This is a genomic window from Bacillus sp. BP-3 (genome assembly GCF_028401955.1).
In the GTDB taxonomy this organism is placed as follows: domain Bacteria; phylum Bacillota; class Bacilli; order Bacillales; family Bacillaceae_G; genus Bacillus_A.
This window is the reverse complement of the sequence record NZ_JAQOTJ010000004.1, coordinates 1-57671: the sequence shown is the minus strand read 5'-3', so window position 1 is coordinate 57671 and position 57671 is coordinate 1. Positions and strand designations below refer to the sequence as shown.

The window sequence follows — 57671 nt, the reverse complement described above, 5'->3', positions numbered from 1 at the left end:
AGCAACATTAGGCTGGTTTATGCTTCAGGCAGCAAAAATAGAAGAGATTTCAGAAGAATGTTTAAAAAGTGCAGAAAAGGCTATTCAGTATTTAATGAAAGTGACGAAAAGGAATGGAGCAGTTGATTTTTCACAAGGCGACACAAAGGACATAGGTGTATACTCTATGCTGTTTGATATACTTCCCTTTACTCAAGGGTTCTGTATTAGAATGATAAATGCATCTAACAATTCTAAGGCCGTGTGATTGAGTATGATAAAAAGACTGGTCAATTTTTTAAAGGCTAGATTGAAAAAGTTTGTACTAGATGAAATATGGTTAGAAGATTATATAAAGCTGGGAATGAAGATAGGAAATAATTGTTCTATCCAACCAGGAGTAATGTTTGACTACTCTCATTGCTGGCTAATAAGGATAGGTAACAATGTTACTATAGCACCACAAGCGTATTTATTAGCCCATGATGCTAGTACAAAAAGATTAAATGGTTATACGAAAGTTGCTAGTATTACTATAGAAGATAATGTGTTTATTGGTGCAAGAGCTTTAATTATGCCAGGGGTTACTGTAGGTAAGAACTCAATAGTTGCAGCTGGAAGTATAGTAACAAAATCCGTACCAGAAGGAAGTATCGTAGCTGGCAATCCGGCAAAAGTCATATCTACGGTAGAGAGCTACATAGAAAAGAATAGAACATTAAGTAGTGTTGCTAAATTTTATGATAGCAGCTTCACTATTCAAGGGAATATATCTCATTCTGATAAGAGAAAAATGTATGAAGAACTAGTGAATGGCACAGGATTTATCGAATAAAGATCTTTCGCAAAAGGATATTTTTATAAGGAATTTTGGGACAGAAATGTATAGCTTACTATGTTTATAGTGGAGCTAATCATTTTCTGTCTTATTTTTAGATACACGGTAGAGCATGTACAAGCGGAGTGTATTAAAAATATGAATTTACAGAATAGATCTGAGTTGGTGGAAAGTATTTTTTTAGAGAGGGAGAAATCATGATAAAACGTTATAAAGAGTTAGATTCCCTTAGGGGCATTGCTGCATTAATGGTATTGTTAGCTCATTTTTTAACTGTTTTTCCTATGTTTGGACAAAGAATAATAAGTTCAAATTACAGTAACTATATAAAGATTTTATGGGATGGTCATGCAGCGGTAGTAATGTTCTTTGTACTAAGTGGTTTTGTATTGTCATTGCCTTTTTATCAACATAAAGAATTTAACTATTCTAAATATCTAATTAAGAGGCTATGTAGAATTTATATTCCTTATTTTTTAATTTTGGTTATGGCGATTATTTTCACAAGTATACTAAACTCTAAAATTGATACAATACCCGAACTAACCGGATGGGCTACTTCTTGGGGCAGTGAATTATCCTTTAAAAATGTAATACAGCATATTTTGTTCTTAGGAGAATATAATTCGGATACATTTATTATGGTGATTTGGTCTTTAGTTCATGAGATGAGAATTTCTATAGTATTTCCTTTCATTATTTTTCTCTTACTTAAAGTAGATTGGAAAATAAGTACTGGAGGAGCAATGATTCTTTCAGCTATTGGTTATTTATTGATGATGAATATTCCAAGCGAGTTTCATGCGCCAGTATCGACGAATTATTTTGTTACACTCCATTATATCGCAATGTTTATAATTGGCGCATTGCTAGCTAAAAACAGAGAGTATTTAATAAGTAAGACTATGGACTCGAAAGTAAAATATCTATTGCTTCCTTTCGGTATTTTATTTTTTAATTATCCGCGTATTCCTTTTATGCCATTATCAAAATTGGTCGGTGAAATGGATTATTCTCTATATCTTATCGTGATTGATTGGTATATATCTTTTGGTGCAGCCTTGATTATTCTTTCTGCATTAAGTCTAAAACGATTTTCGAAGTTATTAGTAATGAAACCTATTTATTTTATGGGGGAAATATCGTATAGCCTTTACTTAGTGCATCCGATTGTTTTGCTCACGACGATTCATGTTCTTTATGGGAAAATATCTATCCTTTTCACGTTATTGGTTTCTTTCGTGATTACGATAGCTGCGTCAATCTTGTGTCATAAGTTCATTGAAATTCCATCAATAAAAATGGGACGGAAACTGGCTGCAGCAAATAATAGAATTGCTTTTCCATGGAGGAAAAAGGTCAGTTAAAGAATAGAAAATAATTAAGTGAACTACCTAACCTAAGGATAGCAAGAGAATAATTATTTTATGGACTATCCAATTGAAGGAAATACTTAGAAGGGGGTTCGGTATGGGGAAAATAAAGGCAAAAAGTACGTTGGTTTTTGTTTGGAACACATTGGTTGATATAAAAATTCAAAGCATGAATAGAGCGCTTATTATGAAAGATTGGTTTATGAAAAAATTGTTTAGACCGCCTATCATTCAATCTATAGACGACACTTTAGCCAAAATAATTTATGATAAGGCTTCTGTAGCTAGGTACGGTGATGGTGAGTTTAAATTAATTCAGAATCGAGATATAACATTTCAACAAGCTGATCATTTGTTGTCCAAAAGGTTAAGAGAAATATTGTTAAGCGAAGATCGTCATTTCTTAGTTTGTTTGCCAGATGTCTTTCAAGACCTAACAAAATATGCAGATGAACCAAGGGATTATTGGAGTCTCCATATCGCGAAATTTAGATTAAAGTGGTACAAAAATTTTAAAAAAGGAAAAATATATTACAATTCTTTTATATCGAGAATTTATTATCCTTTCCGTGATAAATCAAAATGTAAAGATTGGTTTATGTTATTAAATTTAATATGGAAGGACAGAGATGTAGTTGTAATAGAAGGAAATAAGAGTAGATTAGGTGTTGGAAATGACTTGTTTGATAATGTTAAATCGCTTGAAAGAATTTTAGTACCAGAGGAACATGCATTTTCACATTATCATAAAATCTTAACAGCAGCTAAACAAACTGATCCATCTAAATTAATTCTATTAGCAGTTGGACCTACCGCTACTGTATTGGCATACGATTTATATAAGGCGGGATATCAAGCCATTGATATAGGACATGTAGATATTGAATACGAATGGTTTTTAAGACAAGCAAAAACAAAAATTAAAATTAAAAATAAATACGTATGCGAAGCAGGGGCCGGGCAAGGTGTAGGAGATATTCAAGATGAAAAATATTTGAATGAAATTAAAGCTATAATAAGATAAGCATAAAGGATGTAGCAGATGGGAGTAATGTAGAGGTGAAAGGATTGTGCGAATTAATAAGTGTGATTGTTCCCATATATAATGTGGAAAAATGGCTACCTCGATGTATTGAAGGCATTTTAAATCAGCCGTTTACCAATATTGAATTAATTCTTGTTAATGATGGTTCGTCGGATAAATGTGGTAAAATATGCGAGGAATATGCAAAAAAAGATAATAGAATTAAAGTCATACATAAAGAAAACAAAGGAGTGAGCAGTGCAAGAAATACAGGGATTGAAGTTGCCACAGGAAAGTATATAGTGTTTATTGATCCTGACGATGAGATAAGTAAAAGCTATTTTACTAAATTATATAGCACTGCGGAAAATTATAACTGTGATGCGGTAATATGTGGATACGAAACAATTCCCAATCATAGTATAATCACTCCTAATTTTAAGTTAAATACTGTTATGAATGGGAGGGACTTTGTATTAAGTTCTTCAAATATTCATTCTAGTAATGATCTATGTTTCTCATGGAGATATATGTATAATTTAAGCATTATAAAAGACAAAAACATCAGATTCAATGAACAAGTGTTTATTGGGGAAGATGTTATTTTTAATTTGGAGTTTCTACTGAAGTCACAAAGAGTATGTGCGCTATCAGAAATTCTATATTTTTATAATGTAAATAATTTAAATAGTTTAATGAGAGCTCCGTATAAACCAAATTTAGAGGGAAGTTTAGTTTTACAATATAAAATAAGAAAACAGCTTTCCAAAGAATTTGGTTTATTACAAGAGAAACATTTTAGAAAAGATATGGCAAATTACTATATAAACAACATATATAGGTTATTAATTAATAATTTAAAAAGCGATCCTTATGCGAATGTGAATAGTGCGTTTCGTAGGATTGTAAATTATGAGATGTTCTCTGATAGTTTCAAGGAAATCGGCTTTTCATATCAATGTAATAATTTTAAAGAGTATCTTTATTATTTAGCGTTAAGGTTTAAGGTGTACCCATTAATTATTCAAGCATATAAAAGAGAAATGATATAAATCGCAATTAAAAACATGATATAAAGCTTTTGGAAGAAAAGTCTAGAGGCATTCAACTGTAATCCAAAAGGAGAGAGCGGATGCAGGTCGTTATGTATTCGACATAGTAGCAGCGACTTGTATGTCGGAAAATTAAAGTAGCTTTATAGAGATAGTATCTTTCAACGAAAAGTGGTTCTATATTTTTGGAAGCAGGGGGAAAAATGAGAGTTAGAAATTCAATTATCAATATATCAGCCGGCATAGGTAGTCAAGTTATTATTACAATATTAAGTTTTGTCTCAAGAACAATGTTCATTACTTACCTAGGAGTTGAGTACTTAGGGGTAAATGGACTATTTACAAATGTATTAGGAATGTTATCTTTAGCTGAGGCAGGAATAGGATCTGCTATTATATATAATCTTTATAAACCAGTAGCAGATAATGATGAAGAAAGAATCAATGTCCTAATGAAATTTTATAAAAAGGCATATATGGTAATCGCCTTAATCGTCTTACTGTTGGGACTAGCACTTCTTCCTTTTCTTGGATATATCGCTAAAGATGCGAAAGTTGAAAATATTCATGTGATTTACATCATCTTTTTACTGAATACGGCTTCGTCGTATTTATTTTCTTATAAAAGCTCATTTTTAAATGTTTGTCAAAAGGGATATATTGTTACAGGAGTCTACTCTATTTCATCCATTGTGTCTACTTGTATAAAGTTGGGGATTTTATATTTTACACACAGTTATATTTTATATCTCATAATAGATATTATAATAACAATTACTACCTCTGCAGGTTTGGCAATGATGGTAGATAAAATGTACCCATTCTTAAAAAACAAAACAGCAAGTAAATTAGATGGTGAAACAAAAAGTAATATTGTAAAAAATGTAAAAGCCTTAATATTACATAATATAGGTGGATACGCTGTTTTTGGTACTGATAACTTGTTGATTGCTTTTGCTGTTAGCGTGAAAGCTGTCGGTTTATATTCTAATTATTATATGTTAATTAACATTTGCAGAACGTTTATTAATCAAGTTTTTGATAATATGAATCACAGTGTAGGAAACTTAGTAGCAAAAGAAAGCGATGATAAAATTTATAGCGTATTTAAGGTTACTATGTTTTGTAACTTTTGGATTTATTCATTCTTTACGATATCTTTGTATGTTCTAATGGAACCATTCATTACCTTGTGGATTGGTTCAAAATTTATAATGGATACAAGTATATTGATAATATTGATGATTAATTTTTATGTGTCAGGAATGAGACGTTCTATATCTATGGTGAAAACAACATCCGGAATTTTTCATGAAGACCGATATGCTCCCTTTGTTGAGGCTACTGTGAATCTTGGTATTTCTATTATTTTAGTTCAATATTTGGGCATAACAGGTGTTTTCATCGGAACGCTTATAAGCACCTTGACAGTTCCGTTTTGGATTGCACCTTATTTAGTATATAAAAAGGTATTTCATCAACCGGTAAGAAAGTACTTTTTAAAATATGTGTATTATGCAGCAATAGGAATTGGAACCTGTCTAATAACAAGTTTTGTATGTAGTCTCATTCCATATGGGGGGTTTTTACAATTAATTATAAGAGGGATTATTTGTTTGATTATTCCCAATGTGCTGTATACGCTTATTTTTTATAAAACAGTTGAGTTTAAATATTTATTTGGAATTGTAAAAAGCATAATAGGAATGCTTTTTGATAAATTAGGAATAAATAAGAAAATCACCTATTAATCTAGGTAGTATAATTTTACAATATCGTTAACATACCCAATCCGTTGCCTTTATAAAGCATAATATGTAGAAAAAAGAAAAGGTGTGATTGGATGGAGATATATGTAATAGAGTTAGATAGGTGGAATATAAAAAACGATGGGACAAATTCTGTTGCTACTACAAAGGGTATAAATGATGCGTTAGTGTGGGCTAAATCTCAAGGCTATAATCATGTTATATTACCAGCCGGCACATATAAGCTAAAAATCGACAGTACAACTTTTTCATGTATTGTGATGCAAAGTAATATGCATTTTGAAATGGCGGATGGATGTATATTGCAGTTAGAAGCGAATTCATCGCCTTGGTATAGGATATTTGAAGTCAAAGGAATTAAAAATGCAAAGATTAGCGGTGGGAAAATAGTTGGAGACAAACACACACATATATATGAATTAGGAGTGAAATTTGTAAGAGGAGGCGTCAATGCTGACGGTTCATTGAATAATCAATCAAATTTTATTCGCAGTGAAATAATAGATAGATATAAAGATCCAGGATTGTTGAAATCCTTTAGACTATGGCCTATTTCGGGTTTGGCTGCCAAAGTATATAGTTTTTATCAGTATAAAGATACGGTTTCTGCTAGTACGTTGGCCGGTTTTAGAACAAATGTACAATTTGCTTCGATAGAGTCAACAGGAAGAGGGTGGTTTGCACCAATAGCCAATGCTAATAAGATGGTTTTTGTGATTGACATTACCTCAACGCCGTTAAGTGATGCTCAAATTGCTCAACTTACTGCTACAGTTACTAGTGAAAACTATACCCATGAGTGGGGACAAGGCATAGAAATAGTTGGTTCAAATAATATTGAAATAAATAATGTAGAGATATGCGAATGTACTGGGGATGCTATTTCTACGGGATGGCTGCAATATAGAGTTAACCCGGATGAGTATACGCAAGAAGAAATGGGGTCGCATATCTATATTAACGGTTGTGATCTTCATCATTGCAGAAGACAAGGAATTACCCTTGGCGGCTCAAATGATATTTATATTTATAATAATAAAATACATCATATCGGAAAAGCGAGCGATGATGTTACATCGGACTTTCGTAATGGGACTGCGCCAATGTTCGGGATAGATATTGAGTCTCTGGTCAGTGAAAGCAATATACCATATAAATCTCCTTACTACGGAAAAGATGGATTAGAATTAAATTTTAGAATCTATATTTACAAAAACTATATTTATTATAACGAAAGAGGACATTTTGTAAACGCAGACGGTAATAATATAACGATAGAAGATAATACTTTTGAGGGTCGCAATGTTGGGGGCGTTAGTTCATATCCGACAAATATGTATGTAAAATATCTTAACAATATTTTTATTAGATGCGAGCTTTTGGTTGAGGGGGATAATTTTGTTCACGGAGTAATTGGAAATAATGCAAACGTAAAACTAGCCGACATAAGGGGAGCTACAATACAAAATGTTCGCTTAAAAGACGGGATATTTTATGGCAATGGTAGTTATGGATACTTTGGAACATCTGCTGTAGATGTTGAAAACAGCACATTTTCTTTTAAAACGGCTCATGGTATGGGGAATTCTGCTCAAATATGTTTTGAAGAATGGGTAGGAAAAGTTCCTGCTGGAATTAGTGTAGATAAAGTATATTATGTAGTAAATCGAACGGACTATAGCTTCCAGGTTTCTGAAAAGATAAATGGTGAACCTGTAGCGATTTATGATTCGGGAGAATGGGGATTTAATATAAGTAGGTATAATTATGGAAGATGCTATATCTCAGATGTTGTAGTAGAAAGAGATTGGAATTATGACAGTTCACCAGGGTTTGCCCTTATTCTGACAGGGGGGATTATGGAGAATGTCGTAGTTAAGAATTACAATGTAGACATTAAGCCATTTGATAATTATGTGGGGAGACCGAATATAATAGACGGTTTAACTATAGTGGGAGCAGGCGGCAATATAAGTTCCTGCAATATAAGCGATAGTAAAATGATAACAGGAACGTATCGAGATATTGTGCTAGGTTCTACGCAAAATCCTTATATAGGTGTGTATGCAGAGAATTGTTTATTTGAAAACATGGGTGTAAATCTTATTAACGCCGTCATAAGTAATAGTATGTTTATTAATAATTGTACAGTTTATAAAAGCGATAATGTTCTACAGGCAATATTAACAAATAGTTATTTAGAAAATAGTAAAATATTTCTTCACTGGTTGAGTTTACAAAAGGGAGTGCTCATAGCAAAATGTCTATTTAATAATGTAACTACGGATGTTAGTCCAAATACGATTATGATAGATAACTTAGATATAACGAACTCTTTAGCTGACTTGAAAGCGCCCGTTGTTACAGCTACTCCAAGTGGAGGTGTATTTAGCGCCTCTCAAAAAGTAATACTAACTACGAATGAACCAGCTAACATGTATTATACTCTTGATGGAACAACACCTACTACATCCAGTGCTTTATATACGGGAGGATTGACAATTTCACAATCTACTACATTAAAAGTTCTTGCAGTTGATAACGCAGGAAATCAAAGTAAGGTAAAAGCATTTAGATATATCATTAAAACGGCTGCTCCGGCTGATGTTACAAATTTAATTGTTTCTGCTGTAAGGAATTCTAGTATTGATTTATCATGGACAGCAAGTACGTCTAAGGATGTTGTGAAATACGATGTTTATAAAGGGACAACTTTGTTAGGAAGCGTTACAGGAACAACATATACGGCTACAGGGCTTGCTCCAGCAACTCTGTATACATTTACTGTAAAAGCGGTAGATAAGTTTGGGATTGCTTCAAGCGGTGTATCAGTAACAGCCACTACTACTAATGACAATACTCCGCCAAGTGATATAACAAACCTAGTTGCAAGCAGCATTTCAGTTAATACAGTTGGTTTAACTTGGACAAAGAGTGTATCCTCTAATGTTCAGTCATACGAGGTGTATCAAGGAGCTACTTTAATCAATTCTGTTACGACTCCTTACTATATTGTATCAGGATTGAAGGCTACTACAGAATATTCGTTCACAGTTAAAACAAAAGATCTAAATGGCAATCTTTCAAACGGTGTAAATGTAAAGGTAATAACACAGACAACAGCAGTAAATTATGTAACAGACGGACTTCTTTTATACCAAGAAAATCCTGTGAACAATTCAACTATCTTAAATCCGGACAGTTATTTTATAACAAATAAGCCATTTACAATTTCTCTCACAGTTCAATGTCCTATATCATCTTCTTTATTAAGAAGATCGGGCAGTTCAGATAATAAGTTTAAAATTGAACGAAATATGAATAACCAATTTACAGCACAGTTTTGGGCTAAAAATATAAATACGGGCAGTAATGATTATCCTTCAGTTAGTTCAAGTGTTTATACTGATGAAACAGCCTATTATCATGTGGTTGTCTTGCGAAATAGCGCAAATCTAATTATGTATGTTAATAATGTAGAAGCAGCTAGGTATATAATGGGAAGTGATAAGGTGATTAACGAATCCACACTGCCAATGCTTTTAGGTACAAGTGCAAAAACAATAGTATTTAAGAATATTGCTTATTATACCCGAGCGTTAACAACTGCTGAATTAACGCAAAATTATAATGCTTTAAAATAGGAACCGATCGTTAAATGGAATAAGGGAATAGAAAAAGCATTTCAATTTGTTATGTTAGAACAACGAACTGGTATGCTTTTTTTATGTTTTGTGTAAAAAGACATATGATAACAAGGAGGAAAAAACACATGAAAATTTTAGTGACAGGCGGAGCAGGATATATTGGAACTCATACGTGTGTAGAATTATTAAATGGCGGATATGAGATAATTGTCGTTGATAATTTTTCAAATAGTAAACCAGAAGCTTTAAAACGTGTTCGTGAAATCACAGGGAAAGATTTTAAATTTTATCAGGCAGATATATTAGATAAAGAGATGTTAGATAGCATTTTTAATGAAAATCAGATTGATGCTGTTATTCATTTTGCAGGACTAAAGGCGGTGGGCGAGTCGGTTGCGTTACCACTTTGGTATTATCATAATAACATTACAGGTACACTTGTATTATGCGAAGTCATGAAAAAGCATGGTGTAAAGAAAATGGTCTTTAGTTCTTCAGCGACAGTATATGGAATGGCGGAACAAGTACCGATTTCCGAGAATTTTGCACTTGGGGCAACGAATCCTTATGGGCGCACAAAACAAATAATTGAAGAAATATTACGTGATCTGTATGTGTCTGACCATGAGTGGAGTATTTCTCTTTTACGTTATTTTAATCCAATTGGAGCACATAAAAGTGGGCGAATTGGAGAGGATCCAAAAGGCATTCCAAATAATCTTATTCCGTACATTACGCAAGTAGCTGTTGGAAAGCTAAGTGAATTAAGCGTTTTTGGGGATGACTATCCAACACACGATGGTACAGCTATGAGAGATTATATACATGTTACAGATCTTGCGATGGGACATTTAAAAGCACTTGAAAAGATATCGAGATCTCAAGGGGTAGAAGCGTATAATTTAGGGACAGGATGTGGTTATAGCGTATTGGAAATGGCGGCCGCTTTTGAAAAAGCATCCGGTAGGAAAATTCCTTATAAAATTGTAAATCGTCGTCCGGGTGATGTGGCTATTTGTTATGCGAATGCAACAAAAGCAAAATTAGAATTAGGATGGGTTGCTAAAAGAGGAATTAAAGAGATGTGTGAAGATTCATGGAGATGGCAGTTTAATAACCCAAATGGTTATGAGGAAAAAAATTATATATTATAAGAGATGTAAGTGAATAAAAAATTGTTGGTAATAGAGTAGAAAATAATACAAATTTCACTTAAAATAGCTAGAGTTTGTATATGGAAATAGATTTCTTAAAAGAGGGTTTAAACATGAACATTTCTGAAAGAATAACTCAGCAGCAATTTAAAGAGATACTCCTGTATATATACAGGAGAGGTGAAGAATCAAAAAATGTGGAAGTAAACCATTTGATAGAAGAAATTAAACACTACCTCATTTCGATTATGTATACATCAAAATAATATATAAATCTAAAAAATAAATAGAGATAAAAAATTGATTCTAAGATTTATTGTGAAATAATATTTATATAAATACGAATTGAAAATCGGCATAAAACCGTTCTTTTTAATGAACTAGCATCTGGTCATGTGTAGATATGATCAGTACTTTTTCTGACACGTTCAAAGTGGAACATAAGAGAGAAAACGAGTATAAGTTCTTTTTTTCTGTATAGCGGCAACTTATATGTTGAAAAATCAAAAAGATTTATATATTACGAAAGCCTTGCATACTATCGCTTTGTGAAAAGGTGCTCACAAAAATCTTGGATAGGAGTATGATTATTAATGAAAAGAACTTTTGATTTATTGATTTCTTTGTTTTTGTTATTGTGTTTATCTTTTGTCATCCTTGTAGTAGCCATTTTTGTTAGATTGAAGTTAGGATCACCTATCATATTTAAACAACAACGCCCAGGACTATATGGCAAACCATTTTATCTTTACAAATTTCGCACAATGACTGATGAAAAAGATAATAAGGGTAATCCTTTGTCTGATCAAGTAAGATTAACTACATTTGGTAAGTTTCTTAGAAAATATAGTTTAGATGAATTGCCACAACTACTAAATGTCGTGAAAGGTGATATAAGTTTAGTAGGACCGAGACCATTGTTAATGGAATACTTGCCTTTATATACTAGTGAACAAGCTAAAAGACATCATGTAAAACCTGGAATTACTGGTTGGGCACAAGTGAATGGGAGAAATGCAATTACCTGGGAAGAAAAATTCGAATTAGATGTATGGTATGTAAATAATCAATCTTTTTTAATTGATATGAAAATATTATTTCTTACACTAATAAAAGTGTTTAAATCAGAAGGAATAAATCAGGATGGTCATGTAACAATGGAACGTTTTAGGGGGATCAATTAAACTGTGAGAGAAGGTAACAAATGAAAGTTGTATTGATTGGACAAGGTGGTCACAGTAAAGTTATAAAGGATATTATTTTGTCAAACAAGGCATATGAAATCGTTGGATATTTAGATGATCAATATGAAGAGATAACTACAGTAGATGATACTTATTTCGGCCCGATTTCAAGTGTATATCACATGATTAACGATTTTAAGCAAGCAAAATTTGTTATTGCAATAGGGAACAATAAAGTTAGAAAAAAAATTGCCGAAAAATTGGATCTGCCTGACAATTGTTATGTCACGCTAATACATAAAACAGCCGTTATAAGTCCGAATGCTAAGATAGGGAATGGTACAGTTGTTATGCCCAATGCAGTGATTAATGCTGGCACTCAAATTGGTAATCATTCTATCATCAATACAGGTTCTGTTGTGGAACATGACAATGTACTAGGTGATTTTGTCCATATTTCTCCACATGCTACACTTACAGGTTCTATCATCATTGAAGAAGGGGTGCATATAGGGGCAGCAGCTACTCTGATTCCAAGTGTTAAAATCGGAGAATGGTCTGTTATTGGAGCGGGAGCGGTTGTAATAAAGGACATTCCCCCTAGGTGTACAGTCGTTGGAATTCCGGCCAAAGTAATTAATAAATTGAACTAATAGGAGTGATAAACATGGTAATAACACAGCAGAAAAAACGAATCTATCTCTCTACTCCGCATATGAGTGGCAATGAGCAAAAGTTTATACAAGATGCATTTGATACAAACTGGATTGCTCCTCTTGGTCCAAATGTAGACTCTTTTGAAAAAGAACTCGCATCATTTGTTGGAGCTAGAGATGCTGCAGCAGTTAGTTCTGGTACTGCAGCTATTCATTTAGCGCTTCGGTTATTAGGAGTTCAAAAAGGAGATAAAGTGTTTTGTTCAAGTCTTACTTTTATAGCAAGTGCTAATCCAATTGTTTACTTAGGGGCTGAACCAGTATTTATCGATTCAGAGCCAGAAACATGGAACATGTCGCCGCAGGCTTTAGAACGTGCGTTAATTGATGCTCATAAAAAAGACAAATTGCCAAAAGCTATTATCACTGTTAACTTATATGGACAGAGCGCGAAAATGGATGAGATATGTTCTTTATCAAATCAATATAATGTCCCTATAATTGAGGATGCAGCAGAATCTTTAGGTTCTACATACAAAGGAAAAGCTAGTGGTACATTTGGTAAATTTGGTATTTATTCATTTAATGGAAACAAAATTATTACAACTTCGGGTGGAGGAATGCTTATTTCTGATGACATTGAGGCATTAGAGAAAGCACGTTTCTTTGCAACCCAAGCAAGGGATGTAGCACCTCATTATCAGCATAGCGAGATAGGATATAATTATCGAATGAGTAATATATTAGCTGGTATCGGAAGAGCTCAATTAGAAGTGTTAGAAGATAGAGTGAAGGCTAGAAGATTAATATTTGAACGGTATTATCAAGAATTATCTAGTATACAAGGATTTTGCTTTATGCCTGAATTAGAAAATACTCATTCAAATCGTTGGCTCACAACTTTAACAATTGATGAAAAAGAAACAGGCCTATCTATTCAATCGTTATTGGAGGCTCTAGCCAAAGAGAATATTGAATCTCGTCCTGTGTGGAAGCCACTTCATATGCAACCTGTTTTTGAAGGAGTAGAATATTATTCTCATGGTGAAAATCACAATGTGTCTGAACAATTATTTAAAACAGGTATATGTCTTCCTTCTAGTTCAAACATGACAGAGACGGAACAACAAAAGGTTATTCAATGTATTAAAAGTGCTTTATAAAATTAAAGAGCCTTCTGAATGAGATGTGTAAATTCAGAAGGTTCTTTTTACTTGTAAGGAGCTTAAATACGAGAAAAAGTATATGAATCCATTTTTTTTTGTGATTTTTTCATTTTTTTGTAGAATTTTTCCTTTAATTGAATATCAAGGCAATCCCTATAGAGAATATAATTATAAGTATATATAGCTGTATGGAAATTATTCTTTGACTTTTTATATGCGCGTGTTAAAAGTGAAAACATAATGTTAAACCGAACCCCCCATTAAATTGTGTAGGTACAAAGAATGATATGTAACTCAATATCTATTTTGCATTACTTAAACTTGTTAACTCTAACTATTATGATTATACGATATTAAGGGAGATATATAAATACAAGTTGATAAATTTGCATAAAACTTTCAATAAGGGGGAGGAAGTATCTAACTATGCATAGAATGAGAGCCTATTTCTGTCACATGCGTAGTTAAAACGAGGGTGTAGGTTGCTCAGTTTTCCGCATCATCTGCATGTTAAAAAATCAAAATGGATTTCTATCGTATCCTGTATAGAGAAAAATAAGATGTAGAAAATAGAACTAAAGAACATTTATAAAGGGAGGGCTATAACCGGATGATTGGGAGAAATATTTATCAAATTCGAAAGAAAAAGGGGTTTACTTTATCTGAATTAGCGGAGAGAGCGGGAATTTCAAAATCCTATTTAAGTAATATTGAAAGAAGTATAAATCAGAATCCGTCTATACAAGTGTTAGAAAAGATAGCATTCGTATTAGAAGCAGACCTCAATATGTTACTCGAAGCGAAAACAAATACAGAAACAAAACAGCAGATTGAAAAAGAGTGGATTGATCTTGCTTATGAATTGAAAAAGGCAGGGATTAATAAAGAAAAGCTTGGGGATTACAAAATATTAATTGATTTTATTAAGTGGCAGAATTCAAGGGAGAGATAAGTAATAGAAAGTATGAAATGTGTTAAGTAGTTTATCTTCGGTTAGAAATTGTACATAAAAAGATTGATTTCTCTTCATTTTCTAATGTGCTCACTTAATAGAGAACTCAAGACTACTACCATGAAGTACACAAACTTGTTTTTGGCATACATCTGTTCTGTACAACATATTTTAAAATGTTAACAATAACATTTTAATTATCTTTTCACCTCCATCATTCAGATTAACTATAATATTTTTTATTTCATCTAGAATTGTAAGCGTTTTTACGAAACACAACACTAATACCCCACATCTTGAAGTTCGACAAAAAATAAAAAGTTATGCAAGAGATAAACTGCTGTAACATTTCTATATAGATATCATTAAGCTTCTGTTGAAAAAAGCTCATTGTATATTTATCACTCAAGACTGTAAAATAAGGAATTTATTTATGGTATTGGATCTATAATAAAAAATGAAAGAACTAAAGTTAAACTCCTGAATTTTTTGAGTAAACAAGCAAGTTCGTTGACATTCAAATTACAAAGAGGAAGAGGAAGAATATTCCTATGGCTATAAATACTTCAAATTATATAAAAAAATATTTACAAACTGAATATCATTATATAAAATAAAAGCAAGTTCGTTATACAGAACAGAGGTAAACTTAAATGTTTACTTTAAGGAAATATATTTATTTGAATAGTGAAATGTATAATCTTAATCCAGTGTAGATTCATAAGGCTGAGAAATGGATAAAATATACATTGGGAGCAGGGATTCTCTATAAAGAACTTTTTTAAAAAACTTTTAAAGCTGAAAATACGTAATATTATGTTGACATAATGAAATAAGAATGATATTTTATATCTTGTATTTGTTCTATTTATAGAACGGAATAGTGATATAAAAAATTATGTGTATACAATGATTCGTAGATTGTAGCTGTTATTTTTATCAAACAATATAGGATCGTTCTTTAAAAAGAATGAACAGAATTAATAGTATAGAGAGTTTTTTACATATTAGTGGTTATTTATCCTGTATTAACGATTAGTAACCCTTACCTTCAGATTCTGAAGAATTCAGAGAAAATAGGTAAAAAAAACCTCTTTGATAACCGTTTCACTTTATCTGATTGGATTTTACTTATTTGTTGCATAACGGGAGGGAAAAATGAGTGCTATAACTGGAATTTTACATTTTAACAATGAGTCTATACCGATTGAATATGGTATTAGATTAATGAAGGATTTGCAAAAGTATCCTGCTGATGATATTCAAATATGGCACAAAGAAAACGTTTTCCTCGGCTGTCACGCGCAATGGGTCACACCAGAGTCTGTTGGTGAACAATTACCTTTTTATGATAACGAAAGGAAATTGGCGATTACAGCAGATGCTATTATCGATAATCGTGAAGAGTTATTTGAGAGGTTGCAAGTCGATTATGCTGATAGGAAAAGGATAACAGATAGTCAGTTAATTTTGCTCTCCTATCAAAAATGGGGTGAAGAAAGCCCTAAATATTTAGTAGGCGATTTTGCCTTTATGATTTGGGATGAAAAAAACCAAAAATTATTTGGGGCAAGGGACTTTTCTGGGAGTCGAACGCTATATTATTATTGTAATCAACAGCAATTAGCTTTTTGTACGACAATACAACCATTGCTGTCATTACCTTATGTTCAAAAGCAATTAAATGAACAGTGGCTTGCCGAATACTTGGCTATATGTGGAATGGTTGATGTAGCCGATACCACTATAACGCCTTATAAAAATATAGAACAAGTACCACCATCTCATAGCATTATAGTAGTTGGGAATAAAGTAACGCTTTCGAGATATTGTACATTAGTTCCAGAAAGAAAGCTTCGCTTAAAGTCAAATGAAGAATATGTAGAAGCATTTCAAGAAATTTTTCAAGAGGCTGTTACATCTCGAGTACGAACTCACCGACAAGTTGGAGCACAGCTAAGCGGAGGATTAGATTCGGGTGCTATTGCGAGCTTTGCTGCCAAGGTTTTACGTGAAGAAAACAAACCATTACATACATTTAGCTACATACCATCAAATGATTTTGAGGATTTTACACCTAAACATCTAATGCCGGATGAGCGACCGCTTATTAAAGAAACGGTACGATATGTAGGAGGTATAGAAGACAATTATTTAGATTTTAAGGGAAGGGATCCATTTTCTGAAATAACGGATTTCCTTGGAATAATGGAGATGCCATATAAATTCTTTGAGAATTCTTTTTGGATGAAAGGAATGTTTGAGGAAGGGTACAAGGAAGACGTTGGAGTTCTTTTAAATGGTGGAAGAGGAAATCTATCTATATCATGGGGATCAGCTCTGGATTATTATGCTCTTCTTTTAAAAAGGCTAAAGTGGATTCGCTTAGCTCAAGAATTGCATCAATATAGTAACAATGTAGGTGGAGCTCGGTTGCGGAGGTTACCATTCATTGCGAGGTTGGCATTTCCGTCTATTGATCGAGCGTTCTCATCAGGTACGCCGTATATATTTCCGATGGTAATTAATCCGGATTTTGCAAAAAAGATGGATGTGTTTAATAAACTTAGGGAATATGGAATTGATGAAACGGGATGGTTTTCTGCAGCGAACATATATGAACAAAGAAAAAGTCACTTTGAAGAGTTGTTTCACTGGAATGCAAGTAATACAGTGGCAACAAAATTATCATTGCACTACTCATTGTGGAAACGTGATCCAAGTAATGACATACGTGTGATTCGTTATTGTTTATCTGTACCAGAAGAGCAATATGTACAGAAAGGTATGGATCGCGCTTTGATTCGTAGATCTACCGAAAAGTATTTACCTGATAAAGTGCGATTAAATCAACACATTCGAGGTGTACAAGGAGCAGATTGGGTTCATCGAATGAGTCCGCACTGGAATATGTTTATAGAAGAATTAGAGCGAATGAGTACAGACCAAAAAGCTTTAGAATTTTTAGATGGTGAAGTAATAAAGCGAGCGCTTCTAAAAGCTAAAGAGGGGCCTCTTTTAGAACGTGCAATCGATCCTGATTATAAGATTTTAATGCGTAGCTTAATTGTTTATCGATTTATTCAACAATTTACTTGAAAGGAGGTGAGAATATGAAAAAGGAATGGCAACAACCTGTATTAGAAGTACTTGATGTTAACATGACAATGGCGTCAACAGTTTATGGTCCATATACTGATGAAGCGTATAACCCTGGTCACCCTGTTGATCCAAAAGATCCTAATACTTGGAATCGCTTTACTAGCTGAGTAAGGAGTAGCATATACAATTTATCTTACTGAATGTATATCTATGAAACTATGTAAAATGTTCTTATTTTTAAGTTCGTATATGCTAAAAAGACCTTTATACTTTTTTATTGTATAAAGGTCTTTCATTTAACCATGGATATATTGGAGTGAAAATAATGCTAGAAACTGAAAAAAAGGTTATGTATAAAGCCTTTGATTTCAAAATTTCAAGTGAGATTCCTTTGCCGGAATTACAACGAATAAATGAACAACAGGTTTCAATAGACATTGAAATTCAAATTGATAATATATTAAGTTTTTCATCTGAGTTAGTAGATACACCATTTAAACATGTTGTTAAAGATGATCAAGTGATGTTTTATGTGCCTGATGTGGGCTTTTTTTCGGCACAATCGGGAAAAAGGATAGCAGTTTGCCCGCTCGATGGTGCGGATGATAGTTTGGTCAGGCTCTATATTCTTGGAACATGTATGGGTGTAATATTGATGCAAAAGAAAATACTTCCTTTGCATGGCAGTGCTGTAGTAATTGATGGGAAAGCATATGCTTTTGTAGGTGAGTCAGGTGCTGGAAAGTCGACGTTAGCTTCAGCGTTTATGAAGAGAGGATATAAACTTTTAAGTGATGATGTAATACCTGTATCTCTTTCTAATGATAATGTTCCTATCGTAACACCATCATATCCGCAGCAAAAGTTATGGCAAGAGAGTCTTGATAATTTTGGTATGGATAAAAGTCAATATAAATCAATATATGGTAGAGAAAATAAATACAGTGTTCCAGTTTCTTCTCATTACTTTCCTAAACCAGTGCCACTTGCGGGTGTATTTGAACTAGTGAAGACAGAGAATGAAATAGTTCAAATACAACAAATTGAAAAACTTGAACGTTTACATACCATTTTCCGTCAAACTTATCGTAATTTTCTTATTCCGCGTTTAGGGTTAATGGACTGGCACTTTCACATCTCTACAAACATTGTAAATAAGCTTGCTGTTTATCGATTATGTCGACCGTTGTCTGGGTTTAGTGCTCCGCAACTAGTTGACCTAGTAATAAACACTGTAAATAAAGGAGAATGAGTGATGTCGAAAAAACAGGATACTTTATTAAATCAATTTGTTGCACAAGTCCCAGGGAATATAGTAAGTGATATGGATGGGGAAAAAGTAATGTTAAGTATTTCTAATGGGAAATATTACAATCTAGGTGCAGTAGGTGGAACGATTTGGGCACTTATAGAGAAACCAATATCGGTTACCGAAGTGGTTACTGAATTAATGAAAGAATATGAGATTGATCAGTCTACATGTGAAAAGCAAGTTATTTCTTTTTTGAAACTCTTGTTAGATGAGGATTTGATTGAAATCGTAGCAGGGGCAGCCGAGTAATCTAGCATTTTATCCTAGATAAGAAGTAGGGAAGTATGTATGAATATTATAAAAAAGATACGAACGTTTCTTTCACTAGATATGAAAACAATACTTTTATTTATAGAGGCTTATATTTATTTGGGATGGGCTCGTATTCTTAAAGGTAGGCCATTCTCTAAGATTGCTCCTACATTAGGTGTTCCTATGAATGAAACATCTTTAAGTTATAATGAGTCTAATAAATTTGTATTGAGAGATATTTCCGAAGCGATACATATTATGAGCCGTCATACCTTTTGGGAAAGTAAGTGTCTTGTAAGGGCTATAGCTGGAATGAAAATGCTAGAGAGACGACAAATGGAGAGTACACTATATTTAGGAACTGCGAAGGATGAGAACGGAAATATGATTGCTCATGCATGGTTGCGTAGCGGTCCTTTTTATATTACTGGAGCAGAAGAAATGAAGAGGTTCACTGTAGTTAATAAATTTGCTAGAAAAATTGGTTGAAAAATCTTGAAGGAGAATATCATGCATAATAGTTGTGAGCTTGATTTAAAATGTGTGCCTAAGGAGCTCAAATTGCAGCTGGAAATTATGAAAAGAGAAACTGCTGCAGAGCTACAAGAAATCGATAAGGCTTGGTTTGCAAACATTGATTGGGATAAATTTCTCGAATTAACGATTCATCACCGTGTGTATTCGTTCATTTATCCAAAGATGAAAGAATTGGATGGAAATTTGGTTCCTGTACATGTCATACAAACTTTACATCAATATTTTAAGATGAATACATTTCAAATGCTTCATTTAAGTGCAGAAATGGAACATATGAGTAAATTGTTTGCTCAAAACGAAATTCGTCTCCTTGTTTTAAAAGGTCCTGTACTTGCTGATGATCTTTATGGTGATATTTCTCTACGTACTTCGAGTGATTTGGATGTTCTCATTCCTTTACATAATCTTGATAGAGCGGAAGAACTTTTATTAAACCTTGGCTATGTTAAAGATGATTATATTGAGAGCGTTTTAAACGACTGGAAATGGAGACATCATCATGTAACATATATTCATCCTCAGAAGAACATTAAGATCGAAATTCATTGGAGATTAAATCCTGGTCCAGGAAAGGAACCACATTTTGAGGAACTATGGAATCGAAAGAGAATAAGTTCTCTTACTAGTACCCCTGTTTACATTTTAGGTAGAGAGGATCTATTTTTATTTCTAGTTTCTCATGGTGCACGCCATGGTTGGTCAAGGTTGCGTTGGTTAGTAGACATTAATCAAATTGTAAAGCAACAACTTGATTGGGAAAAAACTATTAAGTTATTGAAGAAAAATTATTACTTCCATATAGGTGGTCAAGCATTGTTTTTAACTTCGCAGTTACTAAAAACTCCATTAATTGAAGAAGTGGAACCATTGTTATTTGGAAACCGTCCGAAGACGTTAGCGCAGGAAGCAGTATTTTATTTGGAAAGAATGGTCAACTTACATACAGATCCAGTTCCAGATGATGTAGCAATGTACCATAGTCGTCACTTATTTTCATTAATGTCTTATCAGCAAAAGTTTTTATATACGATGAGTTGCCTTTATCCCTATCCAATTGATGCTGAAACATTGCCGTTACCTAAGCAACTTCATATGTTGTATTTTCCTTTACGTCCTATTTTATGCATCTGGAGAAAAGTAAGAAAGCACGAATTATCATGAGGAGGACAAAATAGTGGAACATCTCTTATATTTTGCAAAGAAGTTACATTCTTTTTCTGGGAAAATATTGTATATAAATCTATTAGGGATGGCTTTAGTCAGTCTTTTGGAGGGAATAGGAATTCTTTTATTAATTCCTATGATAAGTATCAGCGGAGTTGTAAAGGTAAGTAATGGTTCAACTCCAGTTCCAGAGATGTTTAAATTTCTGCACAATATTCCTGAAACAATAAGTTTGTTGCTTATTTTAGGCATTTATATCTTTTTGGTAATAGCTCAGTCCCTCCTACAGCAAAATCTTACCCTTCGCAATACAAAAATTCTTATGAATTTTACAAACCATATAAGATTAGAAATTTATCGTGCTTTATTACAGGCGAATTGGAGTTTTTTTGTGAAAAAGAGAAAGTCTGATCTTATCAATGCGATGACTGAAGAATTAGGACGCGTTATAAATGGAACAAACTTATTTTTTCAGATGTTAACTGCTCTTATTTTTACACTAATACAACTTGGAATCGCCTTATGGTTATCTGTAAAGATAACAGTTTTTGTACTATTCGCTGGTTTAGTACTTGCCTATTTTTCTAGACACTTTATAAAAAAATCAAGAGTGCTAGGAAATCAAACATCTGAGATAGCTAAAAGTTATCTTGGGGGTATAACAGACCATTTTAATGGAGTTAAAGATATTAAAAGTAATATGTTGGAAGAATCTAGATATACATGGTTGCACAATTGGTGCCAAAAGATAGAGCGAGAGCAACTGGCATTTATGAAATTAAAAAATAGCTCACAACTTTTTTATAAAGTTACATCGTCTATTCTAATTGCATCTCTTGTTTTTACATCTGTAAAACTATTCCAAGCTCAGCCGGGACAATTAATATTAATTATCCTTATTTTTTCTAGGCTATGGCCGCGATTTACAAGTATTCAGTCTAATTTAGAGCAACTTGCTGCAAGTGTTCCTGCTTTTAAGTCTTTAGTCGAATTGCAGGAAGACTGTAACAAAGCCGCGGAGCTGCAGGATATAGAACGACAATATAAAAATGTAAAGCCACTGTCTATAGAACAAGGGATTGAATGTCAAAATATTAATTTTCGCTACAATTCGAAGGAATCCTTATATGCTCTTCAAAATATTAATTTCCAGATACCTTCCAACTGCATGACAGCTATTGTCGGTCGTTCGGGAGCTGGAAAAAGTACCTTAATTGATATTTTAATGGGACTCATGCAACCAGAAAAAGGACAAGTATTAATAGATGGCACTCCGCTTACAAGTGATAATTTATTGTCATTAAGAAAATCTATTAGCTATGTTCCACAGGATCCATTTTTATTTAATGCAAGTATAAGAGAAAATTTGCTAATGATTGAACCGGATGCAAGTGAAGAACAAATTTGGGAGGCGCTGGAGTTTTCAGCAGCAGCTGAATTTGTAAAAAGGCTTCCGCAAGGGCTTGATACATTCATTGGAGATCGTGGAGTTAGACTTTCTGGAGGGGAACGGCAACGACTTGTGCTAGCGCGTGCTATTTTACGAAAACCTTCGATTCTCGTTTTAGATGAGGCTACTAGTGCCCTAGATACGGAAAATGAAGCGAAAATTCAAGCTGCGCTAGAAAGATTAAAGGGAAAGATGACCATTATCGTTATTGCCCACCGTTTATCAACGATACGTAATGCCGACCAGGTGATTGTATTAGATAAGGGAGAAATCGTTCAAAAAGGAGCCTTTATCCAATTGGCGAAAGAAGAAAGAGGTATGTTTAGTAAGTTGCTAGGAAATCAGGTAGAAGTTAGCGTCTAGAGATAGTAGTTATTTGGAAACCTGCTGGCGGGATTTTCATCAGTGGGGAATGCTCCCCGCTGATGAAAATTTCACTTTATAGTCTTTGCTTTGTAGTATTAAACATTTTTGGAAGAGTTACGAACCGTGCTCCATTAGATGTGAGATCAGGAATAAACCGGTCAAGAGCGTCTACGGAACCTTGTAATTTCCCCCCTGGTGCAGTGTGTTGTAAGAGGATACTTCCAGGAAAAGTATTCCCTAATACTTTGTTAGTAATTTCCTGGGAATTTAAGCCTTTCCAATCTAATGTATCTACACTCCATTGAATAATCATAAAGTTCTGTTCAGTAGCCCATTTCATTTGATTTTCATTTATAATCCCGTAAGGAGGACGAAAGAATTTAGGGGAGTATCCAGTTAGCTTTTGTAATATTTTTTCTGTTTTTAACATCTGTTCATGATATTGCTTATCATCTATTTTATTTAAATTAGGATGATTATAAGTATGATTTCCTACGATATGTCCTTCATTAACGATGCGTTTTACAACTTCGGGATATCTTTCAGCATTTTCTCCTAATAGAAAAAAAGTCGCCTTTACACCATGTTTTTTCAATTTATTTAATACTTGAGGCGTGTAAACGGGATCTGGACCATCATCGAATGTGAGAGCGACTTCGGCCTTGTTATAAGGTCCTGCAAACGCATATGCATATTTTTCTACCCATGAAAAAGGAGTCCATGAGCTCCTAACTGTCTGACTTTTTTGTAATATAGGAACGGTCTCCACGTAATGTAAAGGATAAAATCTATTTTGAACAAGAGGATAAAAATTTTTAAAAGAGGAAGTGGTACATGGAATATTGTAATAAGGACCATATTGACAAGGCACTACGATTTGAGTTGGGTAAAAATCGTACATCATTAAAATCCCTCCATAAAAAAGATAACAATCTCTTTAAAACTTTTATATGTTAATAATTGCGGTTTGATTAGGAAAGAATGGAGAAGTCTTCGATGAGGGAAAATTTGTTTTGTTTTGGAAAAAACCGGAACAGTACCTTGTAATATTCAATACTAAATGATATATTATTAATAATAAGGTACCTTGCATTGAATAGTACTAGATGGAGAGGAGTATTGCTTTTGAATGTTCAATTTAAAAAAGGGGTATTGGAGCTTTGTGTTCTTGCGCTTGTAAAGAAACGAGATTGCTATGGCTATGAATTAGTTCAGCAAATTTCAAATAAATTTTTAATATCAGAAGGATCAGTGTATCCTTTGCTACGTCGTTTAACGAAAGAAGGGTACTTTCAGACGTATTTGAAGGAATCATCGGAAGGACCTCCGCGTAAATATTATCAGTTAACAAATCAAGGCACAGAGCAGCTTTATGCACTTGTGACAGAGTGGCGTGATTTTGCAAGAGGCGTACAAGAAATTATTGAAGAGGTGTAGAGAATGACTAAAGAGGAATTTTTTCAAGAATTATCAGAACACCTTAGAAAACTACCAGAAGAAGAACGAAACGATATTTTATATGATTACAGAGAACATTTTCAATTTGGAATAGAAGAAGGGAAAACCGAAGAAGAAATTATAAAAGCACTTGGTTCTCCTAAGACAATTGCGAAGGAAACGTTAGCGTCTCATCGTATAGAGCAGGTGAAGCATAATCCAACTTTTTCTAACGTAGCAAGAGCAATTGTAGCAATTATTGGACTTAGTTTTTTAAATTTGGTTATTGTGTTAGGTCCGTTAGTAGCAATCGGGAGTCTTATTTTAACGCTTTGGTCAGTTAGTGCTGTATTTGTTTTCTCACCGCTACTTCTGTTAGCGAAAATTGTTTTCGCTCAAATTTTTATTTTATCGGATGTATTTGCCTCTATTATACTCTTCGGTGTTGGTTTACTTTTAGGGATTGCTGCGTATTATTGTACGATTTGGTTTAAAAGGTTTTTTGTTAAGTACGCCAATTGGAATTTAAAAGTAATTAAAGGAGAGTAGATAAGATGAGAAAAATTGTGCTGCTAGCAATTATTTGTATTGCGATTGGAGGAATCGGTTTATTTTTTACAAGTTCAGCCTTTTTTATAAAAACTGCGAATGGAACAGCAGAAACAAAGAAATTGGAACAGAAACAATTTAAAAATGAGCAAATTAAAAACATTCATGTTGACATAGATGTTGGAGATGTTGTGATTGAAAAAGGTAAGACTGATTTATTTGCAATTCGGTATAGTGGCAATCAGGAAAAGCGAAAATTAGACGTAAATGAAAACGGTGAAGTGCTACAAGTGGAAGTGAAAACGAACAAGAAACATATATTTGACTTTTCTTTTTTATCATTTGATTTGAAAGATGAAAGCTTAACGGTTATTGTGCCTGAACGCATATATAATAAAATTGAAGCAGAGACAGCAGCAGGAACGATTCATGTGCAAAATATTCAAGGTGAAGATATATCTGTGCATTCAGCAGCGGGCGATGTGGAAATGAAGGAAATGAAAGCGCAAAATGTAAATGTGTCATCTAGCGCGGGAAAAGTTGTTCTTCATAAAGTAGAAGGGAAAGTGCGTGCAGATGCGGCAGCAGGAAGTGTAGAGATAACGCAGCATAATCCAGAGTATAGTGTTGAGGCGGAGTCGGCAGCAGGAGATGTCAAAATTCAGTTGCAGGGAATGCCGAAAGATGCTGTTGTGAAGGGTTCTTCTAATGCAGGAAAAGTACAAATTTTCGGGAAGGAAAATAAAGAAATTACTTTAGGTAACGGAAAGGTGCAGATTAAGGGGGAAACAGCAGCGGGTTCTGTAAAAATTGTGGCGAATTAAAAACAGACCAAATTTGGTCTGTTTTTAATGTAAATGACGATAGACACCAATTACTTTTCCAATAACAGAAACGTTATCTAAAATAATAGGTTCTAAAGAAGAGTTTTCAGGCTGTAAGCGGAAATGATCTTTTTCTTTGTAAAAACGTTTTACCGTAGCTTCGTTGTCTTCTGTTAAAGCGACAACGATTTCACCATTGTATGCAGATTGTTGCTGGCGAACAACAACTAAGTCTCCATCAAAAATTCCCGCTTCAATCATACTGTCTCCAGAAATGCGCAACATAAATACTTGATCTGAACCCGAAACGAGATTCGCCGGAAGTGGAAAATGTTCTTCTACACTTTCAACTGCTGTAATTGGTAAACCAGCTGTAACTTTTCCGACAATCGGTACGTGAACGACTGGTTGCGTATCTGCTTGGATAGTGTCGTCTCCTAAAATTTCAATCGCTCTCGGTTTTGTGGGATCGCGGCGAATGTATCCTTTTTCCTCTAAGCGAGATAAATGTCCGTGCACAGTAGAGCTAGAAGCAAGGCCGACTGCTTGACCGATTTCACGTACGGAAGGTGGATAACCTTTTTCTTGAACTTTTTGTTTAATGAAGTCGAGAATGTCTTGTTGCCGTTTCGTTAACTTCTCCATGTTTTTCACACCTCGTTTTCTATAAATTTTCTTGTTTTTATTATAACATGCAAGAAAACATTCTACAAACGTAAGTTCGAACGAAAGCGGGATTTATGGTACACTATGATGTAAGAAGTGAGATAGAGAAGAGGGTATGAAATGAATGCGATTATTTATGCACGTGTAAGCACAACGAAAGAAGCGCAGGAAACATCATTAGTACGCCAAAAAGATGAATTATTGCATTTAGCTAAGCTGTATGAAATGAACGTTGTTAAAGTAGTAGAAGAGAAAGCGAGCGGATATAGCATAGAACGAGATGGTATTTTGGAAGTGTTAGATACCATTCGTGATGAACATGTTGATGTGCTCCTTATTCAAGATGAAACGCGTCTTGGAAGAGGAAATGCGAAAATCGCTTTAATGCATTGTTTGAATAAAGAAAGGATTAAAGTATATACACATGCACATAATGGCGAATTACAGCTTTCTGATTCAGATTCAATGGTGCTTGATATTATTGGTATAGTAGAAGAATACCAGAGAAAGATTCATAATTTAAAGATTAAACGAGGAATGAAACGAGCTGTAGAAAATGGATTTCGGCCCGAAAAAAACTTAAAGAATCGACATTTAAGCACAGGTCGTGAGAAAAAAGAGGTACCTATTGAAGAGATTGTTCGTCTGCGCCGTAATGAGTTAACATTTGAAGAAATTGCAGCAACGCTCCGTGGTTTTGGTCATAATGTATCAAAAGCTACGGTACATCGCCGATATGTAGAGTATACGAAGCAATTGCTTGATAAACAAGAGTAACTGTTGTATGATAATAATCAGTTTTTAGTAGAAAGGGGATTCGAGATGCTAAGTCACGAACTCATTGAACGCATTAATTTCTTAGCGAAAAAAGCAAAAACAGAAGGTTTAACGGAAGAAGAGCAACGTGAGCGTCAATCGCTCCGTGAACAATATTTAAAAGGTTTTCGTCAAAATATGTTAAACGAATTGAAAGCAATCAAAGTCGTTAACGAAGAAGGTAAAGACGTTACGCCGAAGAAGTTAAAAGAATTAAAAAAACAAGATAAAGCAAAGTTAAATTAAAAGATGGGCGCAGCCCATCTTTTTTTAGTTTGATAGGAAAATTTGTTATTTAACAACTTTCCAATTATGATTAATTGTCGCTTTGATTGTTTTTCGTTCTAGTATGTAATTGGCAATGAGCTCAGACATATCAATTGATATATCTTTTATAATGGGCTTATTTTGAAACATAACATAATTTCCGCCGCCGCTTGCACGATAATTGTTCATGACAACGTCATACTCTTGATGCAAGTTAATAGGAGCCCCTTCATATTGCAAGGAAACAACTTTTTCCCCAACTGGTTTTGAAATGTTTAATATGTATGAAATTCCTTCCCACATATCGTAATTATAATGCTGTGTTTTTGGTTCGATATATGCAGGGTTTACAATGATATTTCCATCTGTATCTAACGAGAAATATTCAGCAGTTAGCTCAAGTGCTTCTTTTATATCTTTTCCTGTAACACGAACAACTTTTAATGTATTTGGATAAATATAATTCGAAACAATATCTCTCATTGTAATGTGGTTGGGAAAGCCGGATGATTCATTATGAAACAGACTAGTACAAGAAATATTGACTTCTGCTGCATCCATCTGTACTTTATTTATAAATTCGATAAAGGCGCAATCTTGTAAACGAGATTGCATCGCATCGTGAATCAACATATCACCAGTAATAGTGCCGATTGGCTTATCTAACCATTCTTGTGTTTGTTGCTCATATATTGATACAAGTGAAAGTACTGTCTCATCTGCTGGAATGCCTTCGGTAGGCAATAATTCAGAATGACATTCTTTAATAATCCACTGATTTTGATTCTTTTTTAAAGTGACGTGGACTTTCCCTAATGAACGACCGTTGGACCCAGTTTGTAGAACTGGTACACCATTTACTTTTGTATGAGCAATATAGCGATGTTGATGTCCAGTTAATAATATATCAATTCCTCCAATTTCTTGGCACATTGCATATCCTTGATTTTCCCCTGTTATAATCTCTGTTGGTTCTCCCGTTTGTAAATCACATTCAAAACCGCCGTGGTAGGCTACAATGAGTAAATCCGGTTGCTCTTGTTTTTGAATATACAAAACCCACCGCTTTGTTGTTTCGAGTGCATTTTCGAATATTACATCTTTTATATGCTGCGGCTGTTCCCAATTTGGAATGTAATGTGTTGTTACTCCTAAAACAGCAATTTTTATATTTGGATGTATATGTTTAATTATATATGGCTTTCCAAAGTACGGTTTCCTTGTTTGCTTATTAATAATATTAGCGGCTAGATAGGGCATATTTGCATGAGCAACAGCTTTGTTTAATAGGTTCATCCCATAGTTAAATTCGTGATTTCCAATAATCGCTGCATCATAACCGATATGATTGGCGATAATCGACATTGGATTTTCTTCATGCTGCATGTATTTGGAGTAGTAATAAGTAAACGGAGTTCCTTGTATGAAATCACCGTTATCAATAACGAGTACATGTTCATTTTGAGCGCGTTCCTGTGCAATGCGCGTTGCAACCTTTGCTAGTCCAAGTTCTCCCTTTTCGTTATTTTGATAGTGAATTGGGTAAACTGCACCATGAATGTCACTCGTTAATAAAATAGCTACATTTACAATGGTATTTTGATTCAATGTTATCACCCTTCTTTTATAAAACCCTTACACAGGTAATTTTGAAGTAAACATATGTGCAACTGCGGATTTAGAATTTTTTTATCCTTTCGTGTTGACTCTCACGCTACGTTATACTTTATTGTATGTACTAAGGGAGGGCAAAACAATGATAATGAGAGTGAAAGAAGTAGCAGATTTAGTCGGTATTAGTGTGCGCACACTGCATCATTATGATGAAATTGGGTTATTAACCCCGGAGGAGACGACTGAATCAGGTTATCGCCTTTATTCCGATGATAATCTGGAGACATTGCAGCAAATTCTATTTTTTAAAGAACTTGGCTTTCCTTTAAAGAAAATTAAAGACATTATCAATAATCCTTCATTTGATCGACAAGAGGCGCTTGTTTTACATCGTAAAATGTTGCTTGAGAAGCGTTCTAGATTAGATAAAGTGATTGCGACGATTGATAAGACGATTCAACACTCGAAGGGAGAAATTCAAATGACAAACAAAGAAAAATTTGAGGGCTTTGATTTTAGTCAAAATCCATATGAGCAAGAAGCACGTGGAAGATGGGGAAATGAAGCGGTCGACAAGGCTAATAAAACAGCAAGCAGTATGACGAAAGAGAAACAGGAAGAATATAATGCAATTTATAGGAAGCTTGCGGCACTTCGTGATGGTTCACCTGAATCAGAACAGGCTCAAGAAGCAATTCAAGAATGGTATACCTACTTGCAGAATTTTGGTCATTACTCATTGGATGCGTTTAAAGGTTTAGGACAAATGTATGTCGATGATGAACGATTTACAAAAAATATTGACCAGTTCGGGGAAGGATTAGCAAAGTTTATGCGTGATGCGATGGCAGTGTATGCAGATCGTAGTAAGAAGTAAAATGTATTTAAGGGTCCTATTCTTCAAATTGGGAGTAGGGCTTTTTTATTGTTATTAATACTTAAACAAAATAATGTATACTAAACAATCAGAGACGAAAGGAGATATTATTCAATAAGAAGAGAGGGGGAATGTTATGGCTTTGCAACATGAATTTATATTTGTTTCAAAAGAAAAAGGAGAGTTGAGAACTGAAGACTTTTCTTGGAATGATAGAGAATTTTCTTATAAAGATGGTACAGCCGTTGAAGAGTACGTCATCTTAAGTGATGAGTTTATTTTATATATAATGGATTTTTTGTGTTGGCTTCCAACTTATAACCCTTCTCGAGGAGAAAATGGGTTTGGAATTAACTATTATGGTATTACAAAAATTGAGAAGGAGGGAGCAGAAACAGCGGAAAATCTTTTTCGTTCATTGATGAGTTTATTTTCGGTCGCACCAGAAACGATAGAACTTACGGGGGCATTTCAATGGACAGATGATACGGATGGAGACTATGAAAAGATGTTTTTTGACCGTGATATTCTTTGTGCACAATTACAATCTTTAGTCAAGTTATTTCATAAAGTGAAAAGTGAAGAAGGATACATTTTACATTTTGGAATTTAACAAGGGGAAATATTTGTATCATTTCAGATAAAATGTTAAAAGATAATGAGGAATTCAAAATAAATATTGATCAATGACAAGAAATACAGAATCTACAGGTATGAGAAAAGCTTTGGGATAAGAGTATAAAAATCCCAATAGTATAGCAAATTGAAACCCTATACATTGTGGAAAATAGTACGTTTTTTTGAACAAATACGAAAAAACATCAACATATTTGTCGATACATGTTGTATAATCTTGCAAGGAAAGATATCATATAAATGTGTAAAACGTTTACTTTAATATAAGCGAAGGGAAGAATAGCATGACACATTCAATCGAACAACTTTCTATCAACACGATTCGCACATTATCCATTGATGCGATTGAAAAATCAAACTCTGGTCATCCAGGAATGCCAATGGGTGCAGCTCCAATGGCGTATACATTATGGACGAAATTTATGAAACATAATCCAAAAAACCCAACGTGGTTTAACCGTGATCGTTTCGTATTATCTGCAGGTCATGGTTCAATGTTACTATATAGCTTACTGCATTTAGCTGGTTATGACGTAACAATGGATGATTTAAAGAATTTCCGTCAATGGGGAAGTAAAACACCAGGTCACCCTGAGTTCGGTCACACACCAGGTGTAGACGCAACAACAGGTCCACTTGGACAAGGTATTGCAACAGCTGTAGGTATGGCGATGGCTGAAAGACATTTAGCAGCAAAATACAATCGTGATGAGTATAATCTTGTTAATCACAATACATATGCAATTTGCGGTGACGGAGACTTAATGGAAGGCGTTTCTGCTGAAGCATCTTCATTAGCAGCTCATTTAGGATTAGGTCGTCTAGTTGTGCTATATGATTCTAATGATATTTCATTAGATGGCGATTTAAATCGTTCTTTCTCTGAAAGTGTAGAAGATCGTTATAAAGCATACGGCTGGCAAGTAATCCGTGTTGAAGATGGAAACGATATCGAGGCAATTGCGAAAGCGCTTGAAGAAGCAAAAGCTGACGAAAAACGTCCAACATTAATCGAAGTAAGAACAACAATCGGATTTGGTTCACCAAACAAATCTGGAAAATCAGCTTCACATGGTTCTCCGCTTGGCGCAGAAGAAACGAAGTTAACAAAAGAAACATATGCTTGGGCATTTGAGCAAGACTTCCATGTACCAGAAGAAGTGTATGAAAACTTCCGTAAAACAGTACAAGATGTTGGTGAATCAGCACAAGCTGAGTGGGATAAAATGCTTGATGATTATGCGAAAGCATACCCAGAATTAGCAACTGAACTGCAAGCAGCAATGAACGGTCTTCTTCCAGAAGGTTGGGATAAGAACTTACCAACATACGAAATCGGTTCAAAAACAGCAACTCGTTCATCTTCTGGACAAATTATTAATGCAATTGCTGAATCTGTACCGTCATTCTTTGGTGGATCTGCTGACCTTGCTGGTTCTAACAAAACATATATGAACAAAGAAAAAGACTTCACAAGAGAAGACTATAGCGGTAAAAATATTTGGTACGGTGTGCGTGAATTTGCAATGGGTGCAGCAATGAACGGTATCGCACTTCACGGCGGTTTAAAAACTTACGGTGGTACGTTCTTCGTATTCTCTGATTACTTACGTCCAGCAATTCGTCTTGCTGCGTTAATGCAACTGCCAGTAACATATGTGTTCACGCATGATAGCATCGCAGTTGGGGAAGATGGACCAACGCATGAGCCAATCGAACAGCTTGCAGCGCTTCGTGCAATGCCAAATGTGGATGTTCTTCGTCCAGCTGATGGTAACGAATCTGTTGCAGCTTGGAAACTTGCGTTAGAATCTACAAAAACACCGACTGCATTAATCTTAACTCGTCAAGATCTTCCAACATTAGAAGGTGCAAAAGACGATACGTATGAAAAAGTTGCAAAAGGTGCATATGTAATTTCTTCAAGTAAGAAAGAAACTGCTGACGTAATCTTACTTGCAGCTGGATCTGAAGTAAGCTTAGCAATTGAAGCGCAAGCAGCATTAGCTAAAGATGGTATTGATGCATCTGTTGTTAGCATGCCGTCTATGGATCGCTATGAAGCGCAATCAGCTGAATATAAAGAATCTGTATTACCAAAAGCAGTAACGAAACGTTTCGCGATTGAAATGGGTGCTAGTTTCGGATGGCATCGTTACGTTGGTCTTGAAGGAGATGTATTAGGTATCGATACATTCGGTGCTTCTGCTCCTGGTGAAAAGATTATGGAAGAATACGGATTCACTGTAGAAAACGTTGTTCGCAAAGTAAAAGAAATGCTATAATGATTTTAGAAAAATCTCTCCGGCATGGAGGGATTTTTCTATGTAAAAGAAAATATCTGTTATTTTTGAGGTAGTAAAACTTTATTGATGGAAGTTCGCTTTATTCGACAGAAAAAGTTTTTTCTTTCTCCGCAGTCAGACAATCATTGCATTTTTATTTCTATATAATGAAGGGAATAAAGTTGTCCAATGCGGGAGGGAAAGTATGAGAACGTATGAACTATACTTAATTCGAGAAGATATTACGAAGGCGTATTTCGGTCGGGAGTTTTTATTATTTGATTTGTTTGCTCGTTTTGCACAGTCTCGTTCCCTTTCAGAAAAGAAAGTGTTGTATAAACAAATGAAGTATATAACGTTGCCTTTACAAGTAATGAAATTACATCATAAAATGGAACAAGCGCTGCGAACATATGAGAAATACGAAAGAAATGGATATATGCACATGGTGTCTAATGAAAATGTGTACGGGGAAGTGCGTATTAAACCACAGTATATCCGGATGCATACTTCTGAAAATGTTGAGTTAGAAACGGTTATTTTTGAAGTACTTAGAAAATGTGAATTGACATTTCTTGCGATGGATTATAAGAGTAAACAGTATGGATGGCTAAATCCTCTCAAACAAGCGCGTACTTATATATAAAAAATGTCGAATACAATCTTGTCTTATTGAAAAGGTTTTAGTACACTGTAAGGTAGACAACATGAAGGAGGAAAATATATGTCGATTTGGGTAGGTGTGCTAGTGGGCGTATTAGCACTAGTAGCAGGCGTAGCGTTAGGATTTTTCATCGCACGCAAATATATGATGAACTATTTACAAAAAAATCCACCAATTAATGAACAAATGTTAAAAATGATGATGATGCAAATGGGACAAAAACCATCCCAAAAGAAAATCAATCAAATGATGAGCGCAATGAACAAGCAACAACTGAAATAAGCGCTAGAAAGGGCACTCCTGTTGGAGTGTCCTTTCATTTTGCTTCCTTTAAATATTTTAAACTTTAAAAAATTCTGTAATTTTGATAAACTGAAAACATCGCTCATTTGGGATAGGAGGTATAAAATGAAAGTTTTTTTAGACTTAGCATGGTTTTTTAAACAAGAAAAGCGAGCGTACATAATGGGGAGTTTTTTATTGTTAGGCGTTGCTCTTCTTGAACTCGTACCACCTAAAATAATCGGGATCATTGTTGATGAAATTAGCAATCATTCTTTAACGACTCAGAAGTTATTACAATGGGCCATAATTTTAGTTGGTGCCGGGGGAATGGTGTATATTTTGCGTTATGCATGGCGAATGATGATTTTTGGCTCTTCTTTAAAGTTAGCTCGTCAATTACGTCGAAAACTGTATGAGCACTTTACGAATATGAGTCCAGCCTTTTATCAAAAACACCGGACTGGTGATTTAATGGCCCACGCAACGAATGATATTCAAGCGGTACAGCAAACAGCAGGTTCTGGAGTGTTAACGCTTGTAGATTCGTTAACAGTTGGCGGATGTGTTCTTTTTGCGATGGGATTTACAATTAGTTGGAAATTGACATTGCTCAGTTTAATTCCAATGCCAATTGTAGCAATCACGACAAATTATTATGGAACTTTATTACATCGTCGCTTTCATAAAGCGCAGCAGGCTTTCTCAGAAATCAATGATAAAGTTCAAGAAAGTATGAGTGGAATGAAGGTAATTCGTTCACTTGGTCAAGAAAAAGAAGATTTGCAATCATTTCGTAATAAATCGGAAGAAGTGGTACAGAAAAATATTCTCGTTGCCCGCATTGATTCATTATTTGATCCAACAATTTCTTTAATTGTAGGTTTTTCTTTTTTAATTGCAGTATGTTACGGTTCTGTATTAGTTGTTCGCGGAGAGCTTACGATAGGAGAACTTATAACATTTACTACTTATTTAGGTACGCTCGTATGGCCAATGTTAGCGTTTGGCTGGCTATTTAATATTATGGAGCGTGGCCGTGCGTCTTATGATCGCATTCAAAATTTATTTATGCAAGTGTCTGATGTGGTGAATAGAGAAGGGGCAAGTGAAGAAGTAGCAAGTGGTGACATCGAGTTTGATATTGATACATTCTCGTATAAGAAAAATGAAGTAATAAATTTACAAGACATTCATTTTTCTTTACGAAAAGGAGAAACTTTAGGAATTGTAGGACGTACGGGAGCTGGAAAAACGACATTATTAAAATGCTTAATTCGAGAATATGATCATTTTGACGGGAATATACGAGTTGGGGGAAATGATATTCGAGATTTGACACTACACGCTATTCGTTCCTCCATTTCGTATGTACCACAGGATCATTTCTTATTTTCTGCAAGCATTGGTGAAAATATTGCATTTGGAAAACCTAGTGCTACATATAAAAATATTGCACATGCTGCTACTATAGCGTGTATTCATGAGGATATTACTAAATTTTCAGAAGGATATGAAACAGTGGTTGGTGAACGCGGCGTTTCTTTATCTGGTGGTCAAAAGCAGCGTATTTCAATTGCGCGTGCATTATTAACAAATGCAGAAATTTTAATTTTAGATGACTGCTTATCTGCAGTAGATGCAAAGACAGAAGAAACGATTTTGACATCATTAAAACGTGAGCGTCAAAATAAAACGACTATTATTACAGCTCATCGCTTAAGTGCGATTCAACATGCAAATTTAATACTTGTTATTGATGATGGAAAGATTGTGCAGCGTGGTACGCACGAAAGCTTAATGCAACAGGTTGGTTGGTATAAAGACATGTATGAAAGTCAGCAATTAGAGGCACTAGTTGAGAAAGGAGGAGTATAATGCAGGAGAAAAAACAAAGTGATTTATGGCGTCTATTATCATATTTAAAGCCTTATAAAAAACTGCTCGCTTTTGCATTTTTATTTTTAGTTGGTGCAACTATTGCGGAAATGATCGGGCCTTTTTTAATTAAGGTATTTATCGATGAGCACTTAGTCCCGAAAAATTTTGAGCAAAATGCATTAGTAACGTTATTTATTGCTTATATTGTTTTTCATTTATTAAAGGTGTTGTTTACATATTTTAATTTATTGTATTTCCAGAATATCGCCTTCAAAATTGTGCAAGATTTGCGTATAGAAGTATATGAACATGTACAAAGTTTATCGCTGAGCTTCTTTGATCGTACGCCGATTGGAACACTTGTTTCGCGAATAACAAACGATACAGAAGCAATTAAAGATTTCTTTGTAAGTGTACTATCTACCTTTGTAAAGAATATTGTATTTTTAATTGGTATTTTAATATCTATGTTTTTATTAGATGTGAAACTTGCACTGTTTTCATTACTTCTTATTCCAATTATGATTACAATCATGGTTCTTTATCGTCGGAAAAGTTCAGTTTTTTATTTAGAACTTCGCAATCAATTAAGTATTTTAAATGCAAAATTGAATGAATCGATTCAAGGTATGAACATGATTCAAGTATTCAGACAAGAGAAACGAATGCGTAAAGAATTTGAAGAAGTGAATGAAAAACATTATGGAGCGGGGCGTCGTAATTTGAAATTAGACGCTTTGTTATTACGCCCAGCAACCGATCTTGTTCATACTTTGGCAATTGTATTGGTGGTCACGTTGTTTGGGATTGATGCAATGAATAGCCCTGTTGAAGTGGGGGTATTATATGCCTTTGTAAACTACATTCACCGTTTCTTTGAACCGGTAAATGAAGTGATGATGAAATTGTCTTTTTTTCAGCAAGCACTTGTATCTTCATCACGTGTGTTTCATTTAATAGATGAAAAGGATTTAGCGCCAGTACAACAAGGGAATGGAACGCCTTCAATGACCGAAGGAGAAATTGAGTTTAAAAATGTTACCTTTTCTTATGATGGAAAACGTAATGTGCTAAAAAATGTATCTTTCCATGTAAAACCTGGGCAAAATGTTGCTTTTGTTGGGCATACAGGTAGTGGGAAAAGTACAATTATGAACCTATTGATGCGTTTTTATCACATTAATGGAGGGGAAATTATAATTGATGGAGCGCGGTTAGAGAACTTTCAAGAAAAGGAAATAAGGAAACGTATTGGTCTTGTATTACAAGATGCTTTCTTATTTGCTGGAACAGTGAAGCAAAACATTCGTATGTATGATGAAAGTATTACAGATCAAGAAGTGGAAGAAGCTGCAAAATTTGTGCAGGCAAATGCATTTATTGAACAGCTACCAAATCAATATGATACAGAAGTAGTTGAGAGAGGAGCGGCGTTTTCAAGTGGTCAAAGACAACTTGTAGCGTTTGCAAGAACTGTTGCAACAAATCCGAAAGTATTAGTGTTAGATGAAGCGACGGCAAATATTGATACAGAAACAGAAGAAGCGATTCAAACAGCATTGCAGCATATGCGAAAAGGGAGAACAACAATCGCAATTGCACATCGCTTATCTACAATTCAAGATGCGGATCAAATCTTTGTAATGCACGACGGACAAATTGTAGAAAGAGGAACACATCAAGAATTACTGACCCAACAAGGGTTATATTACAATATGTATTTGTTGCAGAATAAAGGAAACCTTCAGAAAGCTTTGTGAGAAGAAGGTTTTGAAGACTTTTCTTAAAAAATCGTATAAATAAGCTGACTGTATATATCTATTTTAATTTTTTGATATAAAAGTCACTGCTATGTAGAATACAACATGAACTGCACCCGGCTTCTTTTTTGGTTTTAAATCGTATGTGACAGGAAAAGGTCCAGATCGCTTCTATGCACGGCCAAATGCTCTGGTATCCCCATTAAAAACAGAGAGGTTTATTAATCTTAGGAATAAAAGATTAATATGTATTACATATTAATTATATATGTAATACATATTTCCGATATGAAGAAGATTACTATATTATAATAGTTGTAACGTTCGAATGTTTGATGTATTACCGGTAATATCCCTATCCCTTTTCTAAAAATGCGAACTAAAATTCCCTTTTTCTGGATGATTTGTTGTAGATTATACAGAAAATATTGTTCGATATCCATTATGGAACGTACATAATGGAAAGATCCCGATCTCATAGAGGATGCCCCTAATCTTCATGTGATAATATGTACGGTAAGAAAACACAAATGTTCTCTCTGTGTATGATCGGAAAATAGAAGGCTGACCAAAGTGGTCAGCTTTTTGTTGTTTCTGTTATAAATTCTTCTGTTATAACTTCTGTCTTTAATAATAATGTTTTCCCAAAACGTCGCTGACATTCTTCAGTTATTTTTTGAATTGCCAATGTGTTAGAAGAAGCAGCAATAGTCACGGTTGCTTGTCTTGTTCCTCGATCTTGCTCACAAAATACACAATCCACAACATACTTAGAAATTTTCACAGAATCCTTCCTTTCTGTTTTTAGGAATGCGCTATCAATGAAGTTGCTGAAATATTCGCTAGACTATAAGTTTTTTCCTCTTTTTTCAAGGAAGAAATAAGTGAAATACAGAATAAGTATGTATGGGAGGGGAAAGTAGTGAAACGTTGGGTTGGATCAGCTGCAATTTGTATTAATGATAATAATGAAGTATTGATGGTACTACAAGGAAAGCCAGAAGAAGAAAAATTTTGGTCTGTACCTTCAGGTGGATTAGAAAATGGAGAAACGCTAGAAGAGTGTTGCATCCGTGAAGTATGGGAAGAAACTGGCTATCGTATTGAAGTTATTGAAAAGGTACATGAAAAAATAGGTGTTACGTTTAATGTTCCTGTGCAAGTACACTATTATGTTGTGAAAATAGTAGGGGGAGATCGGAAAATTCAAGATCCAGACGGATTAATTTATAAAATTGAGTGGAAACGACTGAATGAACTTCAATACCTTCCGCTCTCATTTCCGGAAGATTATGACTTGTTACTTAGATGTGTGAATATTTAGTGCACATTAGGAAATGATTGAGGCGAGAAATGTGAAAATGTACATGAACGAATTGAATAGCAAATGAAATAAAAGAAAACGCATTTTAGTATTCTCTTGTATGCGTTTTCTTTTATTTGTATAAATATATATCTATTTTAATTTTCGGATGTATAGGTCGTTGCAATGCAGAATACAACATGACCGCTACTTACTTTCTCTATTTTTTTAAACATGGCATGTGGTAGGAAAAGACCCTAACCTCCTATGCGAGGCCAGATGCTCTCGTCTCTCTCAAAAAAAAGGTGTTTTATGTCATTTTTTACTTATAGATTTGCTATGATTGTTTATATCATCGATAAAGTATTTAGGGATTTTACCGTATGCTTTTTAAAAATATTTGTCTAATATATAATTCTTATGTTATTAATTTATTATACATATTAATAAAAAGGGTGTTCTATATGGAATTACGGCATTTACAATATTTTATTGTTGTAGCAGAAGAGCTTCACTTTGGCAGGGCAGCTGCTCGTTTACAGATGACACAACCGCCGCTAAGTCAACAAATTCAACAATTAGAACAAGAGATGGGAGTAACGTTATTTTCAAGAACGAAACGAAGGGTAGAATTAACAGAAGCAGGGGAATTGTTTTTAAAAGAAGTGAAAAAAGCTTTTATACAAATTGAAAAGGCAGTCGAAGTTGCCCAAAGAGCGCAAAGAGGAGAAATCGGTGAGCTGTCTATTGGGTTTGTTGGTTCAGCGATGTATGATATTCTGCCGCCAATTGTTCGGGAGTATCGAAAAAAATTTCCGAATGTATCTGTTGTACTTCATGAATTGTCTACACCAGAACAAGTAGATGCGCTTCATGATAGTCGAATTGATGTCGGGATGCTGCGTCCACCTATTACAAGTCAGTTATTACAGTTGGAAACAGTGCAACACCTTCCTTGTACACTTTGTTTACCGAAAGCGCATCCACTTGCGAATAAACAAGTAATATGTATTGAAGACTTGCAAAAAGAATCTTTTGTTTTCATTACTCGAAATGTTTGGCCGACTTTATATGATAATATTCTTTCATTATGCCGTGATGCGGGATTTAGTCCACAAATTGTACAAGAGGCGACAGAATATCAAACAGTTATAGGACTTGTTGCTGCTGGGATTGGGATAACGGTAATACCTGTGTCTGCAAATAAATTATATCAATCTGAAGTTGTCTATAAAGAAATACGTGATTCTAAAATTGTTGCAGAACTAGCCGTTGCATACCGAAAAGCGAATATAAACCCAGAATTACAAGAGTTTTTGAGAATAGCGAAAGGCAAGGTAATGAACACATTTACAAAATGACGAGAAAAATGACAAAATTGTAAGAATGCACGAATGCATGTAAGAAAGTTCGATGTTTTCCTTTTTCTTTTTTTATTATAGTGAAAAAAGAAGAAAGAAGAAGGAGATGTCATACTTATGGTGGTACCTATTTTTATGAAAGTAAAAAAAACGTGGGAGGGGAATGAAGATGACGTTTTCTCAACTCGCGTTTAAAAACGTAAGTCGAAACATACGTGCATATGCTGCTTATTTTTTAAGTAGTGCATTTTCAGTTATGATTTTCTTTTTATATGCTTTATTTATTTATCATCCTGATATAGATGGACAAGGTGCTATTCGGCAAGGAATGCTTGTTGCGGAATACATAATTTATTTCTTTTCTTTTTTCTTTATTTTTTACTCTGTTAGTTCATTTTTAAAGATGAGGAATAAAGAGTTTGGGATTTTTGTTATTCATGGTATTACAAATTGGCAATTAATACGGATGATTTTCTTTGAAAATATGATAGTTGGCATAAGTGCTCTTATTAGCGGTATTGTTTTTGGATTTTTATTTGGAAAGCTATTTTTTTTGTTAGCAAGTACAGTAATGGGATTGGGAAGTTTACCATTTTATATGCCATGGCAAGCAATGAAATTAACGGCTGTTGTGTTTTTAGCATTGTTTTTCATTGTTGCTTTTACAACAAGCTTATTTGTGAAAAGTAAAAAAGTAATTGCGTTATTAAAAGGGAATAAGAAGCCAAAACCTGAACCGAAAGCTTCTATTTTTTTATCTATAATAGCAGCAGCTTTAATAGCTCTTGGATATACGTTATCTTTAACAGCAAAGCCTGGAGCTGTCGCGGTTTTATTACTTCCTGTTGCAACCATAGTAATTATTGGCACGTATTTTTTATATTCGCAACTTAGTGTATTTATCATAAAGTTTTTAAAAAAATCGAAGTCGTTCTATTGGAAGAAAACAAATTTATTATCATTTTCTATGTTAGCATATCGGATGAAAGATAATGCACGTATGTTTTTTATGGTAACGATTGTATCGACAGTTGCTTTTTGTGCCATTGGAACATTTGCTGCTTTTATAGAAACGCAAAAGGGCGAGTCGATGAAGAACATCCCATTTGCATTTAGTTTGATTACATATAATGAACATCAAGGACAGGAAGCTCAATATGAAAAGAAGATTGAAGATACTTTTCAAAAGGAAAATGTTATTTTTCGAAAAGAAAGTATGCAGTTGAAATTCCAATCTATTTCGAACGATTCACAAGCCGTAATCATGAGTCAGGATAATTATAATAAATTTGCAAAGCGACTCGGATATGAAACGGTGGAATTAGAGGGAAATAAAGCGGTTCGCGTTCCTTCTTTTGGATTGGAAAGTAGTGTTATAGATTATTCTAAAGAATCAGATGTAACATTGAAAGAAAGTGGAAAACAAATTCATGTTTCTTCTATGTTAAAACAGAATGTTTTTTCAGGCGGTGTATTTCCTGGAAAGATTTTTGTTGTTTCCAATGAAATGGACCAGCTGATTACAGGTGGGCAGAAAACAGCTAGTTATACAGGATATACAGTAAAGAGTTGGGAAGGGACGACGCGAATAGCAGAGCGGTTAGAAAACCAGCTGAATCAAAAAGGGCAGTATGAATTTTCATCACGTGTGATCACGTATAACCAGATTAAAAAAATGACAAGTATCATTCTATTTATCGGGTTGTTTGTCGGAGTTGTTTTTTATTTATCTGCCATAAGCTTTTTATATTTCCGCTTGTTTACTGATTTAGAAACAGATAAACAATATTATCAATCACTATTGAAACTTGGTATGGAAGAAGAGGAAATGAAACAAATTGTAACGGTGCAAATGGGCGCGCTCTTCTTTATCCCGATCGTTATAGCTGTTTTGCATACGAGTGTTGCCTTGACAGCATTACAAACACAATTTACTACACCAATTCTTCGGTCGTCACTAATTGTTATGGGGTTATTTTTAATTGTTCATATTGTTTACTTTTTATTATTAAGAAGATGCTATTTTAAACAATTGAAAAAGCAAATTATGCGATGAAAATGGTGATGTTACGTAGTAACATTGCTGTTTTTAACTTCAATATAATATGTGTATACGTGTTTTTCTCGAGTAATACTCCCGCCTCAAAATTCGGTGCAAACAAAGAATGAAGGTGGGCGATAAACTGCCCGTAAAAACCTGATTGGTTCAGCTTATAATTAGTGGAGGATAAAGAAAACTTCCACTGATTAAAGTTTCACTTTATTTTCTTGAATGAGATGCTATATTGAACGATTAACTTTAAGAGAAGGTACAGACACTGCTATTTTGTTTGTGTTAAAAATTCGTACAACAAGAATAATTTTCTTATTAATACGTACATCGAATTCATATATGTATGTTTCTAAGACTTAAGTCTTAGAAACAATTCCTATTAGAGTGCCATGTGAAAACATGTGTTATGTTATACACTAATGTTGGGATAGGAAGTTGTACGGAGGAGTTGTTATGTCGTTACTTCAATTAGCACGAAAAAATATACAAGAGCATGCAACAGAACGTTTACAACATTTTGTTTCTATTGTTTGTAGTGTGATTATATATTTTCTTTTATTATCTATTCAATATAATGAAGCTGTTGTAGGAGCAATAAAGCATAAATCATTACTAATAAAATTTTTATATAATGGATCAACAATAATCTTCAGCTTATCATGTTTGTTTATATTGTATGTACATACTCGTTTTATGAAAAAGCGTCAAAAAGAATTCCAATCGTATCAATTAACTGGCACGAAACGAAGGCAAATAGCGCTTATATTATGCTATGAGCAACTCATGATAGGAGGAGGAGCGCTAATAGTGGGGCTTCTTCACGGTATGTTATTTTTAAAGTTATTTACTGTTGTTATTTTGAGAGTAACGGGTTGTTATGGAATAAGTAGTGCACCGATTACAATATATGGTCTTTTGTATACAGCTATTTTATTTCTTATTATAATTTTACTGACAATGGGACAATGTTATCGATACACGTATCAGTTGACTGTTATAGATTTATATAACATGAAAGAGAAAGTATAAAGAGCAACTTCCGTCAGTGGGAGTCTTATTGCCCACGAATAGCGGGACAAATAAAAAACCGGGCTTTTTATAGAAGTCCGGTTTTTATGCTGCAACTTTTTTATGTGTATGCTGCCTTGTGTATCGTCCGCGCATGTTATAAGCAATTTGTGGAATTGTAATACCGATAAGAATAAGGGAAACTCCAAGCCATTGTGAAGTCAGTACAGCTTCTTTTAAAAGAAGCACTGACATAATTGTTGTAACTGGAAGTTCAGCAGCACCTAAAATTGTTGCTAAACCAGAACCAATCTTAGGAATTCCAATTGTAAAAGTAATAGTTGGAATGACAATACTAAATGTTCCTAATGCTAATCCGTATTTCCATAGTCCATTTGCAAGTGTACCGTTATATATAAATGTTGGTGGAAAAGCAATCATTACTAATGTTAATGCACCTGCCATAAGTGTTACACCACGAGGCAATGGCGGGACTTCTACTGCTACTCTTCCGCTCACGAAAATATAAAAAGCAAATGCTACCGCTGATAATAATCCGAAGAAAATTCCTTTCATGTCAATTGCTCCTGCTGATTGTTCAAGTAAACCACTTGAAAGAAACGTTCCAACAAGCAAGAAAAGTACAGAAATCAATTTTTCTCTAGAAGGAAATGTTTTCGTTGCAACTGCTTCAATGATAACTCCGATCCAAACGAATTGAAATAGTAAAACAATAGCAATAGAAGCAGGTACCGTTTGTAATGCACCGTAATAAAAAATACCTGTTAAACTAGCTGATGTTCCTGCAATGAATAAAATAATCATTTGTTTAAATGGTATACGATGTCTAGAGAATAATAATGTAATCGCAAGTAAAATGAACCATCCGAACAAATATTGACTTCCGATTACTTCTCCAAGCGAAAATCCTTCGCTGTATGCAAATTTAACAAAGATTGCTAAAATACCGTAACTACATGCTCCTAATAAAACGAGTAATGAATAACGAAGCATCTATTTCCCTCCGATCTTTTCTATATAGTAATGTGTTCAAAAACGAACAATAATAGCTAGATGGAAGTATACAAAAATAAAAATGGAGGGTCAACTGAAAGAAAAGTGTGACATTTTATAGAATAATAATAAAAGTACGATATTTATGCATAATGATGAAAAAAAGGAGACAAATTCATTGAGAATATAAGATAAATATGAATATAACTTTCATGATAAAAAAATATTTTCTAATAGTAAATAAAGTGAAATATATAAGTGGAAATTGAAAAAACTCTTTGTTTTTAGAGGGATAAGTGTATTTATCCATGCATGGGATTGGTCAGTCCTTTTTCTGTCGCTTGCAAACAGGATTTATACATATAAACGAAGAATAAGATTTCAATATATTCATAGTGATAATGGTATGTTCACGAATTATTCATGGTATTCGCCTTGAATTTTGTTACAATAAATTGAGGAGAAAGGAGGCATAACATGCAAGACATTAATATATTTTTAGCATTTGGAGCAGGTTTTTTATCGTTTATTTCCCCTTGTTGTTTACCACTGTATCCGGCATTTTTATCATATATAACAGGAATGTCTATTTCTGATTTGAAGGAAGAGAATGCAATGCTTCGTAAACGTAGTATGTTGCATACTGCATTTTTCTTAATTGGATTTTCGATTATTTTCATAGCAATCGGCTTTGGAACAAGTTTTCTAGGGAAGTTTTTTGTAGATTATCAAAATTTAATTCGACAATTAGGAGCAATTTTTATCGTTGCTTTCGGTCTCGTTATAACAGGGGTATTTAAACCAACATTTTTAATGCAAAATCGGAAAATTACATTTAAAAGCAGACCGAGTGGTTATTTGGGCTCTACTCTTATTGGGGTTGCATTTGCTGCCGGGTGGACACCTTGTACAGGGCCGATTTTAGTATCAGTTATTGCGCTTGCTGCAACAAATCCACAATCAGCGATGTTATATATGATTGCTTACATACTTGGTTTTGCAATTCCATTCTTTATTTTATCATTCTTTATTACAAAGATGACGTGGATTAAAAAACATAGTGCAGCGTTTGTTACGATCGGTGGTTATATTATGATTGCGATGGGTGTGTTACTATATTTTAATGGCCTTACAAAAATTACAATCTTCTTTTCAGATTTATTTGGTGGATTTAAAGGGTTTTAGTTTTTTTTGTTGAAAAGTTGGAAATACTAACAGAAATGCATAGAATGATACTATATTTTTGCTATTTCCAAAACAAAGGGTGAGTGCGAATGAATTTAGCTCTCTTATCAAGTATTATGGCAGTTTGTATGGCTGTTGGAGTCATGTTTATTCGTTTGAAGGCGGCAAAGAAACCAGCAACTTTGAAAAAAATTGTTCTTCCACCAATCTTTATGAGTACAGGGGCATGTATGTATTTGCTTCCTGAATTTCGCTTAACAACATCAGAAATATTAGAAGCGATTGTTGTAGGATTAATTTTTTCAATCTTTCTTATTAAAACATCAAAATTTGAAGTACGTGGACAAGAGATTTATTTAAAACGCTCTAAAGCGTTTATATTTATTTTAATCGGTTTACTTGTTGTTCGTATTGTATTTAAATCATATTTAAGTCAATCACTTGATGTAGGGCAATTAAGTGGAATGTTCTTCTTACTTGCGTTTGCAATGATTGTATCTTGGCGCATTGCAATGTTTCGTTCCTATACAAAATTGCAAAAGGAAATGAAAAAACAAGAAGAGTTTTATAATGAGAAAGATATGAAGTTAACATAAAAAACCTCAAAAATTTTTGAGGTTTTTTATTTTGCTAATAACGATTGATAACGTGAGTAATCAATTTGTTTTTCTTTTAACTTTTTAATTAAAAATTTATGATCGCGCTTTGGAGTTGCTACAATATACCCCTTAATGATTAAATCTTCAGTTATTTTTGATGCTTTCTCTTCTAAAGCTAACTCTCCGATTTTACCGGCAATTTTTGATTTTGCAACATCGCGGAAAAGTTCAGGAACTGGACTTACAAGTTCCTCTAATAATTGTTTTTGCTCTGCATCCCATAAGTGTCGTGTTTGATTAATATAATGCTCTTCCCAATCTAAAATAGACATGCCATCTTCTTTCGGTAATCGTTTTAAGAATTTTCTGAACATAAAATATCCACCAATGGACATAAGTCCTAGTAAAATAACCGTCCAGATAACAATAAACCAACTGAACCATCCTTCGAGCAAATTGACCCCCCCTTTATGATCGCAGTCTTCCTTTACTAGTATTATAAGCAGTGAGGTTGATAGAAATCAAGAACGCTTGGCCATTGTGACCAAGCGTTCTGAGTTACACGAAGTATAATTGTTCAACACATAATATGTCATTATCATCTTCTAAATATTCAATGATAAGCGTGCCAACTTTGCGATCTTTGTCATCAGTAGTGAAAATAGAGTAAGAAGTAAAGCGTGCTGCTGATAAGCCGCTTATATGTGTAGGAAGGGCAATATATTCGTTGTCTTGAAAGAAAGTCATAAGTTCAATGTCTTCAAACTGTTTGCGATTTTCAACTGCTGCTCCAGTATGACGCTTTTGTAATTGCTTCAATGTTTCGTTCCATGATCGTATCTTTGTATCGTATACCATTGTTCAAACTCCTTACTGTATGTAGTGAAAAGAACATATGTTCCTGTATAGTATACCCCTTTTAAAAGAAAAGGAAAAGCAAAAAATAATGTAAGCTTGGGTTTCCAAGCTTACATAGCGGAAAAATACGTTCAAATTAATCTCTGTTTTTTATTATAAGACAGATGGAAAAAGGAAACAAGGAGATAAGAACCTTGTTTATAATTTCGAAAATTCTATATAATTAATGTGAGAGATTTTTTGTAGGGAGGAAAATAATGAAAACGATTGGACTTATTGGTGGGATGAGCTGGGAATCAACTGTAGAGTATTACCGGGTTATTAACGAAGAAGTAAAAAGAAAGTTAGGAGGATTGCATTCAGCAAAATGCGTTTTATATAGCGTTGACTTTGAAGAAATTGAACGTTATCAATCAAAGGATAACTGGAAACAAGCTGGTGAAGTATTAGGTGAAGCTGCATGTTCATTAGAAAAAGCTGGAGCTGATTTCATTGTCATTTGCACAAATACGATGCACAAGGTTGTAGATAATATAAAAGAAAAAATCAAAATCCCTATTTTACATATTGCCGATGCTACAGCTAATCAAGTAAAAAAGGAAGGAATTAGCACGGTAGGTTTACTTGGAACAAAATATACAATGGAGCAAGAATTTTATAAATCTAGATTAGAATCGAACGGCATAAAGGTGATAGTCCCAAATGAAAATGATCGGGAAATTGTAAATAAAGTGATTTATGAAGAACTTTGTTTAGGAAAAGTGTGTCAAAAATCAAGGGATTATTACAAAGAAGTAATTAATCGTTTAGTTTGTAATGGAGCTGAAGGAATTATTTTAGGCTGTACAGAAATTGGGTTATTAGTAAAACAAGAGGATTCTAGTATTCCGTTATTTGATACGACTTTCATACATGCTGTTGAAGCTGTTAATAAATCTTTAGAAAATTGAGTGAATCCATTGAAAACTATGGAAATATCGTATACAGGTTATTTTATATTTAATTGTTTCAAAAGAAGTGCTACAAAAAAAGAATTTGATATAAGACAACGAAGCACATTTGAAGAACAAATGAAATTAATAGAAATAGAGAAAAGCTGGTATGAACAATTTCCGGTTACGTATTTGAATATAGATGTAAAGTCAGTGGAGGAAGTAGAGTATTGTTTTATAAAATGTTTAGAGGAGACTAGGATATGAGGAAAAAAATATTAGTTTTAATTTATCCTACTTTTGCAGAATTTGAAATTACAATTGCTACTGCTGTTTTGAAAGATTCTTATATAGTTGAAACAGTTGGATTAACAAAAGAGATTGTTGAAAGTGAAACAGGGTTACAAGTACAACCACATTATGAGTTAAGTGAGATATGTGTAGATGATTATGAAGGAATTATTATTCCAGGTGGCGATTTAGTACACGTAAAAGATTCCGAAGTATTATTTGAACTCGTACGTCAAATGCATAAAAAAGAGAAGCTAATTGCTGCGATATGCGGAGGACCATTTGTATTAGCAGTTGCTGGTATTCTACAGTATGTACCGTATACAGTCACATTAGATTATAGAAAGTTAGATTGTTTTTCTAAAACTCATTTTGCATACGAAGGTATAGTTCATCATAAAAACATTATTACAGCGCAAGGACACGCATTTGTTGACTTTGGACTTGTCATAGCTGAATATTGCGGGGTATATACAGAACATAAATCCGACTTTTATCGCGGGAAAAGAAACGTAATGATGGAAAGTATGTTGAAAGAATAATAGATTGACGGAAAAAAGAAAGCTGTCTTTTTCTAAAAGAGGCAGCTTTGCTAGTGTAGAACAATTTTAATTATTTCTTGCAACGATAAATCGTCACAGCCTTCGGATCGCGCCATATACCGTTATGATGTAATTTTACTATATAAATCTATTTTGATTTTTCAATATGAAGATTGCTGCTATACAGAAAAGAAGGAATCTGTACTTGTTTTCTCTCTTTGTTTGAACTCCGCACGTGGCAGAAAAAGGCCCTGACCGCTTCTATGCATGGCCAGATGCTCTCGCCCACCTAAAAAGAATGATTTTATGTCGTGTTTTAATTTTGATTTATCTAAATCATTATAATTTAACCATTGACGATTTAAGCGTTTTCATATATTCTTAAATTAAGAAATATTTAAACTATTCAAAAGAAAAGAGAGAGTCACATGCTTCTTCATGAAACACAACGAATTGGTCGCATGGCGATGCTACTTGCGCTTGCGGAGGAACACGAGAGTCCAATTTTATCTCTTCCTAAGGGCTGGAAATATTGTACGGGCAAAGTCGGTTCAATGAATTCGCAAAAAGTTGTTGCCGCAATGGAAACAGCTGCACGTAGTAACCATGTTATTGAAACAGATGTTTACAGAGAAACACATGCGCTTTACCATGCAATTATGGAAGCGTTGTACGGAGTAACGAGAGGACAAATTCAGTTAGCAGACGTTCTTCGTACAGTAGGGCTTCGTTTTGCAATTGTGCGCGGCACGCCATACGACGGTGAGAAAGAGGGCGAATGGGTTGCTGTTGCATTATATGGTACGATAGGTGCGCCTGTGAAAGGATCAGAGCATGAGGCGATTGGATTAGGAATTAATCACATATAAAAAAACTGCCCATAGTTTATTAGTTAATAGGGGGCCTTACAACTTTTTAGGACATTTGTCTGTCTTAAAAGGGTAAGGCCCCCTTGTGCTGTTTAAAGGAGGAAAATCATGATTACATTAACTGGATATTCATTAACACTGCAAGAAATGAAACGAATACTGTTTGAAGGAGAGCAGGTAACTGCTTGTCCAAATAGTATGCAAAAAGTTACAGAGTGCAGGCAAGCAGTAGAACAGATTGTTGAGGAAGGGAAAGTCGTTTACGGCATTACAACAGGTTTTGGGAAATTTAGCGATGTCCTTATTCAAAAAGAAGATGTGAAAGCACTTCAACATAACTTAATTCAATCTCATGCATGTGGTGTTGGTGAACCTTTCTCAGAAGAAGTGTCACGCGCTATGCTTGTATTGCGTGCGAACACAATGTTGAAGGGGGTTTCTGGTGTTAGACCACTTGTTGTAAATATGCTTCTTGAACTTGTAAATCGTCAAATCCATCCTGTTGTACCGCAGCAAGGTTCACTTGGAGCGAGCGGTGATTTAGCACCTCTTTCGCACCTTGCGCTTGCTTTATTAGGAGAAGGGGAAGTGTTTTATAAAGGTGAGCGTGTCCATACGATGAGCGCTCTAACAAAAGAAGGATTAGAACCAATTACATTAGAAGCAAAAGAAGGATTGGCTCTAATTAACGGGACGCAAGCAATGACAGCACAAGGTATTGTTGCCTATTTAGAAGCTGAAGCAATTGCTTATCAAGCTGAATTAATTGCTTCGATGACAATTGAAGGGTTACAAGGCATTATTGATGCATTTGATGAAGATGTTCATCTTGCACGTGGATATAAAGAGCAAGTAGAAGTTGCTAATCGTATACGTAATGTGCTTAGTGATAGCAAACTTGTTACGAAGCAAGGAGAACTTCGTGTGCAAGATGCGTATTCACTTCGCTGCATTCCGCAAGTACACGGAGCATCTTGGCAAGTGTTGAATTATGTGAAAGAAAAATTAGAAATTGAAATGAATGCTGCAACGGACAATCCGCTTATTTTTGACGGCGGTCAAAAAGTAATTTCTGGCGGTAATTTCCACGGACAGCCAATTGCATTTGCGATGGACTTTCTAAAGGTAGGAATGGCAGAGATTGCGAATATTTCTGAACGTCGTATTGAAAGACTTGTCAATCCGCAGTTAAACGATTTACCACCATTTTTAAGTCCAGAACCAGGTCTTCAATCTGGTGCGATGATTATGCAATATGCAGCGGCAGCACTTGTTTCAGAAAATAAAACGTTAGCTCATCCAGCGAGCGTAGATTCTATTCCATCATCAGCAAATCAAGAAGATCACGTAAGCATGGGGACAATCGCGTCGCGTCATGCACATCAAATTATTCAAAATGTACGCCGCGTATTAGCAATTGAAACGATTTGTGCAATGCAAGCAGCTGAGTACCGTGGTATTGAGCAAATGAGCACGCAAACGAGAGCGTTTTATCATCAAGTTCGCCAAATTGTACCATCTATTACAAATGATCGTATTTTTTCAACAGATATTGAAAATACGGCTCATTGGTTAAAAACAACAAATTGGACAATGGACCGTTTAAACGCAAATACAACACTATAATAAGGGAGAGATAACAATGGAAAACGTAAAACAAACAATCCGCGCGCCAAGAGGTACTGAATTACATGCGAAAGATTGGGTACAAGAAGCAGCACTTCGTATGCTTATGAATAACCTTGATCCTGAAGTAGCTGAAAAGCCTGAAGAGCTTGTTGTATACGGTGGTATCGGCCGTGCTGCTCGTAATTGGGATAGCTATCATGCAATTGTAGAGTCTCTTAAAAATTTAGAGAGTGATGAAACGTTATTAGTTCAATCTGGGAAACCAGTTGCAATTTTCAAATCCCATGAGGATGCACCTCGCGTTCTTCTAGCAAACTCAAACTTAGTGCCAAAATGGGCAAATTGGGAGCATTTCCGTGAGCTTGATCAAAAAGGCTTAATGATGTATGGCCAAATGACAGCTGGTAGCTGGATTTATATTGGTACACAAGGAATTTTACAAGGAACTTACGAAACATTTGGTGAGGCAGCACGCAGGCATTTTGGCGGTTCATTAAAAGGAACGTTAACAATTACTGCTGGTCTTGGCGGAATGGGCGGAGCTCAGCCGCTTGCTGTTACAATGAATGGTGGGGTTGTCATTGCAATCGACGTTGATAAGCGCAGCATCGATCGCCGTATTGAAAAAAGATACTGTGATATGTATACAGAATCTCTTGAAGAAGCATTAGCGGTTGCGAAGGAGTATAAAGAAAAGAAAGAGCCGATCTCGATTGGATTATTAGGGAATGCAGCTGAAATTTTACCGGATCTTGTAAAACGCGGCATTACACCAGACTTAGTAACAGACCAAACGTCTGCACATGATCCGTTAAATGGTTATATTCCAGTTGGATATTCATTAGAAGCAGCAGCAGTACTTCGTCAAGAAGATCCAGAGCGTTATGTTCAATTATCAAAAGAAAGTATGAAAAAACACGTAGAAGCAATACTTGCTATGCAAAAGAACGGTGCGATTGCATTTGATTATGGAAACAATATTCGCCAAGTTGCATACGACGAAGGCTTAAAAAATGCTTTCGATTTCCCAGGATTCGTTCCGGCATTTATTCGTCCATTATTCTGTGAAGGAAAAGGACCATTCCGCTGGGTAGCACTTTCTGGTGATCCAGAAGATATTTATAAAACAGATGAAGTGATTTTACGTGAATTTGCTGATAATGAGCATTTATGCAATTGGATTCGTATGGCACGTGACCAAGTTGAATTTCAAGGACTTCCATCCCGTATTTGTTGGTTAGGATACGGAGAGCGCGCGAAATTTGGCCGTATTATTAATGAAATGGTGGCAAATGGTGAATTATCTGCACCAATCGTTATCGGTCGTGATCATTTAGATTGCGGATCTGTTGCTTCGCCAAACCGTGAAACAGAAGCAATGAAAGATGGCAGTGATGCGGTAGCTGACTGGCCAATTTTAAATGCGTTAATTAACAGTGTAAATGGTGCAAGCTGGGTGTCTGTTCACCACGGCGGCGGTGTTGGTATGGGATATTCTCTTCATGCGGGAATGGTTATTGTTGCAGATGGAACAGAAGCAGCGGCAAAACGCATCGAGCGCGTCTTAACTTCTGATCCTGGAATGGGTGTTGTTCGTCACGTTGATGCTGGATATGATCTTGCGGTGCAAACAGCAAAAGAAAAAGGTGTTAACATTCCGATGATGAAGTAAGGAGGGGAAACTATGTTAGACATTTTACTAACGAATATCAGTCAATTATTAACAATGGATCAAGAAGATGGATTACTACGGCGGGAAGCGATGAATACGCTTCCTGTCATTGAAAACGGTGCGGTAGGTATTGAAAATGGTGTGATCACATTCGTAGGAACAATGGAAGACGCGAAGGAATTAAGTGCGAAAGAAGTTGTAGATTGCGAAGGGAAAATGGTTTCACCGGGTCTTGTTGATCCGCATACACATCTTGTATTTGGCGGTTCTCGCGAAAATGAAATTGCTCTGAAATTACAAGGTGTTCCGTATTTAGAAATTTTAGAACAAGGCGGTGGCATTCTTTCCACTGTAAATGCGACAAAACAAGCGACGAAAGAAGAACTTGTTGAAAAGGCAAAATTCCACTTAGATCGCATGTTATCTTTTGGTGTAACAACAATGGAAGCGAAGAGTGGTTATGGATTGGATGATGTAACAGAGTGGAAACAATTAGAGGCAGCAGCAGAGGTTCAGAAGGAGCACCCAATTGATGTTGTGTCAACATTTTTAGGAGCTCATGCAGTGCCAAAAGAGTATAAGGGAAGATCGAAAGAATTTTTACAGTGGATGCTCGATTTATTACCAGAAATTAAGGAAAAACAATTGGCAGAGTTTGTTGATATTTTCTGTGAAACAGGAGTGTTCTCTGTTGAAGAATCAAAAGAATTTTTACGTAAAGCGAAAGAACTTGGTTTTGATGTAAAGATTCATGCAGACGAAATTGATCCGCTTGGCGGTGCAGAAGCGGCTGCTGAAATTGGTGCAGCATCAGCTGATCATTTAGTCGGGGCATCTGATAAAGGGATTGAAATGTTAGCTAATTCGAATACAGTTGCTGTATTACTTCCAGGGACAACGTTCTATTTAAATAAAGAAAGTTTTGCTAGAGGGCGTAAAATGATTGATGATGGTGTAGCAGTAGCTTTAGCGACTGATTTTAATCCTGGTAGCTGCCCGACCGAAAATATTCAACTGATTATGAGCATTGCAATGTTAAAACTGAAAATGACACCAGAAGAAGTGTGGAACGCTGTAACAGTAAACTCAGCGTATGCGATTAATCGCGGTGATGTTGCTGGGAAAATTCGGATTGGGCGTAAGGCAGATATTGTATTGTGGGATGCATACAATTATGCGTATGTACCGTACCATTACGGTGTTAGCCATGTGAATACGGTATGGAAACAAGGGAATATTGCATATACACGAGGTGAAAAAGCGTGGAGCAAGACCACTATTTAAAGAAAAATGCAAAGTTTATGGATCGTGAAGTAACGAAATGGAGCGATATCATTAAGAGCTGGGATGAGAGTGAAGAAATCTTCGGCGGGGCATTAATTGGTGCTCCGCTTTCAAAACCATCAATTAGTCACTCAGGTGCATGCTTTGCACCAAAAACAATTCGGGCAATGCTAGATGCGTATAGTACGTATGCAATTACAGAAGAGCATGATATGAAAGAAAGTGTCTTTTATGATTGCGGTGATATTACCATGCATGTTACGGATATAAAAGAAAGTCATGCACGCATTGCGAAAACGCTAGAAAGTCTGACAAAATCGAATCCACAGATGGTACCGATTGTTCTTGGCGGAGATCACTCGATTAGTTTTCCGAGCATAAGTGGGTTTGCACGCAGCAAAGGAAAAGTTGGGATTATTCAATTTGATGCTCATCATGATTTACGTAACTTGGAGGATGGCGGGCCGTCAAACGGGACACCGTTTCGCAGTTTACTAGAGAATGATGTCATTACAGGAAAGCAATTAGTGCAAATTGGGATTCGAAACTTTTCTAATGCTTATACGTATCATGAATATGCAAAAGAGCATGGCGTCACGGTATATACGATGCAACATGTTAGAGAACGTCATATAAAAGATATTATTATCGAAAGTATAGAATTATTGCGTCGCCAAGGGATTACATCTATATATGTTTCTGTTGATATGGATGTATTAGATCAAGCATTTGCGCCGGGGTGTCCAGCGATTGGACCAGGTGGTATGGATAGTACGACATTACTGGATGCAATGGCAGTGCTTGGGAAAGAACCACTTGTAGCAGGTATGGATATTGTGGAAATCGATCCAACTCTTGATTTTCGTGATATGACAAGCCGCGTTGCAGCACAGGTCATTATGAGTTTTTTACTGGCACGTGAAACGGTGTGTAAGCAAGTAAATATATGAGAAAAAGGAGCTAATTCAAAGTTTCGTTTTGACGGAATGGGGAATTAGCTCTTTTTCTTTCTGGCTATTTCATAGTTCTTTTTTATACCGAAATACTAAGGAGCATATTTGAAGTGAAGTTGAAGGAGATATTATTATGGGCTACAAAATATTTAGAGCGAGCAGCATTATCCATCTGATATTGTAGGAAGCACATTAATTGGAAGTTTAACTAGTATTACGGTGAACGCTATGTTCTGGTTATGGAATTGCTTGGTTTCATGTGTTTTACGTAGCTACAGTTGTGTATGTGCTTTCGTAAAAATACGTTAATGATGAGTAGGATATGCAAATATGAGTACCGCCACATGCCCATCAAGTTAAGAAACTCATCGTTCTCTAAAACGAAAAAAATGCACTGGATTTTCATAGACAACTGTGATGAGATAAAATTTTTGTTTTTGGGGTACTTCAAAATCTTAGCTTGATGGCAATAGTGGCATCTCAAAATCTTGTCCTGAAAAACTGGACTTTATTCTTTCATTGTATTAATGAGAAAAAGGAAATTAGTACTAAAATGTAGAATAATACATTACTATCTATGAATAAGGGGGATTATTTTGAGCAATCGAGTTTTAAACCTTACTAAAGCAATTCATAACATAATAGATGAACAATTTTCTGGAGCTATTTACATCAAGGATAACAATAAAGTCTTATTTGAATCAGCATTTGGTTATGCGAACAGGGCGGATAAAAAATTGAATACTGTTCATACACGTTTTGGAATTGCATCTGGCTGTAAGTTGTTTACAGCTGTTGCTATTTGCCAACTTGTTGAAAAGGGTTTACTATCATTTGAAACTCGTCTTGAAAATTGTTTGAACATAAAATTTCCGCATTTTAACAAAGGCGTAACAATTCATCACCTTTTGACTCACAGTTCTGGAATACCGGACTATTTTGATGAACAAGTAATGGATGACTTTGAAGACCTTTGGAAACAAATACCTATGTATCTCTTGAATGACGCAAAAGATTTTCTTCCTTTATTTCAAAATGGGGAGATGATGTTCCAACCTGGAGAAAAATTCCACTACAATAATGCTGGATTTATTGTTTTAGGTTTAATCGTGGAACAACAATCAGGACTTTCTTTTACCGACTACATTGAAGCAAATCTCTTCCAACGATGTGGAATGAATGACTCAGGATATTTTCCTTTAGATCGACTCCCTAAAAATACTGCCTATGGGTACATAGATAATAAAGATGAAACATGGAGAACAAATACTTACTCGATTCCAATAAAAGGTGGAGCTGATGGGGGGGCTTTTATTACACCATCAGATATGATCAAATTTTGGGAAGCATTGTTAAATCATCAACTTTTAAGTAAAGAATACACAGAAATACTTTTAAATTCACAAATCCATGTTAAAGATGGGGTAGATTATGGATATGGACTTTGGATCACTAAAAGGGAAAATTCTATAATTAAGTATCATGTAATGGGATATGACCCTGGCGTGAGCTTCCATTCTGCTTTTTATCCTAAATCAGGAATCAAGATAGCGATACCTTCAAACAAAAGTTCAGGATCCTTTGAAGTAATGAAGGGGATTGAAGAAATTTTTGAGATATGACCAAACTTTTTTATAAGAGTAGCACCACATCGCTATCAAGCTAAGCTCATACAACGTCAATTATAGTAAAGGTTGAAAGGCTACGTGTAGAGAATTTAAAGATTTGCATACGAAATAAACCCTAATGGGTTTCATTTTTTTAATTTAAGCCGCTTGATCATCAGACATGGTACAATTGTAAACGACACCTAATATATCAAAGACTGTTTTCTTCTTATACCTATGAGATTTTCGTCCGTTTTGCTGTAGGAGGTTGAACAGGCGAATTAGAATCTTTGATAGCTCTTGGGTGTTTTTCTGTATAGCTTGGAAAAGAAGAAAAAAATAGTCTTTAATCATATAAATAGCTTTATATTCACTCAATTCTTGTTTCTTTTTTTTCTCTTATAGTTTGATCTTGTAATCGTTTTTCTTGTTGTTCTTTTGTTAGTCGATGAACAATCACACGAGTAGGTACTTTATCAGTCATTCCTACATAAGCGTCGGATATTTCACATGTTTTTCCTGGCTGAAGAGAGTTCATTAACACCTCCATATCTATCTGTATATACTCTGTACCTTTTTTGATTCTTCCATCTCGAAAATAATTAGGATCGGGATTTTTTTGATAAATACGTGTATTCGACTTGATACGAGAGATATAGAAAGCCTTTTTATCCGGTATATGTTGAAGATCTTTCAAATGAAAATATCCTAAATCTCGAATACGTAAATCATTCGCTGTCACAGTTGGGACACACAGGGAACTGTAGGTTCGATCATGTTGTTTACCTGAACCCGTATGAATATGAAGACTGTCCACTTAATAGATCATACACAAGCTGAATTTTCACCCCTGCTGTATGGCTACATCCTCCTGCACCTGGATAAACGAATGAAAAGGAATCTGGGAGTTGAAATGCAGTTGAATCTAAAATACGAATACGCTTGAAAACAGAAGTATATGGAGAAGAAATCGGTA

At 34.7% G+C, this 57671-nt stretch carries 52 protein-coding genes and 1 pseudogene (1 of these 53 running past the window's edge); 45 read left to right on the top strand and 8 right to left on the bottom strand.

The genetic code is table 11. The features are described 5' to 3' along the window. From PLX19_RS07955 to PLX19_RS07865, 19 genes are all read left to right on the top strand, one after another. Window positions 1-247, top strand: the 3' portion of a protein-coding gene (locus tag PLX19_RS07955; protein ID WP_272187993.1) for a glycoside hydrolase family 88 protein. The gene continues 941 nt to the left of window position 1, outside the view; the window shows 247 of its 1188 coding nt (coding positions 942-1188); its start codon lies off the left edge, out of view; its stop codon occupies window positions 245-247. 42 nt (window positions 248-289) lie between these two features. Beyond that, a complete protein-coding gene (locus tag PLX19_RS07950; RefSeq protein ID WP_272187992.1) occupies window positions 290-814 on the top strand; it encodes an acyltransferase in 525 nt (174 codons plus the stop codon). Window positions 815-1014: 200 nt separating this feature from the next. Next, on the top strand, window positions 1015-2184 hold the full coding sequence (locus PLX19_RS07945) for an acyltransferase family protein (protein ID WP_272187991.1): 1170 nt from the start codon (window positions 1015-1017) through the stop codon (window positions 2182-2184). A gap of 103 nt (window positions 2185-2287) precedes the next feature. Beyond that, on the top strand, window positions 2288-3214 hold the full coding sequence (locus PLX19_RS07940) for an SP_1767 family glycosyltransferase (protein ID WP_272187990.1): 927 nt from the start codon (window positions 2288-2290) through the stop codon (window positions 3212-3214). A 44-nt stretch (window positions 3215-3258) separates the two neighbouring features. Continuing rightward, window positions 3259-4266, top strand: a complete 1008-nt coding sequence (locus PLX19_RS07935; RefSeq protein WP_429757257.1) for a glycosyltransferase — start codon at window positions 3259-3261, stop codon at window positions 4264-4266. Window positions 4267-4469: 203 nt separating this feature from the next. After that, window positions 4470-6017 (top strand): lipopolysaccharide biosynthesis protein, encoded by a 1548-nt coding sequence (locus PLX19_RS07930; RefSeq protein ID WP_272187988.1) that lies wholly within the window; start codon window positions 4470-4472, stop codon window positions 6015-6017. 92 nt (window positions 6018-6109) lie between these two features. Next, window positions 6110-9679 (top strand): chitobiase/beta-hexosaminidase C-terminal domain-containing protein, encoded by a 3570-nt coding sequence (locus PLX19_RS07925; RefSeq protein ID WP_272187987.1) that lies wholly within the window; start codon window positions 6110-6112, stop codon window positions 9677-9679. Between the two features lie 128 nt (window positions 9680-9807). Continuing rightward, window positions 9808-10836: a UDP-glucose 4-epimerase GalE gene (gene galE, locus PLX19_RS07920; RefSeq protein WP_272187985.1), complete on the top strand. Its 1029-nt coding sequence runs from the start codon at window positions 9808-9810 to the stop codon at window positions 10834-10836. A 593-nt stretch (window positions 10837-11429) separates the two neighbouring features. Beyond that, on the top strand, window positions 11430-12020 hold the full coding sequence (locus tag PLX19_RS07915) for a sugar transferase (protein WP_272187984.1): 591 nt from the start codon (window positions 11430-11432) through the stop codon (window positions 12018-12020). Window positions 12021-12040: 20 nt separating this feature from the next. Beyond that, window positions 12041-12673, top strand: coding sequence for an acetyltransferase (locus PLX19_RS07910; protein WP_272187983.1), 633 nt, complete (start codon window positions 12041-12043; stop codon window positions 12671-12673). A gap of 14 nt (window positions 12674-12687) precedes the next feature. After that, on the top strand, window positions 12688-13839 hold the full coding sequence (locus PLX19_RS07905; RefSeq protein ID WP_272187982.1) for a DegT/DnrJ/EryC1/StrS family aminotransferase: 1152 nt from the start codon (window positions 12688-12690) through the stop codon (window positions 13837-13839). A gap of 613 nt (window positions 13840-14452) precedes the next feature. After that, a complete protein-coding gene (locus tag PLX19_RS07900) occupies window positions 14453-14794 on the top strand; it encodes a helix-turn-helix domain-containing protein (protein ID WP_272187981.1) in 342 nt (113 codons plus the stop codon). A gap of 1158 nt (window positions 14795-15952) precedes the next feature. After that, window positions 15953-17893, top strand: a complete 1941-nt coding sequence (locus PLX19_RS07895; RefSeq protein ID WP_272187980.1) for a lasso peptide isopeptide bond-forming cyclase — start codon at window positions 15953-15955, stop codon at window positions 17891-17893. Between the two features lie 14 nt (window positions 17894-17907). Continuing rightward, window positions 17908-18063, top strand: a complete 156-nt coding sequence (locus PLX19_RS07890; RefSeq protein ID WP_139207593.1) for a paeninodin family lasso peptide — start codon at window positions 17908-17910, stop codon at window positions 18061-18063. A gap of 158 nt (window positions 18064-18221) precedes the next feature. Then, a complete protein-coding gene (locus PLX19_RS07885) occupies window positions 18222-19148 on the top strand; it encodes an HPr kinase/phosphorylase (RefSeq protein ID WP_272187979.1) in 927 nt (308 codons plus the stop codon). A 3-nt stretch (window positions 19149-19151) separates the two neighbouring features. Continuing rightward, window positions 19152-19457: a lasso peptide biosynthesis PqqD family chaperone gene (locus tag PLX19_RS07880; protein WP_272187978.1), complete on the top strand. Its 306-nt coding sequence runs from the start codon at window positions 19152-19154 to the stop codon at window positions 19455-19457. 39 nt (window positions 19458-19496) lie between these two features. Then, the gene (locus PLX19_RS07875; RefSeq protein WP_272187977.1) at window positions 19497-19949 is read left to right on the top strand and encodes a lasso peptide biosynthesis B2 protein; all 453 of its coding nucleotides are present in this window, start codon (window positions 19497-19499) and stop codon (window positions 19947-19949) included. Window positions 19950-19970: 21 nt separating this feature from the next. Further along, a complete protein-coding gene (locus PLX19_RS07870) occupies window positions 19971-21158 on the top strand; it encodes a nucleotidyltransferase domain-containing protein (RefSeq protein ID WP_272187976.1) in 1188 nt (395 codons plus the stop codon). Window positions 21159-21171: 13 nt separating this feature from the next. Beyond that, entirely contained in the window at window positions 21172-22974 is a 1803-nt protein-coding gene (locus PLX19_RS07865) for an ABC transporter ATP-binding protein (RefSeq protein ID WP_272187975.1), read from the top strand. 76 nt (window positions 22975-23050) lie between these two features. Here the strand turns inward: PLX19_RS07865 and PLX19_RS07860 are convergent, their stop codons facing one another. After that, window positions 23051-23878: a peptidoglycan-N-acetylglucosamine deacetylase gene (locus tag PLX19_RS07860; protein ID WP_272188341.1), complete on the bottom strand. Its 828-nt coding sequence runs from the start codon at window positions 23876-23878 to the stop codon at window positions 23051-23053. A 224-nt stretch (window positions 23879-24102) separates the two neighbouring features. Here PLX19_RS07860 and PLX19_RS07855 point away from each other — a divergent pair, with 224 nt between their 5' ends. The 3 genes from PLX19_RS07855 to PLX19_RS07845 are packed head-to-tail and all read left to right on the top strand — an operon-like array spanning window position 24103 to window position 25787. Next, entirely contained in the window at window positions 24103-24414 is a 312-nt protein-coding gene (locus tag PLX19_RS07855; RefSeq protein WP_272187974.1) for a PadR family transcriptional regulator, read from the top strand. Between the two features lie 3 nt (window positions 24415-24417). Then, complete coding sequence (locus PLX19_RS07850; protein WP_272187973.1) at window positions 24418-24963, top strand: DUF1700 domain-containing protein; 546 nt, start codon at window positions 24418-24420, stop codon at window positions 24961-24963. A 5-nt stretch (window positions 24964-24968) separates the two neighbouring features. Continuing rightward, window positions 24969-25787 (top strand): DUF4097 family beta strand repeat-containing protein, encoded by an 819-nt coding sequence (locus PLX19_RS07845; RefSeq protein WP_272187972.1) that lies wholly within the window; start codon window positions 24969-24971, stop codon window positions 25785-25787. 24 nt (window positions 25788-25811) lie between these two features. Here PLX19_RS07845 and lexA read toward each other — a convergent pair whose 3' ends face one another. Then, window positions 25812-26432, bottom strand: a complete 621-nt coding sequence (lexA, locus tag PLX19_RS07840; protein WP_272187971.1) for a transcriptional repressor LexA — start codon at window positions 26430-26432, stop codon at window positions 25812-25814. Between the two features lie 141 nt (window positions 26433-26573). On the opposite strand from lexA, the gene PLX19_RS07835 reads away from it, so the two are divergent. Both PLX19_RS07835 and PLX19_RS07830 read left to right on the top strand, forming a co-directional pair. Continuing rightward, window positions 26574-27230 carry a YneB family resolvase-like protein gene (locus PLX19_RS07835; protein ID WP_272187970.1) on the top strand — a complete coding sequence of 219 codons (657 nt, stop codon included), beginning with the start codon at window positions 26574-26576 and terminating at the stop codon, window positions 27228-27230. Between the two features lie 45 nt (window positions 27231-27275). Beyond that, window positions 27276-27515, top strand: coding sequence for a DUF896 domain-containing protein (locus PLX19_RS07830; RefSeq protein WP_272187969.1), 240 nt, complete (start codon window positions 27276-27278; stop codon window positions 27513-27515). Window positions 27516-27560: 45 nt separating this feature from the next. Here the strand turns inward: PLX19_RS07830 and PLX19_RS07825 are convergent, their stop codons facing one another. Then, complete coding sequence (locus PLX19_RS07825; protein ID WP_272187968.1) at window positions 27561-29144, bottom strand: bifunctional metallophosphatase/5'-nucleotidase; 1584 nt, start codon at window positions 29142-29144, stop codon at window positions 27561-27563. 148 nt (window positions 29145-29292) lie between these two features. Here PLX19_RS07825 and PLX19_RS07820 point away from each other — a divergent pair, with 148 nt between their 5' ends. The 7 genes from PLX19_RS07820 to PLX19_RS07790 all read left to right on the top strand — a co-directional run bounded on the left by PLX19_RS07820 (window position 29293) and on the right by PLX19_RS07790 (window position 37535). After that, complete coding sequence (locus tag PLX19_RS07820; protein ID WP_272187967.1) at window positions 29293-30027, top strand: MerR family transcriptional regulator; 735 nt, start codon at window positions 29293-29295, stop codon at window positions 30025-30027. A gap of 136 nt (window positions 30028-30163) precedes the next feature. After that, complete coding sequence (locus PLX19_RS07815; RefSeq protein WP_272187966.1) at window positions 30164-30640, top strand: coproporphyrinogen III oxidase; 477 nt, start codon at window positions 30164-30166, stop codon at window positions 30638-30640. Window positions 30641-30947: 307 nt separating this feature from the next. Further along, window positions 30948-32948 (top strand): transketolase, encoded by a 2001-nt coding sequence (gene tkt / locus PLX19_RS07810; protein WP_272187965.1) that lies wholly within the window; start codon window positions 30948-30950, stop codon window positions 32946-32948. A gap of 205 nt (window positions 32949-33153) precedes the next feature. After that, on the top strand, window positions 33154-33594 hold the full coding sequence (gene sirA, locus PLX19_RS07805) for a sporulation inhibitor of replication protein SirA (protein WP_272187964.1): 441 nt from the start codon (window positions 33154-33156) through the stop codon (window positions 33592-33594). Window positions 33595-33672: 78 nt separating this feature from the next. After that, window positions 33673-33894 (top strand): YneF family protein, encoded by a 222-nt coding sequence (locus tag PLX19_RS07800; protein ID WP_251226635.1) that lies wholly within the window; start codon window positions 33673-33675, stop codon window positions 33892-33894. 126 nt (window positions 33895-34020) lie between these two features. Next, window positions 34021-35772: an ABC transporter transmembrane domain-containing protein gene (locus PLX19_RS07795; protein WP_272187963.1), complete on the top strand. Its 1752-nt coding sequence runs from the start codon at window positions 34021-34023 to the stop codon at window positions 35770-35772. After that, on the top strand, window positions 35772-37535 hold the full coding sequence (locus PLX19_RS07790; RefSeq protein WP_272187961.1) for an ABC transporter ATP-binding protein: 1764 nt from the start codon (window positions 35772-35774) through the stop codon (window positions 37533-37535). The genes PLX19_RS07795 and PLX19_RS07790 overlap by 1 nt, the downstream gene beginning before the upstream one ends. A 577-nt stretch (window positions 37536-38112) precedes the next feature. Here PLX19_RS07790 and PLX19_RS07785 read toward each other — a convergent pair. Continuing rightward, complete coding sequence (locus tag PLX19_RS07785) at window positions 38113-38319, bottom strand: DUF3903 domain-containing protein (RefSeq protein ID WP_272187960.1); 207 nt, start codon at window positions 38317-38319, stop codon at window positions 38113-38115. A gap of 138 nt (window positions 38320-38457) precedes the next feature. Between PLX19_RS07785 and PLX19_RS07780 the strand changes: the two genes are divergently transcribed. From PLX19_RS07780 to PLX19_RS07765, 4 genes are all read left to right on the top strand, one after another. Continuing rightward, on the top strand, window positions 38458-38859 hold the full coding sequence (locus PLX19_RS07780) for an NUDIX hydrolase (RefSeq protein WP_272187959.1): 402 nt from the start codon (window positions 38458-38460) through the stop codon (window positions 38857-38859). A gap of 443 nt (window positions 38860-39302) precedes the next feature. Further along, window positions 39303-40199, top strand: coding sequence for an acetoin biosynthesis transcriptional regulator AlsR (gene alsR / locus PLX19_RS07775; RefSeq protein WP_272187958.1), 897 nt, complete (start codon window positions 39303-39305; stop codon window positions 40197-40199). Between the two features lie 169 nt (window positions 40200-40368). Further along, window positions 40369-42255, top strand: coding sequence for an FtsX-like permease family protein (locus PLX19_RS07770; RefSeq protein ID WP_272187957.1), 1887 nt, complete (start codon window positions 40369-40371; stop codon window positions 42253-42255). Between the two features lie 450 nt (window positions 42256-42705). Then, on the top strand, window positions 42706-43281 hold the full coding sequence (locus tag PLX19_RS07765) for an FtsX-like permease family protein (RefSeq protein ID WP_272187956.1): 576 nt from the start codon (window positions 42706-42708) through the stop codon (window positions 43279-43281). A gap of 84 nt (window positions 43282-43365) precedes the next feature. Here PLX19_RS07765 and PLX19_RS07760 read toward each other — a convergent pair whose 3' ends face one another. After that, window positions 43366-44274, bottom strand: a complete 909-nt coding sequence (locus PLX19_RS07760; protein WP_272187955.1) for an EamA family transporter — start codon at window positions 44272-44274, stop codon at window positions 43366-43368. 477 nt (window positions 44275-44751) lie between these two features. On the opposite strand from PLX19_RS07760, the gene PLX19_RS07755 reads away from it, so the two are divergent. Continuing rightward, entirely contained in the window at window positions 44752-45459 is a 708-nt protein-coding gene (locus PLX19_RS07755; protein ID WP_272187954.1) for a cytochrome c biogenesis CcdA family protein, read from the top strand. A gap of 89 nt (window positions 45460-45548) precedes the next feature. Then, window positions 45549-46055, top strand: a complete 507-nt coding sequence (locus tag PLX19_RS07750; RefSeq protein ID WP_272187953.1) for a CcdC family protein — start codon at window positions 45549-45551, stop codon at window positions 46053-46055. A 26-nt stretch (window positions 46056-46081) separates the two neighbouring features. On the opposite strand, the gene PLX19_RS07745 is transcribed toward PLX19_RS07750, so the two are convergent. Together PLX19_RS07745 and PLX19_RS07740 are read right to left on the bottom strand one after the other, a co-directional pair. Beyond that, window positions 46082-46513, bottom strand: coding sequence for a DUF2621 domain-containing protein (locus PLX19_RS07745; protein WP_272187952.1), 432 nt, complete (start codon window positions 46511-46513; stop codon window positions 46082-46084). A gap of 103 nt (window positions 46514-46616) precedes the next feature. Beyond that, a complete protein-coding gene (locus tag PLX19_RS07740; RefSeq protein ID WP_272187950.1) occupies window positions 46617-46916 on the bottom strand; it encodes a hypothetical protein in 300 nt (99 codons plus the stop codon). Window positions 46917-47173: 257 nt separating this feature from the next. On the opposite strand from PLX19_RS07740, the gene PLX19_RS07735 reads away from it, so the two are divergent. The 8 genes from PLX19_RS07735 to PLX19_RS07700 all read left to right on the top strand — a co-directional run bounded on the left by PLX19_RS07735 (window position 47174) and on the right by PLX19_RS07700 (window position 56710). Beyond that, window positions 47174-47866 (top strand): aspartate/glutamate racemase family protein, encoded by a 693-nt coding sequence (locus PLX19_RS07735; protein WP_272187949.1) that lies wholly within the window; start codon window positions 47174-47176, stop codon window positions 47864-47866. 245 nt (window positions 47867-48111) lie between these two features. After that, complete coding sequence (locus PLX19_RS07730) at window positions 48112-48681, top strand: DJ-1/PfpI family protein (protein WP_272187947.1); 570 nt, start codon at window positions 48112-48114, stop codon at window positions 48679-48681. A 428-nt stretch (window positions 48682-49109) separates the two neighbouring features. Next, complete coding sequence (gene hutP / locus PLX19_RS07725) at window positions 49110-49550, top strand: hut operon transcriptional regulator HutP (protein WP_272187946.1); 441 nt, start codon at window positions 49110-49112, stop codon at window positions 49548-49550. A 108-nt stretch (window positions 49551-49658) separates the two neighbouring features. Next, on the top strand, window positions 49659-51176 hold the full coding sequence (hutH, locus tag PLX19_RS07720) for a histidine ammonia-lyase (RefSeq protein WP_272187945.1): 1518 nt from the start codon (window positions 49659-49661) through the stop codon (window positions 51174-51176). Between the two features lie 16 nt (window positions 51177-51192). Next, window positions 51193-52851, top strand: a complete 1659-nt coding sequence (gene hutU, locus PLX19_RS07715) for a urocanate hydratase (RefSeq protein WP_272187944.1) — start codon at window positions 51193-51195, stop codon at window positions 52849-52851. A 12-nt stretch (window positions 52852-52863) separates the two neighbouring features. Beyond that, entirely contained in the window at window positions 52864-54135 is a 1272-nt protein-coding gene (hutI, locus tag PLX19_RS07710) for an imidazolonepropionase (protein ID WP_272187943.1), read from the top strand. Beyond that, complete coding sequence (gene hutG / locus PLX19_RS07705) at window positions 54114-55085, top strand: formimidoylglutamase (protein WP_272187942.1); 972 nt, start codon at window positions 54114-54116, stop codon at window positions 55083-55085. Before hutI ends, hutG begins: the two co-directional genes overlap by 22 nt. 599 nt (window positions 55086-55684) lie before the next feature. Then, a complete protein-coding gene (locus tag PLX19_RS07700; RefSeq protein ID WP_272187941.1) occupies window positions 55685-56710 on the top strand; it encodes a serine hydrolase domain-containing protein in 1026 nt (341 codons plus the stop codon). Between the two features lie 144 nt (window positions 56711-56854). Here the strand turns inward: PLX19_RS07700 and PLX19_RS07695 are convergent. Next, a pseudogene (locus PLX19_RS07695) lies at window positions 56855-57671 on the bottom strand (IS4 family transposase); the annotation flags it as partial.

Coding starts and splice junctions, on each gene's coding strand:
- hutU (WP_272187944.1), top strand. CDS start 51,193: ATGGAAAACGTAAAACAAACAATCCGCGCGCCAAGAGGTACTGAATTA.
- lexA (WP_272187971.1), bottom strand. CDS start 26,432: ATGGAGAAGTTAACGAAACGGCAACAAGACATTCTCGACTTCATTAAA.
- PLX19_RS07905 (WP_272187982.1), top strand. CDS start 12,688: ATGGTAATAACACAGCAGAAAAAACGAATCTATCTCTCTACTCCGCAT.
- PLX19_RS07790 (WP_272187961.1), top strand. CDS start 35,772: ATGCAGGAGAAAAAACAAAGTGATTTATGGCGTCTATTATCATATTTA.
- PLX19_RS07730 (WP_272187947.1), top strand. CDS start 48,112: ATGAGGAAAAAAATATTAGTTTTAATTTATCCTACTTTTGCAGAATTT.
- PLX19_RS07760 (WP_272187955.1), bottom strand. CDS start 44,274: ATGCTTCGTTATTCATTACTCGTTTTATTAGGAGCATGTAGTTACGGT.
- PLX19_RS07845 (WP_272187972.1), top strand. CDS start 24,969: ATGAGAAAAATTGTGCTGCTAGCAATTATTTGTATTGCGATTGGAGGA.
- PLX19_RS07900 (WP_272187981.1), top strand. CDS start 14,453: ATGATTGGGAGAAATATTTATCAAATTCGAAAGAAAAAGGGGTTTACT.
- PLX19_RS07740 (WP_272187950.1), bottom strand. CDS start 46,916: ATGGTATACGATACAAAGATACGATCATGGAACGAAACATTGAAGCAA.
- PLX19_RS07925 (WP_272187987.1), top strand. CDS start 6,110: ATGGAGATATATGTAATAGAGTTAGATAGGTGGAATATAAAAAACGAT.
- hutI (WP_272187943.1), top strand. CDS start 52,864: ATGTTAGACATTTTACTAACGAATATCAGTCAATTATTAACAATGGAT.
- PLX19_RS07945 (WP_272187991.1), top strand. CDS start 1,015: ATGATAAAACGTTATAAAGAGTTAGATTCCCTTAGGGGCATTGCTGCA.
- PLX19_RS07835 (WP_272187970.1), top strand. CDS start 26,574: ATGAATGCGATTATTTATGCACGTGTAAGCACAACGAAAGAAGCGCAG.
- PLX19_RS07910 (WP_272187983.1), top strand. CDS start 12,041: ATGAAAGTTGTATTGATTGGACAAGGTGGTCACAGTAAAGTTATAAAG.
- PLX19_RS07850 (WP_272187973.1), top strand. CDS start 24,418: ATGACTAAAGAGGAATTTTTTCAAGAATTATCAGAACACCTTAGAAAA.
- PLX19_RS07750 (WP_272187953.1), top strand. CDS start 45,549: ATGAATTTAGCTCTCTTATCAAGTATTATGGCAGTTTGTATGGCTGTT.
- hutH (WP_272187945.1), top strand. CDS start 49,659: ATGATTACATTAACTGGATATTCATTAACACTGCAAGAAATGAAACGA.
- sirA (WP_272187964.1), top strand. CDS start 33,154: ATGAGAACGTATGAACTATACTTAATTCGAGAAGATATTACGAAGGCG.
- PLX19_RS07770 (WP_272187957.1), top strand. CDS start 40,369: ATGACGTTTTCTCAACTCGCGTTTAAAAACGTAAGTCGAAACATACGT.
- PLX19_RS07870 (WP_272187976.1), top strand. CDS start 19,971: ATGCATAATAGTTGTGAGCTTGATTTAAAATGTGTGCCTAAGGAGCTC.
- alsR (WP_272187958.1), top strand. CDS start 39,303: ATGGAATTACGGCATTTACAATATTTTATTGTTGTAGCAGAAGAGCTT.
- PLX19_RS07915 (WP_272187984.1), top strand. CDS start 11,430: ATGAAAAGAACTTTTGATTTATTGATTTCTTTGTTTTTGTTATTGTGT.
- PLX19_RS07880 (WP_272187978.1), top strand. CDS start 19,152: ATGTCGAAAAAACAGGATACTTTATTAAATCAATTTGTTGCACAAGTC.
- PLX19_RS07930 (WP_272187988.1), top strand. CDS start 4,470: ATGAGAGTTAGAAATTCAATTATCAATATATCAGCCGGCATAGGTAGT.
- PLX19_RS07885 (WP_272187979.1), top strand. CDS start 18,222: ATGCTAGAAACTGAAAAAAAGGTTATGTATAAAGCCTTTGATTTCAAA.
- hutP (WP_272187946.1), top strand. CDS start 49,110: ATGCTTCTTCATGAAACACAACGAATTGGTCGCATGGCGATGCTACTT.
- PLX19_RS07765 (WP_272187956.1), top strand. CDS start 42,706: ATGTCGTTACTTCAATTAGCACGAAAAAATATACAAGAGCATGCAACA.
- PLX19_RS07755 (WP_272187954.1), top strand. CDS start 44,752: ATGCAAGACATTAATATATTTTTAGCATTTGGAGCAGGTTTTTTATCG.
- PLX19_RS07795 (WP_272187963.1), top strand. CDS start 34,021: ATGAAAGTTTTTTTAGACTTAGCATGGTTTTTTAAACAAGAAAAGCGA.
- PLX19_RS07860 (WP_272188341.1), bottom strand. CDS start 23,878: ATGTACGATTTTTACCCAACTCAAATCGTAGTGCCTTGTCAATATGGT.
- PLX19_RS07895 (WP_272187980.1), top strand. CDS start 15,953: ATGAGTGCTATAACTGGAATTTTACATTTTAACAATGAGTCTATACCG.
- PLX19_RS07890 (WP_139207593.1), top strand. CDS start 17,908: ATGAAAAAGGAATGGCAACAACCTGTATTAGAAGTACTTGATGTTAAC.
- PLX19_RS07815 (WP_272187966.1), top strand. CDS start 30,164: ATGGCTTTGCAACATGAATTTATATTTGTTTCAAAAGAAAAAGGAGAG.
- PLX19_RS07800 (WP_251226635.1), top strand. CDS start 33,673: ATGTCGATTTGGGTAGGTGTGCTAGTGGGCGTATTAGCACTAGTAGCA.
- PLX19_RS07735 (WP_272187949.1), top strand. CDS start 47,174: ATGAAAACGATTGGACTTATTGGTGGGATGAGCTGGGAATCAACTGTA.
- PLX19_RS07940 (WP_272187990.1), top strand. CDS start 2,288: ATGGGGAAAATAAAGGCAAAAAGTACGTTGGTTTTTGTTTGGAACACA.
- galE (WP_272187985.1), top strand. CDS start 9,808: ATGAAAATTTTAGTGACAGGCGGAGCAGGATATATTGGAACTCATACG.
- PLX19_RS07820 (WP_272187967.1), top strand. CDS start 29,293: ATGATAATGAGAGTGAAAGAAGTAGCAGATTTAGTCGGTATTAGTGTG.
- tkt (WP_272187965.1), top strand. CDS start 30,948: ATGACACATTCAATCGAACAACTTTCTATCAACACGATTCGCACATTA.
- PLX19_RS07875 (WP_272187977.1), top strand. CDS start 19,497: ATGAATATTATAAAAAAGATACGAACGTTTCTTTCACTAGATATGAAA.
- PLX19_RS07830 (WP_272187969.1), top strand. CDS start 27,276: ATGCTAAGTCACGAACTCATTGAACGCATTAATTTCTTAGCGAAAAAA.